The sequence below is a fragment of the Pseudomonas sp. EMN2 genome (genome assembly GCF_009650555.1).
Lineage (GTDB): Bacteria > Pseudomonadota > Gammaproteobacteria > Pseudomonadales > Pseudomonadaceae > Aquipseudomonas > Aquipseudomonas sichuanensis.
Window position 1 is genome coordinate 1 of sequence record NZ_VZZR01000043.1, and the last position, 51,202, is coordinate 51,202.

At 65.1% G+C, this 51,202-nt stretch carries 46 protein-coding genes and 1 pseudogene; 24 read left to right on the top strand and 23 right to left on the bottom strand.

What is annotated here, in order from left to right; all coding sequences use genetic code 11:
* Positions 1–35: 35 nt before the first annotated feature.
* The 3 genes from gabP to F6X61_RS14190 form a co-directional block, all read right to left on the bottom strand.
* On the bottom strand, positions 36–1,433 hold the full coding sequence (gabP, locus tag F6X61_RS14180; protein ID WP_153787154.1) for a GABA permease: 1,398 nt from the start codon (positions 1,431–1,433) through the stop codon (positions 36–38).
* Positions 1,434–1,753: 320 nt separating this feature from the next.
* Complete coding sequence (locus tag F6X61_RS14185) at positions 1,754–2,962, bottom strand: hypothetical protein (protein ID WP_153787155.1); 1,209 nt, start codon at positions 2,960–2,962, stop codon at positions 1,754–1,756.
* Positions 2,963–3,004: 42 nt separating this feature from the next.
* The gene (locus F6X61_RS14190) at positions 3,005–3,454 is read right to left on the bottom strand and encodes a YcgN family cysteine cluster protein (RefSeq protein WP_153787156.1); all 450 of its coding nucleotides are present in this window, start codon (positions 3,452–3,454) and stop codon (positions 3,005–3,007) included.
* Between the two features lie 145 nt (positions 3,455–3,599).
* Here F6X61_RS14190 and F6X61_RS14195 point away from each other — a divergent pair, with 145 nt between their 5' ends.
* On the top strand, positions 3,600–4,193 hold the full coding sequence (locus F6X61_RS14195; protein ID WP_153787157.1) for a nitroreductase family protein: 594 nt from the start codon (positions 3,600–3,602) through the stop codon (positions 4,191–4,193).
* Positions 4,194–4,287: 94 nt separating this feature from the next.
* Here F6X61_RS14195 and F6X61_RS14200 read toward each other — a convergent pair whose 3' ends face one another.
* The 5 genes from F6X61_RS14200 to F6X61_RS14220 form a co-directional block, all read right to left on the bottom strand.
* On the bottom strand, positions 4,288–5,220 hold the full coding sequence (locus tag F6X61_RS14200) for a D-2-hydroxyacid dehydrogenase (protein ID WP_153787158.1): 933 nt from the start codon (positions 5,218–5,220) through the stop codon (positions 4,288–4,290).
* 75 nt (positions 5,221–5,295) lie between these two features.
* Positions 5,296–5,589, bottom strand: coding sequence for a YcgL domain-containing protein (locus F6X61_RS14205; protein ID WP_153787159.1), 294 nt, complete (start codon positions 5,587–5,589; stop codon positions 5,296–5,298).
* Complete coding sequence (gene rnd, locus F6X61_RS14210) at positions 5,586–6,719, bottom strand: ribonuclease D (RefSeq protein WP_153787160.1); 1,134 nt, start codon at positions 6,717–6,719, stop codon at positions 5,586–5,588. The genes F6X61_RS14205 and rnd overlap by 4 nt, the downstream gene beginning before the upstream one ends.
* Before the next feature lie 180 nt (positions 6,720–6,899).
* Positions 6,900–8,537 carry a phosphoethanolamine transferase gene (locus F6X61_RS14215; RefSeq protein WP_153787161.1) on the bottom strand — a complete coding sequence of 546 codons (1,638 nt, stop codon included), beginning with the start codon at positions 8,535–8,537 and terminating at the stop codon, positions 6,900–6,902.
* A 160-nt stretch (positions 8,538–8,697) separates the two neighbouring features.
* Positions 8,698–9,066 (bottom strand): 5-carboxymethyl-2-hydroxymuconate Delta-isomerase, encoded by a 369-nt coding sequence (locus F6X61_RS14220; RefSeq protein ID WP_153787162.1) that lies wholly within the window; start codon positions 9,064–9,066, stop codon positions 8,698–8,700.
* Positions 9,067–9,182: 116 nt separating this feature from the next.
* Here F6X61_RS14220 and F6X61_RS14225 point away from each other — a divergent pair, with 116 nt between their 5' ends.
* Positions 9,183–9,419 (top strand): YdcH family protein, encoded by a 237-nt coding sequence (locus tag F6X61_RS14225; protein WP_153787163.1) that lies wholly within the window; start codon positions 9,183–9,185, stop codon positions 9,417–9,419.
* Between the two features lie 86 nt (positions 9,420–9,505).
* On the opposite strand, the gene F6X61_RS14230 is transcribed toward F6X61_RS14225, so the two are convergent.
* Complete coding sequence (locus F6X61_RS14230; RefSeq protein ID WP_110992456.1) at positions 9,506–10,681, bottom strand: PLP-dependent aspartate aminotransferase family protein; 1,176 nt, start codon at positions 10,679–10,681, stop codon at positions 9,506–9,508.
* A 154-nt stretch (positions 10,682–10,835) separates the two neighbouring features.
* On the opposite strand from F6X61_RS14230, the gene F6X61_RS14235 reads away from it, so the two are divergent.
* Positions 10,836–11,294 carry an Lrp/AsnC family transcriptional regulator gene (locus F6X61_RS14235; RefSeq protein ID WP_110992455.1) on the top strand — a complete coding sequence of 153 codons (459 nt, stop codon included), beginning with the start codon at positions 10,836–10,838 and terminating at the stop codon, positions 11,292–11,294.
* Between the two features lie 109 nt (positions 11,295–11,403).
* Here the strand turns inward: F6X61_RS14235 and F6X61_RS14240 are convergent, their stop codons facing one another.
* Positions 11,404–13,734: an FdhF/YdeP family oxidoreductase gene (locus tag F6X61_RS14240; protein WP_153787164.1), complete on the bottom strand. Its 2,331-nt coding sequence runs from the start codon at positions 13,732–13,734 to the stop codon at positions 11,404–11,406.
* A gap of 303 nt (positions 13,735–14,037) precedes the next feature.
* On the opposite strand from F6X61_RS14240, the gene moaA reads away from it, so the two are divergent.
* Complete coding sequence (gene moaA, locus F6X61_RS14245) at positions 14,038–15,042, top strand: GTP 3',8-cyclase MoaA (protein ID WP_153787165.1); 1,005 nt, start codon at positions 14,038–14,040, stop codon at positions 15,040–15,042.
* 22 nt (positions 15,043–15,064) lie between these two features.
* On the top strand, positions 15,065–15,964 hold the full coding sequence (locus F6X61_RS14250; RefSeq protein WP_153787166.1) for a bestrophin family protein: 900 nt from the start codon (positions 15,065–15,067) through the stop codon (positions 15,962–15,964).
* Positions 15,965–16,009: 45 nt separating this feature from the next.
* On the opposite strand, the gene F6X61_RS14255 is transcribed toward F6X61_RS14250, so the two are convergent.
* The gene (locus F6X61_RS14255) at positions 16,010–16,363 is read right to left on the bottom strand and encodes a hypothetical protein (protein WP_153787167.1); all 354 of its coding nucleotides are present in this window, start codon (positions 16,361–16,363) and stop codon (positions 16,010–16,012) included.
* A gap of 219 nt (positions 16,364–16,582) precedes the next feature.
* Here F6X61_RS14255 and F6X61_RS14260 point away from each other — a divergent pair, with 219 nt between their 5' ends.
* Together F6X61_RS14260 and F6X61_RS14265 are read left to right on the top strand one after the other, a co-directional pair.
* A complete protein-coding gene (locus tag F6X61_RS14260) occupies positions 16,583–17,881 on the top strand; it encodes a serine/threonine protein kinase (RefSeq protein WP_153787168.1) in 1,299 nt (432 codons plus the stop codon).
* The gene (locus F6X61_RS14265; RefSeq protein WP_153787169.1) at positions 17,874–18,689 is read left to right on the top strand and encodes a VacJ family lipoprotein; all 816 of its coding nucleotides are present in this window, start codon (positions 17,874–17,876) and stop codon (positions 18,687–18,689) included. The genes F6X61_RS14260 and F6X61_RS14265 overlap by 8 nt, the downstream gene beginning before the upstream one ends.
* Before the next feature lie 86 nt (positions 18,690–18,775).
* On the opposite strand, the gene F6X61_RS14270 is transcribed toward F6X61_RS14265, so the two are convergent.
* Both F6X61_RS14270 and F6X61_RS14275 read right to left on the bottom strand, forming a co-directional pair.
* Entirely contained in the window at positions 18,776–19,918 is a 1,143-nt protein-coding gene (locus F6X61_RS14270) for a patatin-like phospholipase family protein (RefSeq protein WP_153787170.1), read from the bottom strand.
* Between the two features lie 134 nt (positions 19,919–20,052).
* Positions 20,053–20,988: a lipid A biosynthesis lauroyl acyltransferase gene (locus F6X61_RS14275; protein ID WP_153787171.1), complete on the bottom strand. Its 936-nt coding sequence runs from the start codon at positions 20,986–20,988 to the stop codon at positions 20,053–20,055.
* Positions 20,989–21,088: 100 nt separating this feature from the next.
* On the opposite strand from F6X61_RS14275, the gene minC reads away from it, so the two are divergent.
* From minC to F6X61_RS14305, 7 genes are all read left to right on the top strand, one after another.
* Positions 21,089–21,862 carry a septum site-determining protein MinC gene (gene minC / locus F6X61_RS14280; RefSeq protein WP_153787172.1) on the top strand — a complete coding sequence of 258 codons (774 nt, stop codon included), beginning with the start codon at positions 21,089–21,091 and terminating at the stop codon, positions 21,860–21,862.
* A 96-nt stretch (positions 21,863–21,958) separates the two neighbouring features.
* A complete protein-coding gene (gene minD / locus F6X61_RS14285; protein ID WP_153787173.1) occupies positions 21,959–22,771 on the top strand; it encodes a septum site-determining protein MinD in 813 nt (270 codons plus the stop codon).
* A 3-nt stretch (positions 22,772–22,774) separates the two neighbouring features.
* Positions 22,775–23,029 carry a cell division topological specificity factor MinE gene (minE, locus tag F6X61_RS14290; protein ID WP_023631120.1) on the top strand — a complete coding sequence of 85 codons (255 nt, stop codon included), beginning with the start codon at positions 22,775–22,777 and terminating at the stop codon, positions 23,027–23,029.
* 113 nt (positions 23,030–23,142) lie between these two features.
* Entirely contained in the window at positions 23,143–23,778 is a 636-nt protein-coding gene (locus F6X61_RS14295) for an RluA family pseudouridine synthase (protein WP_153787174.1), read from the top strand.
* A 124-nt stretch (positions 23,779–23,902) separates the two neighbouring features.
* Complete coding sequence (locus F6X61_RS14300) at positions 23,903–25,192, top strand: M18 family aminopeptidase (protein ID WP_153787175.1); 1,290 nt, start codon at positions 23,903–23,905, stop codon at positions 25,190–25,192.
* A 177-nt stretch (positions 25,193–25,369) separates the two neighbouring features.
* Complete coding sequence (locus tag F6X61_RS26995; protein WP_167409870.1) at positions 25,370–25,537, top strand: hypothetical protein; 168 nt, start codon at positions 25,370–25,372, stop codon at positions 25,535–25,537.
* Between the two features lie 44 nt (positions 25,538–25,581).
* Positions 25,582–27,735, top strand: coding sequence for a mechanosensitive ion channel family protein (locus F6X61_RS14305; protein WP_153787176.1), 2,154 nt, complete (start codon positions 25,582–25,584; stop codon positions 27,733–27,735).
* A gap of 83 nt (positions 27,736–27,818) precedes the next feature.
* On the opposite strand, the gene F6X61_RS14310 is transcribed toward F6X61_RS14305, so the two are convergent.
* A complete protein-coding gene (locus F6X61_RS14310; protein WP_153787177.1) occupies positions 27,819–28,532 on the bottom strand; it encodes a UTRA domain-containing protein in 714 nt (237 codons plus the stop codon).
* 327 nt (positions 28,533–28,859) lie between these two features.
* Here F6X61_RS14310 and F6X61_RS14315 point away from each other — a divergent pair, with 327 nt between their 5' ends.
* The 6 genes from F6X61_RS14315 (at position 28,860) to F6X61_RS14340 (ending at position 34,149) form a co-directional block, all read left to right on the top strand.
* The gene (locus F6X61_RS14315) at positions 28,860–29,918 is read left to right on the top strand and encodes an ABC transporter substrate-binding protein (protein WP_153787178.1); all 1,059 of its coding nucleotides are present in this window, start codon (positions 28,860–28,862) and stop codon (positions 29,916–29,918) included.
* 146 nt (positions 29,919–30,064) lie between these two features.
* Complete coding sequence (locus F6X61_RS14320) at positions 30,065–30,871, top strand: alkaline phosphatase family protein (RefSeq protein ID WP_110996264.1); 807 nt, start codon at positions 30,065–30,067, stop codon at positions 30,869–30,871.
* Positions 30,868–31,707 (top strand): ABC transporter permease subunit, encoded by an 840-nt coding sequence (locus tag F6X61_RS14325; RefSeq protein ID WP_153787179.1) that lies wholly within the window; start codon positions 30,868–30,870, stop codon positions 31,705–31,707. The genes F6X61_RS14320 and F6X61_RS14325 overlap by 4 nt, the downstream gene beginning before the upstream one ends.
* On the top strand, positions 31,697–32,491 hold the full coding sequence (locus tag F6X61_RS14330) for an ABC transporter permease (RefSeq protein WP_153787180.1): 795 nt from the start codon (positions 31,697–31,699) through the stop codon (positions 32,489–32,491). The genes F6X61_RS14325 and F6X61_RS14330 overlap by 11 nt, the downstream gene beginning before the upstream one ends.
* Position 32,492: 1 nt before the next feature.
* Positions 32,493–33,482: an ABC transporter ATP-binding protein gene (locus tag F6X61_RS14335; protein WP_153787181.1), complete on the top strand. Its 990-nt coding sequence runs from the start codon at positions 32,493–32,495 to the stop codon at positions 33,480–33,482.
* A gap of 13 nt (positions 33,483–33,495) precedes the next feature.
* Positions 33,496–34,149: an HAD family phosphatase gene (locus tag F6X61_RS14340; RefSeq protein WP_153787182.1), complete on the top strand. Its 654-nt coding sequence runs from the start codon at positions 33,496–33,498 to the stop codon at positions 34,147–34,149.
* A 113-nt stretch (positions 34,150–34,262) separates the two neighbouring features.
* On the opposite strand, the gene F6X61_RS14345 is transcribed toward F6X61_RS14340, so the two are convergent.
* Entirely contained in the window at positions 34,263–35,225 is a 963-nt protein-coding gene (locus F6X61_RS14345; protein WP_153787183.1) for an NAD(P)H-quinone oxidoreductase, read from the bottom strand.
* Between the two features lie 141 nt (positions 35,226–35,366).
* Here F6X61_RS14345 and F6X61_RS14350 point away from each other — a divergent pair, with 141 nt between their 5' ends.
* Together F6X61_RS14350 and F6X61_RS14355 are read left to right on the top strand one after the other, a co-directional pair.
* Entirely contained in the window at positions 35,367–37,448 is a 2,082-nt protein-coding gene (locus F6X61_RS14350; RefSeq protein ID WP_178125820.1) for a carboxy terminal-processing peptidase, read from the top strand.
* A gap of 108 nt (positions 37,449–37,556) precedes the next feature.
* Positions 37,557–38,762, top strand: a pseudogene (locus F6X61_RS14355) (EAL domain-containing protein); the annotation flags it as partial.
* Between the two features lie 229 nt (positions 38,763–38,991).
* Here F6X61_RS14355 and F6X61_RS14360 read toward each other — a convergent pair.
* The 8 genes from F6X61_RS14360 to F6X61_RS14395 form a co-directional block, all read right to left on the bottom strand.
* The gene (locus F6X61_RS14360; protein ID WP_110993079.1) at positions 38,992–39,360 is read right to left on the bottom strand and encodes a hypothetical protein; all 369 of its coding nucleotides are present in this window, start codon (positions 39,358–39,360) and stop codon (positions 38,992–38,994) included.
* Complete coding sequence (locus F6X61_RS14365) at positions 39,357–39,701, bottom strand: helix-turn-helix transcriptional regulator (RefSeq protein WP_153787185.1); 345 nt, start codon at positions 39,699–39,701, stop codon at positions 39,357–39,359. The genes F6X61_RS14360 and F6X61_RS14365 overlap by 4 nt, the downstream gene beginning before the upstream one ends.
* 99 nt (positions 39,702–39,800) lie before the next feature.
* Complete coding sequence (locus F6X61_RS14370) at positions 39,801–40,241, bottom strand: YkvA family protein (protein WP_110993077.1); 441 nt, start codon at positions 40,239–40,241, stop codon at positions 39,801–39,803.
* Between the two features lie 282 nt (positions 40,242–40,523).
* Positions 40,524–41,252 (bottom strand): FKBP-type peptidyl-prolyl cis-trans isomerase, encoded by a 729-nt coding sequence (locus tag F6X61_RS14375; protein ID WP_153787186.1) that lies wholly within the window; start codon positions 41,250–41,252, stop codon positions 40,524–40,526.
* 161 nt (positions 41,253–41,413) lie between these two features.
* On the bottom strand, positions 41,414–42,346 hold the full coding sequence (gene pcaQ, locus F6X61_RS14380) for a pca operon transcription factor PcaQ (protein WP_153787187.1): 933 nt from the start codon (positions 42,344–42,346) through the stop codon (positions 41,414–41,416).
* A 96-nt stretch (positions 42,347–42,442) separates the two neighbouring features.
* Positions 42,443–42,805: a nitrite reductase small subunit NirD gene (nirD, locus tag F6X61_RS14385; protein WP_153787188.1), complete on the bottom strand. Its 363-nt coding sequence runs from the start codon at positions 42,803–42,805 to the stop codon at positions 42,443–42,445.
* The gene (gene nirB / locus F6X61_RS14390) at positions 42,805–45,357 is read right to left on the bottom strand and encodes a nitrite reductase large subunit NirB (RefSeq protein WP_153787189.1); all 2,553 of its coding nucleotides are present in this window, start codon (positions 45,355–45,357) and stop codon (positions 42,805–42,807) included. Before nirB ends, nirD begins: the two co-directional genes overlap by 1 nt.
* A gap of 294 nt (positions 45,358–45,651) precedes the next feature.
* The gene (locus F6X61_RS14395) at positions 45,652–49,665 is read right to left on the bottom strand and encodes a bifunctional nitrate reductase/sulfite reductase flavoprotein subunit alpha (protein WP_153787190.1); all 4,014 of its coding nucleotides are present in this window, start codon (positions 49,663–49,665) and stop codon (positions 45,652–45,654) included.
* 299 nt (positions 49,666–49,964) lie between these two features.
* Here F6X61_RS14395 and F6X61_RS14400 point away from each other — a divergent pair, with 299 nt between their 5' ends.
* Positions 49,965–50,168 carry a ParD-like family protein gene (locus tag F6X61_RS14400; RefSeq protein WP_110993070.1) on the top strand — a complete coding sequence of 68 codons (204 nt, stop codon included), beginning with the start codon at positions 49,965–49,967 and terminating at the stop codon, positions 50,166–50,168.
* On the top strand, positions 50,165–50,941 hold the full coding sequence (gene map, locus F6X61_RS14405; RefSeq protein ID WP_153787191.1) for a type I methionyl aminopeptidase: 777 nt from the start codon (positions 50,165–50,167) through the stop codon (positions 50,939–50,941). The genes F6X61_RS14400 and map overlap by 4 nt, the downstream gene beginning before the upstream one ends.
* The last annotated feature ends 261 nt before the right edge of the window (positions 50,942–51,202 follow it).

Genomic DNA, 51,202 nt, shown 5'->3' on the forward strand with positions numbered 1-51,202 from the left:
GCGGTGCGCCGCTGCGACTTGCCCCGCGATGGGCGTCACGCCGGGCGCGCTACCGGCACCAAGGCATGCCGCCTTTGCTTGACCACCCCAACCAGCAGAATCACCACCGCCAACCCAAGGGTCAACGACACCTCCAACCGATGCTGCGGCATCACGAACATCACCCCCAACGCAAACACAATGAAGCCGATCACCGCCCAGGTCAGCCAGGGGTACAGCCACATCTTGAAGGCGATCTGCTGGCTCTGCCGCTCAAGCAACGCCCGCATGCGCAGCTGCGAGCAGGCGATCGCCAGGTACACCAGCAGCGCGATGGAGCCCGAGCTGGCCAGCAGGAAGGCAAACACCTCGGCCGGCGCGAAGTAATTGACCACGGTGGTGAGCATGCCGATCAGCGTGCTGCCGATCACCGCCGCCCGCGGTACCCCGACCTTGGACGTACGGCCAATGGCCGCCGGTGCGTCGCCGCGCTTGGCCAGCGAGAACAGCATGCGCGAGGAAATGTAGATCGACGAGTTCAGGCAGCTGGCCACCGCCACCAGCACCACCATGTCCACCAGCAGCTTGGCGTAGGGGATCTGCATGATCTCCAGCGCCCGCTGGTACGAGCCCTGCACCGGCAGCAGCGGGTCGTTCCACGGCACCACCGAGATGATCACGAAGATCGACAGCAGATAGAACACGCTGATGCGCCAGATCACCGAACGGGTGGCCTTGGCGATGTTGCGCGCCGGGTCCGAGGATTCGGAGGCGGCGATGGTCACCGCTTCCGTGCCCAGGTAGCTGAACATGGTGGTGAGCAAGGCGCCGATGATCGCCGTCCAGCCGTTGGGCATGAAGCCGCCATGCTCGCTCATCAACCGCGCCAGGCCACTGACCTCGCGCGCGGGCAAGGCCCCGGCCAGGGCAAACGCGCCGAGGGCGATGAAGGCAATGATGGCGATGACCTTGAGCATGGCGAACCAGAACTCGAACTCGCCGTACTTGGCCACGCTGAACAGGTTGGTGAAGGTCAGCAGCACCGTCATCGCCAGGGCGAAGAACCAGGGTTCGATGTGCGGGAACCAGTTGTTCAGCACCACCCCGGCGGCGATGGCCTCGATGGGGATCACCAGCACCCAGAACCACCAGTACAGCCAGCCGATGGTAAAGCCCGCCCAGCGGCCGATGGCACGGTCGGCGTAGGTGGAGAACGAGCCGGTGTCGGGGCTGGCCACCGCCATCTCGCCGAGCATGCGCATCACCAGCACCACCAGGGTGCCGGCCAGGGCATAGGCGACGATGGCCGCCGGGCCGGCTGCGGCGATGGCGTGCCCCGAGCCGACGAACAGCCCGGCGCCGATCACCCCGGCGATAGACAGCATGGTTACATGCCTGGGTTTGAAACCTTGCGCCAGCTGGCCGCCGGCATGTTCCGCGCTTGGATTGGTCATCCTGATCCCTTCTTGGAGTTGTTATGGGAGCGCGCCAGGCCGGGATGTAGAGGGCCTGGCGCCAATCCAAGCTAAGCGAGCGCCAGCGGGACAGATTGCCCAAGGCGGACCTGGACTTGGCCAGGAAGGTCATGCCAGAGCGGTTGTGCGGTGGGATCGAAGGGGGACAGTGCGGAGCCTGGCACGGGCTGCGCCCGTGTTCGCGGGGCAAGCCCGCTCCCACAGAGAGCGCGCCAGCTCATTAAACCAGTAGCCAGTCGCGCCCCCTGTGGGAGCGGGTTTACCCGCGAAGAGGCCGGTACAGGCAAACGTAATCTGATCTAGCGCAACAGCTTGCTCTGCAACACCTCGGACTGGCGCCCGAGCACGTTCTCGCTGATCTGGACGAACTCTTCGGTGCTCACGCTGGACAGGCGCATCAGCGCCCGCGCGACATCGTCCAGGGAGCGCTTGTCGTGGTTGTGCAGGCGGATCTCGCGGTCCAGCGCCTGCAACAGCAACACCCCACGGGCAACTTGCGCGGCGTCGGCCTTGGCGCCCTTGAGCTGGGTCACCTTGGCGCCCTGCTTGTGCAGGCGGGCCTGCAAGGCCTGGTAGCGGTCATCGCTGATGCCACCTGCCCGGCGCAGCAGTTCGGTGGCGTAGTAGTCGGTGAGGCTCTCGCCGAGCCAGTCGCTGCCATCGCGGTCGTTGATCTGTGCGAAGAGCTGCACCACCTCGCGCAGCAGCGGGCTGGTGCCGCTGTCATTGATCAGCGCGGCGCCGCTGTACAGGTACAGCGAGTTGTGCCCGGCCAGGGCGCCGCGCCACATGCCGTCCCGGGCGCCGACCAGCAGCAGCTTGGGCGGGTTGCGCGGGAACACCGCCTGCAGCTGCGGCCAGACGAAGGTCAGCAGGGTCAGCGTATCCATGCGGCGCATGCCCTGCCCCTGCGGCGCGGCCACGGTGACCTCGGTCTCGCCAAGGCGCGCACGGCGGCTGCCGAGGTTGCCGGCGAGCATCCAGCCGGTGGGGCGGTCGAACAGGCGCGAAACATCGTCGATACGGAATTTCTGCCGGCCGATGCGCGGCCAGGCGGTTTCCACGCTCTTCCAGCCTGCGGGCAATTCGAAGGTCAGGCGCGCCACCAGTTCGGTGCCGTCCTGCTGGTCAAGGCGCGCCGGCGGCACCAGTTGCTCGCCGCGCAGCAGCGCCCACTGCGCGGTAATACGGGCCTCATGGCTGGCACCAGGCTGCGCCTGATCGAGCAGCACCCGGTAGCTGAGGCTGGTCTTGCCTGGGGCCGGGCGCCACACGCCGCGCCCGCCCTGGGCCTGCCACTGGCCGTCGGCGAGGAAGTCGCTGTAGGCGCCGCCCTGGCCCAGGTCAAAGTCCAGGCTGCGTACCACGCTACCGTCGGCCAGGGTCAGGCGCACTTCGGCCTGGCCGCTCTGGGGCAGCAGGCGCACCTGGTAATCGAGGTCGACTTTCTTCGCCAGTACCTGGGAACTGGCCAGCAGGCCAAGCAGCAGCAACAGCGGGCGACGCATACAGAAAACTCCTTGTTCCCCAGAGGCGAAAGCCCGGGCGATTCAACCAGCGCGGAAAATCAGGTGATCTTCCCAGTCGTCTTCATCCACATCGTTTTCACTGAGCATGCGTCCGGACCGGGAAATACGCTGCTCGTGGACTTGCTCGCGGTCGCCGCAGACCAGGTGATGCCAGGCCGGCAGGTCCTTGCCCTCGCTGACCAGGCGGTAACCGCAGGTGGGCGGCAGCCACTTGAACTGGTCGGCCTTGCCCGGGGTGAGCTGGATGCAGTCGGGCACCTGGGCGAAGCGGTTGGGGTAGTCGCTGCACTGGCAGGTGGTGAGGTCGAGCAGTTTGCAGGCGATGCTCGTGTAATAGACGCTGTTGTCTTCTTCGTCCTCGAGCTTCTGCAGGCAGCACAGGCCGCAGCCGTCGCACAGCGACTCCCACTCGCGCGGGTCGAGTTGTTCGAGGGTCTTGCGCCGCCAGAAGGGCGCGGTGTCGGCAATCATCACACGTATTCCTGCAATCAACTTGAATCCGCGGCGCGCGGCGGCGCCAGTCTAGAGGCTGTCCGGCGGCAACGCCAGACCGCTTGTCAGTGCTTGCCGGACGCAGTAGCGTGCGGTCTTTACCCCGCCCACTGCAGGAGCAGCCATGAGCGCCACCCCTCGTATCGCCGACTACGCCATCAACGAGCAGTTCATCAACCGCTGGTCGCCTCGCGCCTTCACCGCCGAGCCGATCAGCCAGGAAACCCTGCTGAGCTTCCTTGAAGCCGCGCGCTGGGCGCCGTCGGCCTACAACTCGCAGCCTTGGCGCTTCCTCTATGCGCGCCGCGACACGCCGAGCTGGGAGCGCTACCTGGGCATCCTCAACGAGTTCAACCGCAGCTGGGCGCAGCAGGCTTCGGCGCTGGTGCTGGTGATTTCCAAGACCACCTTCGCCGCACCGGGCTCCGAGGAAGAAAAGCCGGCGCTGTGGCACACCTTCGACACCGGCTCCGCCTGGGGCCACCTGGCGCTGCAGGCCAGCATCAGCGGCTGGCACACCCATGGCATGGCCGGTTTCGACCAGGACCTGGCCCGCAGCGAGCTGAAGATCCCCGAAGGCTACGCGCTGCACGCGATGGTCGCGATCGGCAAGCTGGGCGACAAGGCGACCCTGGCCGAGGGCCTGCAGGCCCGCGAAGTGCCGAGCCCGCGCCGGCCGCTGAGCGAGCTGGCGGCTGAGGGTGAGTTCAGCCTGTAAGCCCGATCGCGGGGCAAGCCCGCTCCCACGACATGGACAGGCCCCAAAGGCAGTCCGAGACTGCGTGGGAGCGGGCTTGCCCCGCGATGGAGCCTCAGTACCCTCGAGCGAAATCCACTTCGCCGCGCAACCCCTGCCCCGCTGCATAGGCCCGCACATTCTCGACGAACAAGCGCACCATCGCCGGCGGCGAGGTCGGCGCCGAGCTGTGCCCGGTCAGCAGCAGCCCCCAGGCCGTCCAGAACGGGTGCCGTTGAGGCAACGGCTCCTGCCGGCAAACATCGATCACCGCACCGGCCAGATGGCCTTCCTTGAGCGCCGCGACCAGGTCCGCATCGACCACCGCCGCGCCACGCCCGGCGTTGATGAACAATGCGCTGGGCTGGAAGCATTTGAACAGCGCCGCGTCATAGAGATCGTGGGTAGCCGGGGTATCGGGCAGCAGGTTGAGCACGTAATCGGCCTGCCCGACCATGCGCGGCAACTGGTCGAGCCCGACCACCTCGACGAAGGGTGCCTGCTCGCGCGCAGTGCTGGCCACGCCGTACAGGGTCACGCCAAAGGGCATGAGGAACTCGGCGACCCGCTGACCGATGTCGCCCGTGCCGACGACCAGTACCCGGCGCCCTTCCAGGCTGCGCCCGGGGCGGTCGTCCCAGCGCCGCTCGACCTGGCTGACCAGGCGCGACAACACTTCGCGCTCGTGCACCAGCATGTAGGTGAGCATGTACTCGGCCATCACCTGGCCGAAGATGCCCACCGCCCGGGTCAGGCGGTAGTCGCGCGGCAGCGCATCGGCCAGCAGCGGGGTGATGCCCGCCCAGGTCGATTGCATCCACTCGGGTTTATGGCCCTGGCGCAGCAGGCTGGCCAGCAGGTCCGGCTGGCCCAGCCACACCGGGCAGTCGGCGGCGAAGCGCGCCAGCTCGGCGGAGTCGCCGCTGGTCAGGACCTCCAGGTCCGGTGCCGCCTCACCGAGCAGGCGGGCGTAGTTGGCATGATCCTGTTCAGCGATCAGTACGCGCATGTGAAACACAACCTTGGCAAACAACGAAAGCGGCCCGCCAGGCGGGCCGCAGCTATGAGGGTGAGTGCGCCCGAATCAGACCGGGTCGTTGCGGCGCAGCAACTCTTCGGGCAGGTGTTCGATGTACTCCTCGTCCGGCGGCGGCATCTGCAGGTGGTAACCCTGGCTGTCGAGGTTCTCCAGCACTTTCACGATGTCCTCGCGGGCCAGCTTGCGCTCCGGGGTCAGCACCAGGTCGAAGGCATGCACCGGCGTGCCGAAGAACGGCAACAGGCCTTCCGGGATGCGTTCCAGGCCGTCGGCCTTGAGCGCGTAGAGGTACATGCCGTTCTTGCGTGGGCTTCTGTAAATCGAGCAGATACGTTTCATTGAGCTTCTCCGGCGCCTGCCAGGTCGTCCAGCAGGGCCTGGCCCATACGCTCGCGACGCCAGCCGCGCAGCGAATCGGGCAGTTGATAGGGGCCGTCGGGGTAGCCGCTCTTGAGCAGGGCCTCGAGGGTCTTCTTGCGCAGCATCAGCTCCGGGGCGATCTGCAGGCGCTCGCCTTCGGCCTGGCCGATGGCACGCAGGCGCTTGAGAATGCCGGCGGCCTCGATCGGCAGCGGCTCAGGCAGGCGCTGCGGCCACTGTTCGGCGGGCAGGCCGGCGGCGCGCTTGATCAGCTGGATGAGGAACTCGCCGTCCTGGCGGATGGTACGCGGGTGCATCTCTTCGATTTTGCCCAGGGCCGGCAGGTTGCCGGGTTGGCCCTTGGCCATGGGCCACAACGAGTGTTCCTTGAGGATACGGTTGCGCGGTACGTCGCGGCTGCGGGCTTCACGCTCGCGCCAGGCGCACAGCTCGCGCAGCACGGCCAACTGCTGAGGGCCCAGCTTCCAGGCCAGCTTGACGTCGCGGTACAGGGTCTCCGGCTCGACTTCACGACGCAGCGCGGCGACCAGCTCGGCGCCGTCCTCGAGGACCCAGGCGTACTTGTCGTCGGACAATTTCGGGCGCAGCGCGCTGAACAGCTCGGCCAGGTGCACGGCATCCTCGGCGGCGTAGCTCACCTGGGTATCGGACAGCGGGCGCTGCAGCCAGTCGGAGCGGGTTTCGCCCTTGGGCAGTTCAAGCCCCAGGACTTCCTGCACCAGGCGCGAGTAGCCCATGGAGAAGCCGATGTTCAGGTAACCGGCAGCCAGTTGGGTGTCGAACAGCGGCTGCGGCAGCTTGCCGGTCAGGCGCAGCAGCACTTCGAGGTCTTCGCTGCAGGCGTGCAGCACCTTGACCACGGCAGTGTCGTCGAGCAGCTCGGCCAGCGGCTGCCAGTCCTTGATCAGCAAAGGGTCGATGAGGTAGGCGTGCTCGCCGACGCCCACCTGGATCAGGCCGGCTTTCGGGTAGAAGGTGTCGACCCGCATGAATTCGGTGTCGAGCGCCACGAAGGGCAGTTCGCGCCAGCTTTGGCAGTGCTCGGCCAGGGTCTGGTCGTCACGGATCCAGTGAATTTCGATGGCCACGAGGCTCTCCCACTAACATTGGCGCGCAGTATATACGGCGCGGCCCCTGGGGGTGAAACCTCGCGCCATCCATGGTGCCGGGCGGTTGCCGGCTTTTCCATCGCGGGGCAAGCCCGCTCCCACGCTCTCCAGGGTTGGCGTGGGAGCGGGCTTGCCCCGCGATGGCGTTTACACCGTGCTTCAGCGCCCCGCCGCCAGCCACGGCCGGCAGCTGGCGAACATGTCCAGCGACTGCTGGTAGACCTCGGTGCGTACCTGCAACAGGCCGAGCATCGAGTGGAACAGGTTGTCCTGGGACAGCGGTGCGTCGCGCAGCTTGGCCAGGCAGTCGGTGTCCAGGCCGAAGTCCTGCTTGTAGCTGTCGGAGAACCAGGTCAACAGCGGCACGTGCTTTTGCTGGTCTGGCGCCATCACGTAGGGGGTGCCGTGCAGGTAGAGGTTGTATTCACCCAGCGACTCGCCGTGGTCGGACAGGTAGATCATCGCCGTGTCGACCTTGTCCTGCTTGCTGCGCAGGGTATCGATCAGCGAGCCCAGCACCTTGTCGGTATAGGCCAGGGTGTTGTCATAGCCATTGACGATTTCCGCCTGGCTGCACTGGTTCAGCGCATTGCTGCGGCACACCGGGGTGAACGGCTCGCTGCCTGCCGGGTAGCGTTTGAAGTACTCGGGGCCGTGGCTGCCCATCTGGTGCAGCACCAGCACGGTGTCCTTGTCGAGGTTGTCGATCAGCTCGCCCAGGCCCTGCAGGAGGATCTCGTCGTGGCACTCGCCGTTGGCGCACAGGGTCGGGTCGGTGAGGTTGCTCACGTCGATGAACTGCACGCGGTCGCAGGTGCCCTTGCAGCCGGACTGGTTGTCACGCCACTGCACGGCCAGGCCGGCGCGCTGGAGGATGTCGAGCAGGCCTTCGCGGTTCTTGGCCACGCGGGCGTCATAGTCCTTGCGGGTCATGCCGGAGAACATGCACGGCACAGACACGGCGGTTTCGGTACCGCACGAGTGCACATCGGTAAAACTCAACAGGCCCTGCTGCTTGGCCAAATTCGGCGTGGTGTTGCGGGCATAGCCAAGCAGGCCAAAGTTCTCGGCGCGTGCACTTTCACCCACCACCAGCACGGTCAGCGACTTGCGCTCATGGTGCTGCCAGGCGGCATCGCGGCGGGCATCGGTGCCGTAGGGCTGGAACGGCCGCGCTGCAGTAACCAACTGTTCGCTGACATAACCGATGGACGCGCCGACGATATTGCTAGGGGTAAGCATCAGGCGCAGTTCGTGGTGGTTGCGAAACAGCGATGCAAGCCCTTGGTAGTTGACCAGTGCCACCGAGCCCAGCGCCGCCACACAGGCCCCCGTCACCACCAATTTGCCCAGCACTTCGCGGTACCAGGGGCGATAGGCGATCTTTGCCTTCCATACCAACAGCGACGGCAGCACACCAAGCAGCACGATATATAGCGCAAACTTGATCGACAGCAGGTCGCGAACTTCCGTAACGTTGGTTTCCGCGACATTGCGGAACATGCCGGTATCGATCAGCACGCCATATTGATTCATGAAGTAGGCAACGCCCGCGCCGCTCATGAACAACAGGATCAATATCGGTTTCAACACATACTTGAATGCCAACAAGGTCAATATGAGATTGAAGGCGAACAACATCATCACGGCGAATGCCAAGCCCAGCCACAGCCCCACCATGCCGGGCGGCACAATGGCTTGCAGGTGCTGCCAGAGGAAGGCGTTGAGGCCGATCAACAGGTAAAGGCTGGCCAGCAGCGTGACCCATTCAGTCCGCAGGGATTTGATGTTGAGCATGGCATTCGCAGGTAGAGTTCATGAGCGGCCAGGGTGCCCGGGCGGGCACCTTGGGAAGTTGGCCGAACTCTAGGAAGGCTAGCATCAATTTTTTGTGAAAAACTTGGTAACAATTGGTCGGAACGCAGCTTTCATCAATTAAACAAGTTTCATTCAGCGTTTATTCAGCCGGCAGGCGCAGCTTGGCGTAGGGCTCACGGTCGATGTCCAGCACCTCCACGCACAGCTGGATATCCAGCCCGGCCTGGGCGGGGATGGCTTCCTGCAACACCGCCAGCAGGCTGCCCGACAACTGCTGCTTCACCTGCTCCGAGCGCCCGCTGAGGATCGCCAGGCGTACATGGGCGAAGGCACGCTCACCCGGTGCCGTGCCCACCCGGTACTTGGCGAAGGCCTGGGCGCGGCTCTTGATGTCGGCTTCGTCGGCAAACTGGCCGCTGCCCACCAGGGCGTGATTCAGGCGCAACAGCAGCAGGTCGACGTTGAGTTCGCCCAGGTTGTCGCTGTATTCCAGGTTCAGGTGGGGCATGGCGCAGGTTCCGGCTGAGGGAGGATGCGCTACAGCCTACTCCAGTCCCCCATTGGGGCAAAGGCGACTATCCTCATGGTTCAGGCCCGTTCGCCAACCCTGAAAGAGGTGAAGAAATGCCAGTTCCGCACGATTTGCTCGCCGACCTGCACGTTAGCGCCGACCAGTTCCAGGCCCTGATCGACAAGAATCAGGACCTGCACAAGCTGCACAAGGACTACAACGCCAAGGACAAGGAAGTGGTGGCTGCCGAAGGCAACGGCAGCGCCGATGACAAGGTCACCCTGTTACGCAAGGAGCGGCTGCTGATCAAGGACAAGATCGAACGGATCATCCATCCGCCCAAGTCCTGAACGGTAAACCTTTCAAAATGATCGCGGGGCAAGCCCGCCCCCACATGCGTGGGAGCGGGCTTGCCCCGCGATGACGTCAGCAGCCCTCAAGCGGATGCTTTGAGCGCCGTATCCAGGTCCTCGATCAAGTCCCGATAATCCTCGATCCCCATCGACAACCGCACCAGGTTCTCGCTGATCCCCATCACGCCCTTCTGCTCTGGGCTGAGCGAGTTGTGCGACATGCTCCAGGAATGGTTGATCATGCTCTCCACCCCGCCCAGCGAATCGGCCAGGACGAAGATCTGCAGCGCCTCGACCAGGCGGTTGACCGCAGCCCGGTCACCCTTGATGCGAATGGCCACCACGGCCCCGCCGGTGCGCATCTGGCGCTTGCACAGCGCATGCTGCGGGTGGCTTTCCAGCCCCGGGTAATACACCTGCTCGACCTGCGGGTGGCCTTCCAGGTACTGCGCCACGCGCAGGGCGTTGGCGCTCTGGCGCTCCATGCGCACGTCGAGGGTCTTCAGCCCGCGCAGTGCCAGGTAGCAATCGAACGGCCCCTGGATCGCCCCCACCGCCATGCTGATCTTGCGCAGGCGCCCCAGCAGCTCGTCGTTGGCCGCCACCACCACGCCGCCGGTCAGGTCGGAATGGCCGCCGATGTACTTGCTCGCCGAGTGCATCACCAGGTCCACGCCCAAGGTGATCGGCTGCTGGTTCCACGGCGAGCAGAAGGTGTTGTCGATGCAGGTCATGATGCCGCGTGCGCGGGCCAGGTCGCAGACCGCCTTGATATCGACCAGGTGCAGCAGCGGGTTGGTCGGCGACTCGATCCAGATCAGTTGCGTGTCCGGGCGAATCGCCGCGGCCACGGCCTCGACGTCGTTGAGGTCGACGTAGGTGGTGGTCAGCCCCGAGGTGCGCCCGCGGTAGTCTTCCAGCAGGCGGAAGGTGCCGCCGTAGACGCCGTTCATCACCACCACGTGGGCATCCTTGGACAACAGCTCGAGCACCGTGGCCGTAGCGCTTACGCCAGATGCACAGGCCACCGCGCCGACACCCTCCTCAAGGGCCGCCACGCAGGTCTCATAGGCATGCCGGGTGGGGTTGCTGACGCGGCTGTAGGCGTACTCGGGGTTGTCGTCCAGGCCACGCTTGATGAACGAGCTGGAGGTGACGATGGCCGGGAAGATGGCGTTGTCGGCAACGCTGGACTGCTCGCCGGCGTGAATGGTGCGGGTGGCGAAATTGCGCGGCTTTTCGGACATGGTCGGGTCCATTGACTAGGGGTGGAAAAGCGCAACTATCTCATATCGCGCCACCGACCGGCGCCAACCAGAACATTTTTACCTTGTACGAGCCATGGCGATTCCAAGCAACACCGCCAACGGCTAATCTCGGGAAACTTTTTCTCGCCTGGAGCCCAACAGCGACATGGACAGTTTCGACCAGCACATCCTCACCCTGCTCCAGCGCGACGCCTCGATCTCCCTCAAGGACCTGGCCGAAGCGGTCAACCTGACCACCACCCCCTGCTGGAAGCGGGTCAAGCGCCTGGAAGATGAAGGCTATATCCGCGGCCGCGTCGCCCTGCTCGACCCCCAGCGCCTGGGCCTGGGCCTGACGGTGTTCGTCCAGCTCAAGACCCAGCGCCACGACAGCGCCTGGCTGGCGCAGTTCGCCGCCACGGTGACCGCGTTCGAGGAGGTGATGGAGGTGTACCGCATGTCCGGCGACTGGGACTACATGCTGCGGGTGGTGGTGGGCGACATCGCCGCCTACGACCGCTTCTACAAGAAACTGATCACCAGCACCGACGGGCTGTCGAACATCACCTCGAGCTTTGCCATGGAACAGATGAAGTACACCACGGCGTATCCGGTGCATCGCTGAGGCGCGCGACCACATCGCGTGGGAGCGGGCTTGCCCCGCGATGACATCAGTGAACCCACCATCGCCATCGCGGGGCAAGTCGCAGCGGCGCACCGCCGCTCCCACAACATCACGCAGAGGTGTTCGACGCCGCGATCCGGTTCCCCGCGCTGGCCTTCTCCAGCTTGATCGCCACGAACTTCGACGTCGGCGTGTAAGTGCCGTCGCCATAACTCTCCAACGGCACCAAGGGGTTGGTCTCCGGGTAGTACGCCGCCGCCTGCCCCTCGGGCACGTCATAGGCCACCAGACGGAACCCCGACACCCGCCGCTCGCGGCCATCCGCCCACAGCGACACCAGGTCCACCTGCTCACCCGGCTCGAAACCCAGGCGGCGGATATCGGCCTCGTTGACGAATACCACTTCGCGCAGGCCGAACACCCCGCGATAGCGGTCATCCAGCCCGTACAGGGTGGTGTTGTACTGATCGTGGGAGCGCAGGGTCTGCAGGATCAGGTCGGGCTTGTCGCCACGGGCCAGCACCTGGTCGTTGACCAGCTGCTCGGGCAATGCGCTGGGGGTGAAGCACGCCTTGCCGGTGGCGGTGCGGAAACTGCGGTCTGCCGCGTTGTTGCCCAGGTGGAAACCGCCCGGATGCTGCAAGCGCTCGTTGAAATCGGCAAAGCCCGGAATCACATCGGCAATCATGCTGCGGATGCGGCCGTAGTCGGCAATCGCGTATTCCCAGTCGATCGGCGTGTTGCCCAGGGTGGCCTTGGCCATGCCGGCAACGATCGCAGGCTCCGAGCGCAGGTGCGGCGAGCGCGGTTTCAGCTGGCCATGGGAGATGTGCACCATGCTGAAGGTGTCTTCGACCGTCACCCCCTGCGGGCCCTCGCCCTGGATATCGATCTCGGTACGGCCCAGGCACGGCAGGATCAGCGCGTCGCGCCCGGTTACCAGGTGCGAACGGTTGAGCTTGGTGGAAATCTGCACGGTCAGCGCGCAATTGCGCAGCGCCGCATGGGTGCGTGGCGTGTCCGGGGTGGCCTGGGCGAAGTTGCCGCCCAGGGCGACGAACACCTTGGCCCGCCCCTCCTCCATGGCCTTGATCGCCAGCACGGCGTTGTCGCCATGGGCACGCGGCACCTTGAACTGGAAGCGCTTCTCCAGGGCGTCGAGCAGTTGCGCCTTGGGTTTTTCGTCGATGCCCATGGTGCGGTCGCCCTGCACGTTGCTGTGGCCGCGTACCGGTGACAGGCCGGCACCGGGCTTGCCGACGTTGCCGCGCAGCAGTTGCAGGTTGACGATTTCCTGCACGGTCGCCACCGAATGGCGGTGCTGGGTCACACCCATGGCCCAGCACATGATCACCCGTTCGGCCTTGCGGTACATGCGTGCCGCCAGCTCGATCTCGGCCTTGGTCAGGCCGGACTGCTCGACGATATGCGCCCAGGGCGTGGCATCGACCACGGCCAGGTAATCCTCGACCCCACTGGTGTGCTCGGCGATGAAGGCATGGTCGAACACCGGCGGCTCATCGTTGAGCTGCGCTTCGCGTTCCCACTGCAACAGGTACTTGGCGATACCGCGCATGGCCGCCATGTCGCCGCCCAGCGCCGGGCGGAAGTACGCGGTGCTGGTGGACTCGGAGCCATTGCTGAGCATCTCCAGCGGGTGCTGCGGGTGCTGGAAGCGTTCCAGCCCGCGCTCCTTGAGCGGGTTGAAGCACACCACCTGGGCACCGCGCTTGACCGCCTCGCGCAGCGGTTCGAGCATGCGCGGGTGGTTGGTGCCGGGGTTCTGGCCGATGACGAAGATCGCGTCGGCCAGCTCCAGGTCATGGAACACCACGGTGCCCTTGCCCACGCCGAGGGTTTGCGACATGCCCACGCCGCTGGCTTCGTGGCACATGTTCGAGCAGTCGGGGAAGTTGTTGGTGCCGTAGGCGCGCACGAACAACTGATAGAGGAACGCCGCCTCGTTGCTGGCCCGGCCCGAGGTGTAGAACTCGGCCTGGTCGGGCGAGTCGAGGCTGTTCAAGTGCTGGCCGATCAGGGCGAAGGCCTCGTCCCAGCTGGTTTCTACATAGTGGTCGGTGGCCGCGTCATAGCGCATCGGGTGGGTCAGCCGGCCCTGGTACTCAAGCCAGTAGTCGGTCTGTTCCAGCAGCGCGCTGACGCTGTACTTGGCGAAGAAAGCCGGGTCCACCGAGCGGCCGGTGGCTTCCCAGTTGACCGCCTTGGCGCCGTTCTCGCAGAACTTGACCATGTCGCTTTCCGGCGACTCGCCCCAGGCGCAACCGGGGCAGTCGAAGCCGCCGTTCTGGTTGGTCTTGAGCATGGCCCGCAGGTTCTTGAAGGCGTTCTCGCTGCCCAGCCAGCTCTTGGTCACGCTCTTGAGCGCGCCCCAGCCGGCGGCCGGCCCCTTGTAGTCCCTGATGTGTTCGTCCTGGCTCATGCGGTCAATCCTCACGCGGGCATGGTAAAGGTGCGGCGGATCACGTTGTCCGCTGCTTTTTTCCAGCCTATGGAGGGTGGCGTGGGGGCGTCCAATCGAAATGTCTGACGGGGTGATAGGCCGTATCGATCATGGTTTTGCGAAGCCTGGGCTGGCCTCTCGCGGGGCAAGCCCGCTCCCACAGGTTCATTCGTTGCAGTCTTGATAGAGGCCATTGATCAAGCGGTCAGGGAAAGCGATTTGACGGGTCTGGCCCCAGGCGATAGCTTGGATTGCATAGCCCCCAGCCCTTCGAGCGCCCACGTGGAACAGAACCCCCAGGCCCTGATCGACGGTTTCAACCGCAAGGTCGACTACCTGCGGATGTCGGTCACCGATCGTTGCGATTTCCGTTGCGTCTACTGCATGGCCGAGGACATGCAGTTTTTGCCGCGCCAGCAGATCCTCAGCCTCGAAGAGCTCTATCAAGTGGCCGAACGCTTCGTCGCCCTGGGCACCCGCAAGATCCGCCTGACCGGCGGTGAACCCCTGGTCCGCCAGGGCATCGTCGGGCTCTGCGAACGTATCGCCGCCCTGCCCGGCCTGCGTGAACTGTGCCTGACCAGCAATGGCTCGCAGCTCGGCCGCCTGGCCCAGCCGCTGTTCGATGCCGGCGTGTCGCGCCTGAACATCAGCCTCGACAGCCTCGACCCCGAGCGCTTCCGCGCCCTGACCCGCACCGGTGACCTGCAGCAGGTGATCGCCGGCATCGATGCCGCGCGCGCCGCCGGCTTTCGTCGCACCAAGCTCAACGCCGTGGTGCTCAAGGGCCGCAACGACGACGAGATCGTCGACCTGGTGCGCTTCGCCATCGACCGCGAGTTGGACATCTCGTTCATCGAGGAAATGCCCCTGGGGGTGATCAGCGAACACCAGCGCGGCGAGTCCTACTGTTCCAGCGACGATGTGCGCGAGCGCCTGGCCGGGCACTTCACACTGATCGAATCGGCCGAATCCTCCCAAGGCCCGGCCCGCTACTGGCGCCTGGCCGAAGCGCCGAACACCCGGGTCGGTTTCATCTCGCCCCACAGCCACAACTTCTGTGCCACCTGCAACCGCGTGCGCCTGACCGTCGAAGGCCGCCTGCTGCTGTGCCTGGGCAACGAGCACTCGCTGGACCTCAAGCAGGTGCTGCGCCAGCACCCCGGCGACAGTGCCCGCCTCGACAAGGCCATCCGCGAGGCCATGCAGCTCAAGCCTTGGCGCCATCACTTCGAAGTGGGTGGCGAGGTGCAGATCCTGCGTTTCATGAACATGACCGGCGGCTGAACGGCCGCCTCGGGAACCCCTCTTGATCGTCCACTCCCGCCCCGACCTGCTACGTGTGCTGTTCACCCTCAGGGGCTCGATCGTCAAGCGCATCGCGTTGCGCTGCCTGATGGTCACCCTGCTGGCCGCACTGATCGTGCTGATCGAGCGGCACTACCCGGCGTTGTTCTACCCGGTCAGCGCCACGCCGTTCACCCTGCTCGGGCTGTCGCTGTCGATCTTCATGAGCTTTCGCAACAACGCCTGCTACGACCGTTGGTGGGAAGGGCGCAAGGCCTGGGGGCGGATGATCATCGAGGTGCGTTCGTTCGTGCGTGAAAGCGTGGTGATCGAGGATGCGCAACTGCGCGCGGCGATGTTGCGCAGCCTGTGCGGTTTTGCCCATGCCCTGAATGCCCGGCTGCGCAATGAGGACGAACTGCACGCCGCCCGCCCCTGGTTGGCCGAGCAAGCACCGCTGACCCCGCACAATCTGTGCAACGGCATCCTCCAGGACATCGGTGCGCAATGTTCGCGGCTGGCTCAGCAACAGCTGATCAGCGAGTTCCGTTACACCACCCTGGAACAGCGCCTGTCGGGCCTGTCGGAGGTGCAGGCCACCTGCGAGCGGATCAAGGGCACGCCGCTGCCATTCCCCTACACCCTGCTGCTGCACCGCACCATCTATATCTTCTGCCTGCTGCTGCCGTTCGCCCTGGCCGAACCGCTGGGCTGGCTGGCGCCGCTGTTCACCACCATCGTCAGCTACACGTTCTTCGGCCTGGATGCCATCGGCAACGAGCTGGAAGACCCGTTCGGCCGGGATGAGAACGACCTGCCGACCGATGCGCTGGTACGCACTATCGAACGCGATGTGCTGGCGGCGCTCGGGCATGAGCCTTTGCCGCCGGCATTGGAGCCGGTGGATCACGTGCTGAGTTGAGGTTTCAGCCCGCCATCCTCCAGGCCCGACCCAGCAATCCGGTAATCACCTGACCAAGCGCAGGCCTGCCAGCACCACCGCAAACACCGCGATGCTCGCGGTATACAGCACCAGCGCCGGCAGCCCTAACACCAGCGCCAGCACGGCAAGCCACCCACCCAGACGGCCCACAACCAGTTGGGCGACCAGCGCCAGCCCCAACGCGCTCCAGGCGATCACCTGGAAATGAATGCCCAACCCCAGCAGCGAGCGCACCTGGCACTGCCAGATTTCCCCCGGCTGCGCACACAATCCGACCCATTGGGGCGCTTCCATCAAGCCATAACGCACGCCATAACTGGCGGCCAGCCACAGCGGCAGGAACAGCAGCAAGGCAATCAGCGGCCACGAACGGGACATCCGGTTCTCCAATAGCGGCAATCGAAAGCGTGAATGATCGCTCAGGGGCCGATGTAAGGCAAAATCATGGCCCAACGGCTATGTTGCACAACACAGGCATTGCCGTGGACAACAACATCTGGTGCGACAAAGGTATGAACGGCAGGCAACTTTGCCGGGTCGACCATGGTCCTAGCCTGCGTACAAACTGCACGACCTTGCGTTTTTCTGGGGGACTACATGCTTCGATCTTTGCGCCTCGCCGCGCTGCTCGGTGGCCTGCTCATGGCTGCGGCCGCTTCGGCGCGGGATATCGATGCCGCGAGCTACGGCTACCCATTGACCAACCCGTTCGAGGCGACCATCGCCACCACGCCGCCCGAGCAGCGCCCGACGCTGCCCAGCGACGATGAAATCGACCAGGACGACTACAGCCTCACCCTGCGCCCGGAACGCGAGTTCACCCTGCCGGACAATTTCTGGTCGGTGAAGAAGCTGCGCTACCGCCTGGCCCAGCAGGACCACGAGGCGCCGCTGATCTTCCTGATCGCCGGTACCGGCGCGCCCTACTTCAGCTCGATCAACGAATACCTGAAAAAACTGTTCTATCAGGCCGGCTACCACGTGGTGCAGCTGTCCTCGCCGACCAGCTACGACTTCATGAGCGCGGCCTCGCGCTTTGCCACGCCTGGCGTGAGCGCCGAGGATGCCAAGGACCTGTACCGGGTGATGCAGGCGGTGCGCGCCCAGCACCCGCGCCTGCCGGTCAGCGAGTACTACCTGACGGGCTACAGCCTGGGGGCGCTGGATGCCGCGTTCGTCAGCAAGCTGGACGAAACCCGGCGCAGCTTCAACTTCAAGCGGGTGCTGCTGCTCAACCCGCCGGTCAACCTGTACACCTCGATCAGCAACCTGGACAAACTGGTGCAAACCCGGGTCAAGGGCATCGACAAGAGCACCACGTTCTACGAGCTGATGCTGGAGAAGCTCACCCGCTACTTCCAGGACAAGGGCTACATCGACCTCAACGAAGCCTTGCTGTACGACTTCCAGCAGTCGCGCCAGCACCTGTCCAACGAACAGATGGCCATGCTGATCGGCACCTCGTTCCGCTTCTCGGCAGCCGACATCGCCTTCACCTCCGACCTGATCAACCGCCGCGGCCTGATCATTCCGCCGAAGTACCCGATCACCGAAACCACCAGCCTCACGCCGTTCTTCAAGCGTGCCCTGCAGTGCGATTTCGACTGTTACCTGACCGAGCAGGTGATCCCCATGTGGCGCGCGCGTACCGGCGGCAACAGCCTGCTGCAGTTGAACGATCAGGTCAGCCTGTATGCCCTCGCCGACTACCTGCACGAAAGCCCGAAGATCGCCGTGATGCACAACGCCGACGACGTGATCCTCGGCCCCGGCGACATCGGTTTCATGCGCCGGGTGTTCGGCGAGCGCCTGACCCTGTACCCCCATGGCGGCCACTGCGGCAACCTCAATTACCGCGTCAACAGCGACGCCATGCTGGAGTTCTTCCGTGGTTAACCGATTGCTGCTCGTCACCGCCCTGCTCGCCAGCGGCTGCGCCCTGGCCGAAGAAGTCGCGCCCCGGGCCAGCGTGATCGAGGCCGACAAGGCCCCGAGCCTCACGGCAGAACCCGATGGGTTCATCGATCCGCTGCGCGAACTCAAGTTCAACCCGGGCCTGGACCAGCGCGAGTTCGAGCGCTCGACCCTGGCGGCGTTGAACATCTATGACCCGCTGGAAGCGATGAACCGGCGCATCTACCACTTCAACTACCGCTTCGACCAGTGGGTGTTCCTGCCGGTGGTCGATGGCTACCGCTACATCACCCCAAGCTTCGTACGCACCGGGGTGAACAACTTCTTCAACAACCTGGGCGATGTGCCGAACCTGTTCAACAGCGTGTTCCAGCTCAAGGCCAAGCGCTCGGCACAAATCACCGCGCGGCTGATGTTCAACACCATCCTCGGTGTCGGCGGGCTGTGGGACCCGGCGACCAGCATGGGGCTGCCGCGCCAGAGCGAGGACTTTGGCCAGACGCTCGGCTTCTATGGCGTGCCGGAAGGGCCGTACATCATGCTGCCGATCCTGGGGCCGTCGAACCTGCGCGACACCACCGGGCTGGTGGTGGACTACGTGGGCGAGCAGGCGGTCAATTACCTGGACGTGCCGGAGTCTGCCGAAGAGCACCCGGAGATCACGCTGATGCGGGCCATCGACAAGCGCAACAGCACCAACTTCAGCTATGGCCAGACCAACTCGCCGTTCGAGTATGAAAAGCTGCGGTACGTGTACACCCAGGCGCGCAAGTTGCAGATCGCCGAGTAAGCATCATCGCGGGGCAAGTCGCAGCGGCGCACCGCCGCTCCCACGGTGTTTGCAACGTGGGAGCGGGCTTGCCCCGCGATGCTTTGTCAGATCCCCAGGAACTGGCACAACTCGCGCTTCTTGGCCAAGGCATCCTTGCGCCCCAGCTCGATCAGCTCGCTGCAATAGCTCGCCTCGAACAGCAGGTAGCTGAGCACCCCCGCCCCGCTGGTCTTGGTCGCCCCCGGCCCGCGCAGGAACAGCCTTAGCGCCGCCGGCAACTCGCGTCGATGCCGCGCGGCGATCTCGTCCAGCGGCTGGCTTGGCGCCACCACCAGCACCTCGATCGGCGCCAGCCCCAGGCGCCGGGCATCGAGGTGCGCCGGCAACATATGGCTGAGGTGGTTGAGGCGTTGCAGCAGCTCGATGTCGTCTTCGAGGCTGTCGATAAAGGTGCTGTTGAGCATGTGCCCGCCGATTTGCGCCAGGCTCGGCTGCTGGCCGCTGAACACCCGCTGGGTGGGCAACGGCGGCGCCGGGCGCTGTGGGTTGCCACTGACGCCCACCACCAGCACACGGCTGGCCCCCAGGTGCAGGGCCGGGCTGATCGGCGCCGACTGCCGTACCGCACCGTCGCCGAAAAACTCCTCGCCGAGGCGCACCGGGGCGAACAGCAGCGGGATGGCGGAACTGGCCAACAGATGGTCGATGGTCAGCGGCGTGGGCATGCCGATGCGCCGGTGGCGCAGCCAGGGCTCGATGGTGTCGCGGCCCTGATAGAAGGTCACCGCCTGGCCGGACTCATAACCGAAGGCGGTCACGGCGATGGCGCGCAGCTGGTTGGCGGCCAGCGAATGGGCAATGCCGTCCAGGTCCAGGTGCTGGTGCAGCAACTTGCGCAGCGGGCGGCTGTCGAGCAGGGCCACCGGCACCTGGCCGCCCAGGCCGAGCAGGCTGTGACCGACGAAGCGAGTGGCCTGGCGGATTACCCCGGGCCAGTCGCTGCGCAGCACCAGGTGGCTGCGAAAGTTCTGCCAGAACGTGGTCAGGTGCTGCACCGATTCGGCGAAGCGGGTGGCGCCGCTGGCCAGCTTGACCGCGTTGATGGCGCCGGCGGAGGTGCCGACGATCACCGGGAACGGGTTGGTCGCGCCGGGCGGCAACAGTTCGGCGATGCCGGCGAGCACGCCGACCTGGTAGGCGGCGCGGGCGCCGCCGCCGGAGAGGATCAGGCCGGTGGTTGGGGTCATGGTTCCTTCCTGGAGTCGCTATCGCGGGGCAAGCCCGCTCCCACGCTCTTGACTCCTCTCAAAAAAGTTGGAAATCAATCCAACTCTTGGGGGCAGTCCAGAGCGTGGGAGCGGGCTTGCCCCGCGATGCTTTGTCATTTTTTCTTCTTGTCGTACAGCCGCGGCTCGCCTTCGGGCCGCGACTTGAACCGCCGATGCGCCCACAGGTATTGCTCCGGGCACTCGCGCAGCACGCCTTCGACCCAATGGTTGATGCGCAGGCAGTCGGCCTCTTCGGTCTCCCCCGGGAAACCTTCGAGCGGCGGGTGCACCACCAGGCGGTAGCCGCTGCCATCTTCCAGGCGTTTCTGGGTGAAGGGGATCACCCGGGCCTTGCCCAGGCGGGCGAACTTGCTGGTGGCGGTAACGGTGGCGGCCGGGATGCCGAACAGCGGCACGAAGATGCTCTGCTTGATGCCGTAGTCCTGGTCGGGCGCATACCAGATCGCCCGGCCCTTGCGCAGCAGCTTGAGCATGCCGCGCACATCGTCGCGCTCCACCGCCAGCGAATCGAGGTTGTGGCGCTCGCGGCCACGGCGCTGGATGAAGTCGAACACCGGGTTGCCGTGCTCGCGGTACATGCCGTCGATGGTGTGCACCTGGCCCAGCAGCGCGGCGCCGATCTCCAGGGTGGTGAAGTGCACGGCCATGAGGATCGCGCCCTCGCCATCACGCTGGGCAGCCTGCAGGTGTTCGATGCCTTCGATGTGCGCCAGGCGGGCCAGGCGGGCCTGTGGCCACCACCAGCTCATGGCCATTTCGAAGAAGGCGATGCCGGTGGAGGCGAAATTTTCCTTGAGCAGGCGCTGCCGTTCGTCGCTGGAAAGCTCGGGGAAACACAATTCGAGGTTGCGCGCGGCAATCCGGCGGCGTTCGCCGGCCGCCCGGTACATCAGCGCACCGAGGGCGCGGCCGAGCCCGAGCAAGGCGCGGTAGGGCAACTGGGCGACCAGCCACAACAGGCCCAGGCCAAGCCACAGGGCCCAGAAGCGCGGGTGGAGGAATAGGCGGCGAAAACGCGGGCGTTCCATTGAAGCTTCCGGCAAGACAAGGGCCGAGCATTCTACATCGGTTGCGGGCAATCGGTCTTATCGCTATAAGTCAGGGCACTTTTCTCGCAACAAGCCGTCTATGCAGACCATGAGCCCTAACCAGACACCCGACAACGCCCCCGTGTTCCAGCTCAAGGGCAGCATGCTTGCCATCACCGTGCTGGAACTGGCGCGCAACGACCTCGAATCCCTTGACCGCCAGCTGGCGGCCAAGGTGGCGCAGGCGCCGAATTTCTTCAGCAACACGCCGCTGGTGCTGGCGCTGGACAAGCTGCCCCCTGACGAGGGCGCCATCGACCTGCCCGGGCTGATGCGCGTCTGCCGCCATCATGGCCTGCGCACCCTGGCGATCCGCGCCAACCGCATCGAGGACATCGCCGCGGCGATCGCCATCGACCTGCCGGTGCTGCCGCCTTCCGGTGCCCGCGAGCGCCCGCTGGAGCCGGAGCCGGAGGTGAAAGCGCCGGAACCTGCACCGCCACCGCCACCGCCACCGCCACCGGCGCCAGCCGAACCCGAAGTGCGCCCGACGCGCATCATCACCACCACGGTGCGCGGCGGCCAGCAGATCTATGCCCAGGGCGGCGACCTGGTGGTCACCGGCTCCGTCAGCCCGGGCGCGGAACTTCTTGCCGATGGCAACATCCATGTGTACGGCGCCATGCGTGGCCGGGCCCTGGCGGGGATCAAGGGCAATACCAAGGCGCGCATCTTCTGCCAGCAGATGACCGCAGAAATGGTCTCCATCGCCGGCCAGTACAAAGTTTGCGAAGACCTGCGCCGCGACCCGCTGTGGGGCTCGGGCGTGCAGGTCAGCCTGTCCGGTGACGTGTTGAACATCACCCGTCTTTAACGGATACTTGCCGGCATTTTTAGCGCAACTTTTTACCGTTGCCGTTTTTTTGTATTTGCAGGGACGCCTGTCCCGATTATTTAGGGGTGAAACACCTTGGCCAAGATTCTCGTGGTTACTTCCGGCAAGGGGGGTGTGGGCAAGACCACCACCAGCGCCGCCATCGGTACCGGCCTCGCACTGCGTGGGCACAAGACTGTCATCGTCGACTTCGACGTCGGCCTGCGTAACCTCGACCTGATCATGGGCTGCGAACGCCGCGTGGTGTACGACTTCGTCAACGTGGTCAACGGCGAAGCCAACCTGCAGCAGGCCCTGATCAAGGACAAGCGCCTCGAGAACCTGTACGTGCTGGCCGCCAGCCAGACCCGCGACAAGGACGCGCTGACCAAGGAAGGCGTGGAAAAGGTCCTGATGGAGCTCAAGGAGCAGTTCGAGTTCGTGGTCTGCGACTCGCCGGCCGGGATCGAAAAAGGTGCGCATCTGGCGATGTACTTCGCCGACGAAGCCATCGTCGTGACCAACCCGGAAGTCTCCTCGGTACGTGACTCCGACCGCATGATCGGCCTGCTGTCGAGCAAGTCGCTGCGCGCGGAAAAAGGTGACGACCCGATCAAGGAACACCTGCTGATTACCCGCTACCACCCCGAGCGTGTCGAGAAGGGCGAAATGCTGGGCGTCGAAGACGTCAAGGAAATCCTCTCGGTCGAACTGCTGGGTGTGATTCCCGAATCCCAGGCAGTGCTCAAGGCGTCCAACCAGGGCATCCCGGTCATCCTCGACGACCAGAGCGATGCCGGCCAGGCGTACAGCGACACCGTCGACCGCCTGCTGGGCAAGCCCAAGCCACTGCGGTTCATCGAAGTGCCGAAGCAAGGATTCTTCGCACGCCTGTTTGGAGGCAAATAAACCATGAACCTTTTTGACTTCTTTCGTGGCAGACAGAAACAGAGCAGCGCGTCGGTAGCGAAAGAGCGTCTACAGATCATCGTGGCGCACGAGCGTGGCCAGCGCAGCACCCCGGACTACCTGCCAGCCCTGCAGAAGGAACTGGTCGAGGTGATTCGCAAGTACGTCAACATCGGCAATGATGACGTGCAGATCGAACTGGAAAACCAGGGCAGCTGCTCGATTCTGGAACTGAACATCACCCTGCCTGATCGCTGAGTTTTCAGCAGCCCCAGGTATACCGTGTGGGAGCGGGCTTGCCCCGCGATGGCCATCTGACGCTATCGCGGGGCAAGCCCGCTCCCACAATGCTTTGCAGAGAACGCCCGAACATGCCGCTGTCGAACATCCAGATCCTTCACGAAGACGCCGCCATCCTGGTGATCAACAAGCCGACCCTGCTGCTGTCGGTGCCAGGCCGTGCCGATGACAACAAGGACTGCCTGATCACCCGCCTGCAGGAAAACGGCTACCCCGACGCGCTGATCGTCCACCGCCTGGACTGGGAAACCTCGGGGATCATCCTGCTGGCCCGTGACGCCGACAGCCACCGCGAACTGTCGCGCCAGTTCCACGACCGTGAGACGGAAAAGGCCTACACCGCGCTGTGCTGGGGCCAACCGCAGCTGGACAGCGGCAGCATCGACCTGCCGCTGCGCTACGACCCGCCGACCAAGCCGCGCCACGTGGTCGACCATGAGCAAGGCAAGCACGCCCTGACCTTCTGGCGCATCGTCGAACGCTGCGGCGAGCATTGCCGGGTCGAGCTGACGCCGATCACCGGGCGCTCGCACCAGTTGCGCGTGCACATGCTGTCGATCGGCCATCCGCTGCTGGGCGACCGTCTGTATGCCAACCCTGAAGCGCTGGCCGCCCATGAACGGCTGTGCCTGCATGCCTCGATGCTGAGCTTTACCCACCCGGTGTCCGGGCAGCGGTTGAAGTTCGAGTGCCCGGCGCCTTTTTAAGCTGCAAGTTTCAAGCTAGAAGCTGCAAGCTAAAGCCAAGGCAGGTCGCGTGCACGCTTGCGCTGCTGACCGCCTTTGCTTGAAGCTTGCAGCTTGCGGCTTGAAGCTCGAATTGGAGTGACTTATGCGCGATGCCCTGAACGCCGGCCTGATTGAATTCCTCAAGGCCTCCCCGACGCCCTTCCATGCCACCGCAAGCCTCGTGCAGCGCCTCGAAGCCGCCGGTTTCCAGCACCTGGACGAACGCGACAGCTGGGCCACGGTGCCTGGCGGGCGCTACTACCTGACCCGCAACGACTCCTCGATCATCGCCATCAAGCTCGGCAAGCACTCGCCGCTGATGAGCGGCATCCGCATGGTCGGCGCCCACACCGACAGCCCCTGCCTGCGGGTCAAGCCGCAGCCCGAACTGCAGCGCCAGGGCTTCTTGCAGCTGGGCGTCGAAGTCTATGGCGGCGCCCTGCTCGCCCCGTGGTTCGACCGCGACCTGTCGCTGGCCGGGCGGGTCACATTCCGCCGTGACGGCAAGGTCGAAAGCCAGCTGATCGACTTCAAGCTGCCGATCGCGGTGATCCCCAACCTGGCGATCCACCTCAACCGCACCGCCAACGAAGGCTGGATGATCAACCCGCAGACCGAACTGCCGCCGATCCTGGCCCAGGTGGCAGGCGACGAGCGCGTCGACTTCCGCGCGCTGCTCACCGAGCAACTGGCCCGCGAGCACGACCTCAACGCCGACGTGGTACTCGATTACGAGTTGAGCTTCTACGACACCCAGGACGCGGCACTGATCGGCCTGAACGGCGACTTCATCGCCGGCGCCCGCCTGGACAACCTGCTGTCCTGCTATGCCGGCCTGCAGGCGCTGCTGGGCGCCGACAGCGACGAAACCTGCCTGCTGGTGTGCAACGACCACGAAGAAGTCGGCTCCTGCTCGGCCTGCGGCGCCGACGGCCCGATGCTCGAACAGACCCTGCAGCGCCTGTTGCCCGAAGGTGACGCCTACGTGCGTACCGTGCAGCGCTCGCTGATGATCTCGGCCGACAACGCCCACGGCGTGCACCCCAACTACGCCGACAAGCACGACGGCAACCACGGGCCCAAGCTCAACGCCGGCCCGGTGATCAAGGTCAACAACAACCAGCGCTACGCCACCAACAGCGAAACCGCCGGGTTCTTCCGCCACCTGTGCATGGCCGAGGAAGTGCCGGTGCAGAGCTTCGTGGTACGCAGCGACATGGGCTGCGGCTCGACCATCGGCCCGATCACCGCCGGCAACCTGGGCGTGCGCACGGTCGACATCGGCTTGCCGACCTTCGCCATGCACTCGATCCGCGAGCTGTGCGGCAGCCATGACCTGGCCCACCTGGTGAAGGTGCTCACTGCCTTCTACCGCAGCCACGAACTGCCCTGAGACCGCGTCAAATTCATCGCCGGCAAGCCGGCTCCCACAGGGTTGCGCTGTAGCTGTGGGAGCTGGCTTGCCAGCGATGAGGCCCGCATTGGCAACCACCTGCCCCCGGTCAATCCGCCTCGCTGGCAAAGCGCTATGCTTGATACATGGCCCATCAAGCACAAGGATTGCCGCACCATGTCCCCGTTCCTGTCGCTGTTCATCCCGGTATTCGGGTTTCTCATGCTGCTGACCATCGGTTTCAGCCTGCGCGAGCGCAATATCGGCGTGCTGATGATGTGGATCGGCACCTTGGGCATCTTCGGCCTCACCTGCTGGAAGATCCTGGAGAAACTGCCCACATAAACCTCTACACTCGGTCAATCGTTTGACCTGAGGTAGATTTCCCGGTGCCTGCCCTCCTGCGTTGCCTGTTCCTGCTGCTGTTCCTGTTCGTCACCCCGGTGCACGCCGCCGGCCTGCCGAGCCTGCTTGGCTCCAGCACGCCCGCCCAGCCCGAGGCCACGGAGCCGCTGGGCAAGTCGCTGGACGAGGTGATCAAGAACCTGGAAAACGACCAACAGCGCGCCAAGCTGTTGGCCGACCTGAAAAAGCTGCGCGACGCCAGCAAACAATCGCAACCCACCGTCGAACAAGGTGTGCTCGGCCTGATCGGTGGCGCCCTGCATGACTTCGAAAAGCAGTTCAGCGGTGACGCCAGCCCGTTCAACCGCTGGGCGCAGGAAATCAGCCAGGCCCAGGACGAACTCACCGCGCTGATGGTGCCGGTGCACCAATGGCCGGCCATTCTCTTCGGTTTCGCTGCGGTCATCGCCGTCTGGAGCCTGCTGGCCTACGCCTTCAACTGGATCGGCCACCGGGTGCGGGTACGCTTCGGCCTGACCGAGGAACTGCCCCAGCACCCACGCACCTGGGACCTGGTCCGCTTTGCCCTGCGCAAGCTCGGGCCGTGGCTGGTGGCGCTGGTGTTCACCGTCTACCTGAGCTTCGCCCTGCCACCGTCGCTGGGTAAATCCATGGCCATGGTGCTGGCCTATGCGCTGGTGGTCGGCACGCTGTTCTCGGCGATCTGCGTGATCGCCTTCTCGCTGCTCGACGGCCCGCACCGCCACCGCGCCCTGCACATCCTGCGCCACCAGGCGTTCCGCCCGCTGTGGCTGATCGGCAGTTTCGCCGCGTTCGGCGAGGCGATGAGCGACCCACGCCTGACGACCGCCCTGGGCAGCCACCTGGCCCATGGCCTGGCCACCCTGGCCAACGTCTTCGCCGCGTTGTGCACCGGGCTATTCATCCTGCGCTTCCGCCGCCCGATCGCCCACCTGATCCGCAACCAGCCGCTGAGCCGACGCCTGACCCGACGCACCCTCAGCGACACCATCGAGATCCTCGGCAGTTTCTGGTTCATCCCGGCGCTGCTGCTGGTAGCGGTCTCGCTGTTCGCCACCTTCGTCTCCGCCGGCGACACCAGCACCGCCCTGCGCCAATCGCTGATGTGCACGGTGCTGGTGGTGGTGTGCATGGTGCTCAACGGCCTGGTGCGCCGCCACGCCGCCAACCCTAAACGCGCCAACAAGCGCCAGGCGGTGTATACCGAACGATTGCGCAACTTCGGCTATGCCCTGGTGCACCTGCTCATCTGGCTGGCCTTCATCGAGTTGGGGTTGCGCGTGTGGGGCCTGTCGATGATCGACTTCGCCGAAGGCGACGGCCACGAGATCAGCCTGCGCCTGCTGGGCCTGGCGGGCACCCTGATCGTCGCCTGGCTGGTGTGGATCCTTGCCGACACCGCCGTGCACCACTCCCTGGTGCGCTCGCGCCGGGGCCAGGCCAACGCCCGCGCACAGACCATGATGCCGCTGATCCGCAACGTGATGTTCGTGGCGATCTTCATCATCGCGGTGATCGTCGCCCTGGCCAACATGGGCATGAACGTCACGCCATTGCTGGCCGGTGCCGGGGTCATCGGCCTGGCCATCGGTTTCGGCGCCCAGTCGCTGGTCGCCGACCTGATCACCGGGCTGTTCATCATCATCGAGGACTCGCTGGCCATCGATGACTATGTGGATGTCGGCGGCCATCTCGGCACCGTGGAAGGCCTGACCATCCGCACCGTGCGCCTGCGCGACATCGACGGCATCGTGCATACCATCCCGTTCAGCGAGATCAAGAGCATCAAGAACTACTCGCGCGAGTTCGGCTACGCCATCTTCCGTGTGGCGATTCCTCACAACATGAACATCGACCAGGCCATCACCTTGGTCCGCGAGGTCGGCCAGAAGCTGCGCAGCGACCCGTTGATGCGCCGCAACATCTGGTCGCCGCTGGAGCTGCAGGGGGTGGAGAGTTTCGAGTCGGGTTCGGCGATCTTGCGGGCGCGGTTCAAGACCGCGCCGATCAAGCAATGGGAGGTGTCGCGGGCGTTCAACCTGGCGTTGAAGCGCCAGCTCGACGAGGCTGGGCTGGACTTGGCGACGCCGCGGTTGTCGGTGCAGGTGGTGACGGCGGGCGGTGGGGCAATGGCTGGAAGCGACGTTACCAGCTAGATCGCTTCGCGGGGCAAGCCCGCTCCCACGCAATGATAAGCATGACGACAGCGTGGGAGCGGGCTTGCCCCGCGATGTTCACCTTACCCCGCCTCGGCGCGAATACGGATCGCATCGTGCCGCCAATACTCCAGGTCGCAGTCGATCAAGCGCCCACGCTGATCGCTGTTGACCCGGGTGATATGCAGCCCCGGGCTGCCCGCTGACACTTTCAGCGCACTGGCAGCCTCCACCGGCAAGGCGGTCGGCAGAATTTCGAAACACACCTGACCATACTGAATGCCGTACTCCCGGCCATAAATCTCGGTCAGCGACTGCGCCAGGTCCTGTTCGAGAATCCCAGGGAAGTACCTCGGGTTGAGGTAATGCTCGGCATACAACACCGCCCGTCCGTCGATCCGCCGCAAACGACAGATCCGCACCACGCTGGACAGCGCCGGCAGGCGCAGGCGCGCGCAGATGGCCGCCGGGGCCGGTTGCAGCCGCGCCGACAGCAGCTCGGTACTGGGCAACCGCCCCTGGTCACGCACCATCGCATGGAAGTGGCTGCGCTCGATCAGGTCGTAGGTCAGCCGTTCGGGGGCAACGAACCAGCCACGCCGCTCCTCGCGGTAGATCAGGCCCTGGGCCTCCAGCTGCACCAGTGCCTCGCGCAGGGTGATGCGGGTGGTGTCGAACACCTCGCTGAGCTTGCGTTCGGCCGGCAGCTTGCCGCCCGGCGCCAGCAGGCCATGTTCGATCTGCTCCTGCAGGGCATGGCAGATGGCTGTTACCGCACGCGGTGGCGTCGCTTGCATCAAAGGTTACCTATCTGGACTAGTCCAGCCCCAGAACAGGGCATAAGGAGCGTAGTGCAAGCCTAGTCACGGCTGATGAACATCCTGTGACAAAGGCTTTTGCCGGGGCTTGCCAGATCCGGGCCAGCCCCCGTGAATCAAGGCTTTCGATCTGGTCTACGCTGTATTGCCAGGGCCTGCGGCGAACCCTGGCGGCCCGTCCCTTACATCAAACTGTCACGCAACCGGCCTACCTTGGCTCAAGGTTTGCTGACCTAGACCAACGGTTGGCAGGCACCGCTTCACCACATAACAACGATTGCAAGGCACCCACCCAAGGAGCTTCGGATGAAAAAGTTGTTCATGGCGTCACTGCTCGGTTCGGCCATCGCGTTCTGCACCACGGCCATGGCCGAAGACCTCAAGGCCCTGGAAGATGCAGCCCGCAAGGAAGGCACGGTCAACAGCGTGGGCATGCCCGATGCCTGGGCCAACTGGAAAGGCACCTGGGAAGACCTGGCGAGCAAGTACGGCCTCAAGCACAGCGACACCGACATGAGCTCGGCCCAGGAAGTGGCCAAGTTCGATGCCGAGAAGGAAAACGCCAGCGCCGACATCGGCGACGTGGGTGCCGCCTTCGGCCCGATCGCCACCAGCAAGGGCGTGACCCAGCCCTACAAGCCAAGCACCTGGGAGCAGGTCCCGGCCTGGGCCAAGGACCAGGACGGCCACTGGGCGCTGGCCTATACCGGCACCATCGCCTTCATCATCAACAAGGACCTGGTCAAGGAAGGCGAGCGCCCCACCAGCTGGCACGACCTGGAAAAGGGCAAGTACAAGGTCGCCATCGGTGACGTAGGCACCGCCGCCCAGGCCGCCAACGGCGTGCTGGCCGCCGCCATCGCCTACAAGGGCGACGAGAAGAACATCGAGCCGGGCCTGCAACTGTTCACCAAGCTGGCCCAGCAAAAACGCCTGTCGCTGGCCAACCCGACTATCCAGACCATCGAGAAGGGCGAGATCGAAGTCGGCGTGGTGTGGGACTTCAACGGCCTGAGCTACCGCGAGCAGATCGACCCCAAGCGCTTCGAAGTGCTGATCCCGTCCGATGGTTCGGTGATTTCCGGCTACACCACCATCATCAACAAGTACGCCAAGCACCCGAACGCGGCCAAGCTGACGCGTGAGTACATCTTCAGCGATGCAGGGCAGATCAACCTGGCCAAGGGCCACGCCCGGCCGATCCGTGCCGAGCACCTGAAACTGCCGGCCGACGTGCAGGCCAAGCTGCTGCCCAACGAGCAGTACAAGGCTGTCCAGCCGATCAAGGACGCCGCGGCCTGGGAAGCGACCTCCAAGGCCCTGCCGCAGAAGTGGCAGGAGCAAGTGATCATCGAGATGGAGTAAAGGGCCAGCCTTTGTAGTGCCTGATCCGACCCTTTCGCGGGTAAACCCGCTCCCACAGGTACATCACAGGCCTTGAGCCTTGTGCAATACCTGTGGGAGCGGGTTTACCCGCGAAGAAGGCAACGCGGTATCTGACTGGAGCCACCATGCAACACAACGTCATCCTGGTCCTGCTCGACGGCCTCAACCACCAGGTCGCCCACCACGCCATGGGCCACCTGCACGCCTACGTTGAGGCCGACCGCGCCGCGCTGTATCGCGTGGAGTGCGAGCTGCCGTCGCTGTCGCGACCGCTCTACGAATGCATCCTCACCGGCGTGCCGCCGATCGACAGCGGCATCGTGCACAACAACGTCAATCGCCTGTCCAACCAGCGCAGCGTGTTCCACTACGCCCGCGAGGCCGGGCTGGGCACTGCGGCGGCGGCCTACCACTGGATGAGCGAGCTGTACAACCGCTCGCCGTTCGACCCGCTGCGCGACCGCCACACCCACGCGCCCAAGCTGCCGATCCAGCACGGCCTGTTCTACTACGCCGACCACTACCCCGATTCGCACCTGCTGGCCGACGCCGAATACCTGCGCCGGCGCCATGCACCGAACTTCCTGCTGGTGCATCCGATGAACATCGACGACGCCGGCCACCGCCATGGCCTGGACAGCAGCCAGTACCGCAACGCCGCGCGCAGCGCCGACATCCTGCTGGCCGACTACCTGCCGCGCTGGCTGGAAGAGGGCTACCAGGTGCTGGTCACCGCCGACCACGGCATGAACAACGACCGCTCGCACAATGGCCTGCTGGCCGAGGAACGCGAGGTGCCGCTGTTCGTCTTCGGCGACGGGTTCAGCCTGGACCCTGCGGCCAAACCGCTGCAAACCGAGCTGTGCGGCACCATCTGCGAGCTGCTGGGCGCGGCCCATGACAAGACCGTCTGCCGGGAGCTGCTCAAGTGAATGCAAGCTCCCGTGGCCGCTACCTGGCCCTGCTCTGGCTGTTGCCGTTCGCCGTGTTCTTCATCATCTTCCAGATCGCCCCGCTGGCCTGGGTGGCGATCAACAGCCTGCAAAGCGAAAGCGGCTGGGGCCTGGCCAACTTCAGCAAGGTGTTCGCCTCGAAGTTCTACCTGCAGGCGCTGCAACGCAGCCTGGAGATCAGCTTCTGGTCGAGCCTGTTCGGCATCATCATCGCGACCCTGGGTGCCTACTCGCTGCGCCGGGTCGATTCGAAACTGCGCGACTTCGTCAGCGCCTTCGCCAACATGACCAGCAACTTTGCCGGGGTGCCGCTGGCATTCGCCTTCATCATCCTGCTGGGCTTCAACGGCGCGCTGACCTTGCTGCTCAAGCAGATGGGCCTGCTCGGTGATTTCAGCATCTACTCCAAGACCGGGCTGATCCTGGTGTACACCTACTTCCAGATCCCGCTGGGCGTGCTGCTGCTCTACCCTGCCTTCGATGCCCTGCGCGAAGACTGGCGCGAATCCGCGGCATTGCTGGGGGCCAACCACTGGCAGTTCTGGCGGCATATCGGCCTGCCGGTGCTCACCCCTGCCCTGCTCGGCACCTTCGTCATCCTGCTGGCCAACGCCCTGGGCGCCTACGCCACGGTCTACGCCCTGACCACCGGCAACTTCAACGTGCTGCCGATCCGCATCGCCGGCCTGGTAGCCGGCGACATCAGCCTCGATCCGAACCTGGCCAGCGCCCTGGCCATGGTGCTGGTGGGGCTGATGACCCTGGTCACGGTGGTCCATCAGTGGCTGCTCAAGAGGAGCTACCATGCGCGCTGAAAAAAACGCCGCCGGGCTCTACCACAAGCTGGTGGTGTACCTGCTGTTCCTGATTCTGCTGCTGCCGCTGGCCGGCACCCTGCTCTACTCGCTGGCCACCAGCTGGTCGGCCACCCTGTTGCCCAGCGGCCTGACCTTCAAGTGGTACATCGCGCTGTGGAGCGAACCGCGCTTTCTCGCCGCCTTCGGCCAGTCGCTGCTGGTGTGCGTGGGTGCGCTGCTGCTGTCGGTGGTGCTGATCCTGCCGCTGTTGTTCGTGGTGCACTACCACTTCCCGAAACTCGACGCGCTGATGAACGTGCTGATCCTGCTGCCGTTCGCGGTGCCGCCGGTGGTGTCGGCCGTGGGCCTGCTGCAGCTGTACGGCAGCGGGCCGATGGCCATGGTCGGTACGCCGTGGATCCTGATCGGCTGCTACTTCACCGTCGCCCTGCCGTTCATGTACCGGGCCATCACCAACAACCTGCAGGCGATCAACCTGCGCGACCTGATGGACGCCGCACAACTGCTCGGGGCCAGCACCTGGCAGGCCGCGTTCCTGGTGGTGCTGCCCAACCTGCGCAAGGGTCTGATGGTGGCGTTGCTGCTGTCGTTTTCGTTCCTGTTCGGCGAGTTCGTGTTCGCCAACCTGCTGGTGGGCACCCGCTACGAGACCCTGCAGGTGTACCTGAACAACATGCGCAACAGCAGCGGCCACTTCAACAGCGCGCTGGTGATCTCCTATTTCGCCTTCGTGCTGGTGCTGACCTGGGTCGCCAACCGTTTGAACAAGGACAAGACCTGACATGAGCTTCGTCAGCGTACAGAAACTGCAAAAGAGCTACGCCGGCAGCCCGGTGTTCGAAAACATCGACTGCCAGATCGAGCGCGGCGAGTTCGTCACCCTGCTCGGCCCTTCGGGCTGCGGCAAGTCCACCCTGCTGCGTTGCATCGCCGGGCTGACGCCGGTGGACAGCGGCCGTATCCTGCTCGATGGTCACGATATCGTGCCAGTTAGCCCGCAGAAGCGCGGGATCGGCATGGTGTTCCAGAGCTACGCGCTGTTCCCCAACATGACCGTGGAGCAGAACGTCGCCTTTGGCCTGCGCATGCAGAAGGTCAAGGCCGATGAAAGCCAGGCACGGGTGCGCGAAGTGCTCGACCTGGTCGAGCTGGGCAGCTTTGCCGGGCGCTACCCGCACCAGTTGTCCGGCGGCCAGTGCCAGCGCGTGGCGCTGGCCCGCTCGCTGGTCACCCGCCCGCGCCTGCTGCTGCTCGACGAGCCGCTGTCGGCGCTGGATGCGCGTATTCGCAAGCACCTGCGCGAGCAGATCCGCGCGATCCAGCGCGAGCTGGGGTTGACCACCATCTTCGTCACCCACGACCAGGAGGAGGCGCTGACCATGTCGGACCGCATCGTCCTGATGAACCAGGGGCGCATCGTCCAGAGCGGCGATGCCGAAACCCTCTACACCGCGCCCGTCGACCTGTTCGCCGCGGGCTTCATCGGCAACTACAACCTGCTCGATGCCGACAGTGCCAGCCGCCTGCTGCAGCGCCCGGTGGCCAGCCGCCTGGCGATCCGCCCGGAGTCCATCACCCTGGGCGTGAACGGCGAACTGGACGGCGAGGTACGCAGCCACAGCCTGCTCGGCAATGTCATCCGCTACCGCGTGCAGGTGCGCGGCGTGGAGCTGGTGGTGGACGTGCTCAACCGCTCGGCGGCCGACCTGCACGCCGACGGGCAGCGTGTATCCTTGTCGATCGACCCCACGGCGCTACGGGAAGTGGCCTAAGGAGATTCAACCCATGGCATTGGCAATTTTCGATCTGGACGAAACCCTGATCCACGGCGACTGCGCGTCGCTGTGGAGCGAGCAGATGGCCCGGCTGGGCTGGGTCGACGGCAAGGCGTTCCTCAAGCGCGACCATGAACTGATGGAGGCCTACGGCAAGGGCCACCTGGCCATGGAGGACTACATGGCCTTCAGCCTGGAGCCGATCGCCGGGCGCACCCTGGAAGAGGTGGAGCACCTGGTCGAGCCGTGGGTCGAGGACGTGATCGAGCCGATCATCTATGGCGATGCCTGCCGTTGCATCGCCGAGCACCGCAAGCGTGGCGACCGCATCCTGATCATTTCCGCGAGTGGTACCCATCTGGTGGGGCCGATTGCGGCGCGGCTGGGGGTGGATGAATACCTGGCCATCGAGCTGGAGGCGGTCAACGGCGTGTTCACCGGCAAGACCCATGGTGTGCTGACCTACCGTGAAGGCAAGATCACCCGCTTGCTGGAGTGGCTGGATCAGGAGCAGGAGAATCTGGAAGGGGCGAGTTTCTATTCCGATTCGCGCAACGACTTGCCGTTGTTGCTGAAGGTGGATCATCCGCATGTGGTGAACCCGGATGCGGTGTTGCGTGAGCATGCCGAGAAAAATGGATGGCCAGTCCTCAGCTGGACCTGAGGCTTTGTGCTGACCCGATCGCCGGCAAGCCGGCTCCCACATGTACCCCTGCGGCCTCGAAGCCTGTGGCGTTCCTGTGGGAGCCGGCTTGCCGGCGATGAGGCCGGAATGCCTTACACCAGGCTCGAATCGATCACCAGCACCAGCTTGCCCGACACCTGGTTGCTCTCAAGCTCGGCATAAGCCGCCTGGGCGAACTCCACCGGGTAGGTATCGACCAGTTGCGCCGACAACCGCCCCTCGGCGAACAGCGGCCACACCTGCTGCCCCAGCTCGCGCAGCAGCTCAGCCTTGAACCCGTCGTCCCGATTACGCAGCGTCGACCCAGTGACCTGCAGGCGCTTGCCCAGCACCAGCGCCAGGTCCAGCTCGACCTTGCGCCCGCCCATCAGGCCGATGATCACCCAGCGCCCATCGCGGGCCAGCAGCTTGAGGTTGAGCGGTCCGTAGCTGGCACCGACCGGATCGAGGATCACATCGAACGGCCCGAGCTGCTCCAGCGCGTCGAGGTTGGCGTTGCGCACCACACCGCCCGCCGCACCCAAGTCCTGGCAGTAAGCCAGGCGCTCATCAGAGCCGACGCTGACCCAGACCGGGTTGCCGAAGGCCTTGCACAGCTGGATCGCCGCCGAACCTACGCCGCTGGCGCCAGCATGCACCAGCACCTTCTCGCCGGCCTTGAGGCCACCCAGCTGGAAGATGTTCAGCCAGGCCGTGGCGTACACCTCGGGGATCGCCGCCGCTTCGTGAAGGCTCAGGCCTTCGGGTACCGGCAGCACGTGGCGGGCATCGACCACCACTTCTTCGGCCATGCCGCCGCCGGCCAGCAGTGCGCAGACCCGGTCACCGACGCGCCAGTCGGCGCCGGCGCCGACCTCTTCGACGATGCCGGCGCACTCCAGGCCCATGTAAGGGCTGGCTCCCGGCGGCGGTGGATAAAGGCCGGCCTTTTGCAGCAGGTCGGCGCGGTTCAGCCCCGCAGCGGCCACTCGAATGCGCACCTGCCCTGCGTCACAGGCCGGGCGTTCGGCCTCGACCCAGGCCACATGTCCGTCAACGCCTTGCAATGCCTTCACAGTGCCTCCATAGTTGAATCATATGACTGAGCCTGGGATCACCGTCCCAGGCTTTTTGCAGTATTTTCCCGGTTTCATGGAACCGGCGAACGGAAAAGACGGCCTACTATGCGTGATCAATTGCCTACACGTCGAATCAGCATGAAGCATTTCCTCCCCAGCACCGCCCTCGCCCTTGTCATCGGGCTTGGCAGCCTCACGCTCGGTGGCAATGCGGCCGCCGCCAACAAGTGGGACAGCCTGCAGCCGGACCGTGACGAAATCGTCGCCAGCCTCAACGTGGTCGAGCTGCTCAAGCGCCACCACTACAGCAAGCCGCCGCTGGACGACGCCCGTTCGGTCATCATCTATGACAGCTACATCAAGCTGCTGGACCCGGCGCGCAGCTATTTCACCGCAGCCGACATCGCCGAGTTCGACAAGTGGAAGACGCAGTTCGACGATTTCCTCAAAAGCGGCAACCTCGACCCCGGCTTCACCATCTACAAGCGCTACCTGGACCGTGTGAAGCAGCGCCTGGACTTCGCCCTGGCCGAGCTGAACAAGGGCGTCGACAAGATCGACTTCACCGTGAAAGAAGACCTGCTGGTCGACCGCAAGGACGCCCCGTGGATGAAGAACGCGGCCGAGCTCGACGACCTGTGGCGCAAACGCGTGAAAGATGAAGTGCTGCGCCAGAAGATCGCCGGCAAGGACTTCAAGCAGATCCAGGAAACCCTGACCAAGCGCTACAAGAACCAGCTGGCGCGCCTGGACCAGACCCGTGCCGAAGACATCTTCCAGGCCTACATCAACACCTTCGCCCAGTCGTACGACCCGCACACCAACTACCTGTCGCCGGACAACGCCGAGAACTTCGACATCAACATGAGCCTGTCGCTCGAAGGTATCGGCGCGGTGCTGCAGAGCGACAATGACCAGGTCAAGATCGTGCGTCTGGTGCCGGCAGGCCCCGCGGCGAAAACCAAGCAAGTGGCCCCGGCCGACAAGATCATCGGCGTGGCGCAAGGCAACAAGGAAATGGTCGACGTGGTCGGCTGGCGCCTGGACGAAGTGGTCAAGCTGATCCGTGGCCCGAAAGGCTCGGTGGTGCGCCTGGAGGTCATCCCGGCGAGCAATGCGCCGAACGACCAGACCAGCAAGATCGTCTCGATCACCCGTGAAGCGGTCAAGCTCGAAGAGCAGGCGGCGAAAAAGTCGGTGCTCAAGCTCAAGCAGGACGGCCGCGACTACAAGCTGGGGATCATCGAGATCCCGGCCTTCTACCTCGACTTCAAGGCCTATCGCGCCGGGGACCCGGATTACAAGAGCACCACCCGCGACGTCAAGAAGCTGCTCACCGAGCTGCAGAAAGAGAAAGTCGACGGTGTGGTGATCGATCTGCGCAACAACGGCGGTGGCTCGCTGCAGGAAGCCACCGAGCTGACCAGCCTGTTCATCGAAAAAGGCCCGACCGTGCTGGTGCGTAACAGCGACGGCCGCGTGGATGTGCTCGAAGACGAAAACCCTGGCGCCTTCTACAAAGGCCCGCTGGCGCTGCTGGTCAACCGCCTCTCGGCCTCGGCCTCGGAGATCTTCGCCGGCGCCATGCAGGACTATCACCGCGCACTGATCATCGGTGGCCAGACCTTCGGCAAGGGCACCGTGCAGACCATCCAGCCGCTCAACCATGGCGAGCTCAAGCTGACGCTGGCCAAGTTCTACCGGGTTTCCGGGCAGAGCACCCAGCACCAGGGCGTGCTGCCGGACATCGCCTACCCGTCGATCATCGACACCAAGGAAATCGGTGAGAGCGCCCTGCCCGAAGCCATGCCGTGGGACACCATCCGCCCGGTGGTCAAGCCAGTGGCCGACCCGTTCAAGCCGTACCTGGCCCAGCTCAAGGCACAGCATGAAGCGCGCAGCGTCAAGGATGCCGAGTTTGCCTACATCCGTGACCGCCTGGCCCTGACCCAGAAGCTGATGGACGAGAAGACCGTCAGCCTCAACGAGCAGGACCGCCGTGCGCGCCACGACCAGATCGAGGCCAAGCAGCTGGCGCTGGAGAACATCCGCCGCAAGGCCAAGGGCGAAGAACCGCTCAAAGAGCTGAAAAAAGAAGACGAGGACGCGCTGCCGGCCGAGCCGGACGACACCAAACCGGAAGACGACGCCTACCTGTCGGAGACCGGGCGCATCCTGCTCGACTACCTGAGCTTGAGCACTTCGGTGGCCAAGCACTGAGGTGATGGCAATATAATGTGAGCCGTCATCAAACAGTCATCTGGCTGTCGTGAAATAGAAGGGCCGAGCGTGAAAACGCCCGGCCTTTTTCTATTCAGGAAGCAGTCCATGACCGTCACCGAACAGCTCAGCGCACTGAGCGCCATCCTGGCTCAACGTAGCGTGCACTGCCTGTTCCAGCCCATCGTCTGTCTTTCCGAAGGGCGCATTCTCGGCTATGAAGCCTTGAGTCGCGGCCCCTCCAACAGCCCGCTGCATTCGCCACTGAACCTGTTCGCCATCGCCCGCCAGGCCGGGCGCCTCAGCGAACTGGAAGTGCTGTGCCGCGAAACCGCGTGCCGGCGTTTTGCCGAGCAGAACCTTGAGGGCAAGCTGTTCCTCAACGTCTCCCCCGAGTCCTTGCTTGAACCGCACTACCCTTCCGGGCGCACCCTGAAGATGCTCGAACAGGTCGGCCTGTCGCCCAGCCGGGTGGTCATCGAACTGACCGAGCAGACGCCCACCGAAGACTTCCAGCTGCTGTTCAACGCCCTGCACCATTACCGCGACATGGGTTTCTCGATTGCCCTGGATGATCTGGGCGCCGGCTATTCCAGCCTGCGCCTGTGGTCGGAGCTGCGCCCGGACTACGTGAAGATCGACCGCCATTTCATCGACGGCATCCACCAGGACCCGCTCAAGCGCGAGTTCGTCGGTTCGATCCTGCAGATCGCTCGTGCCTCACGCGCCCAGGTAATCGCCGAAGGCATCGAACTGGCAGAAGAGCTGACGGTATTGGCTGAAATGGGCGTTGAGCTGCTGCAGGGCTACCTGCTTGGCCGTCCTCAGGAGACTGCTGCGCGTGAATGCTCGATCCTGCCGCCCCTAGCGCCGGGCGGCCCTGGCGCGTTGAACGAAGACAGCGCCGACCTTGGCGCCCTGCTCCTCCAGCAGCCAGCGGTGCCCCTGGAAACCGCCACCCAGCACGTGCTGGAGGCCTTCCGCGGCCAGTCCGACCTCAACTCCCTCGCCGTGCTGGACCAACAGGGCAAGCCCTGTGGCATCGTCCACCGCCATGCGTTGCACGAAGCCCTGCTCGAGCCTTCGAGCTGCAACCTGTCGGCAGCCAAGCCCGTCAGCCAACTGATGAGCAAGGACTTTGTGATGGTCGAACGTGGACAATCGCTGCAGCAGGTCAGCCGCCTGCTGACCAGCCGGGCGCAACAGCGTATCGAGGAAGCGTTCATCATTACCCAGGGCGGCCGTTACCTGGGGCTGGGGCGGGTGATCGACGTGCTCAAGCTGATCACCGAACAACAGAGCGAGCGGGCCCGCGATCAAAGCGCTTGTTGCTAGATGGGCAAGCGCATGTGAAAGCAAGCGTCAAAGCGACGCGTATCCTGTGGGAGCGGGTTTACCGGAGTGCCGGACCACCGCGAACACCGGCAGAGCCGGTGCCATCCACCGCGCCGCCTGCTTCGCGGGTAAACCCGCTCCCACAGAAGTTGCGCAGCGCTGGTGGGAGCTGGCTTGCCAGCGATGGGGCCGGCACTGCCGACCCGATTCACGCCTCTTCCGGATACCGGTACTCGAACACCCGCACCACTTCCGAGGCATGCCACGACGCCGCCTCCATGCCATCCACCGGCCCGTTGAACCTGCCCAACCGCTCTACGCACTCGAAAAAACCGGTACGTGGCAGGCGGCTGGCGCCCTGGCTGATCACCAGCGAACTGCGCAACGGCTGCTCGGCCCGGGCATCGAGCAGCGCCAGGTACTCCAGGGCCGCGGTCAGTGTCTGCATGGCCGGGCTGGGTAGCTGGAGGCGTTCGAGCAATGCACGGTAAGTGAGCAGGTGGCGTTGTCGGCGGGCCAGGTCGAGCTCGGTCAGCAGACTCTCCCAGTGCTGACGGCTGATCCTGACCTGGCTCATGACGGCTCGCTCCAGCCACCAATGCCCAGGTGCCAGGCCAGACTGCGCAGGATCGCTGCGTCAGGGCGGCGCTCGCCGGACTCGATCATCGCCAGGTAAACCGGGCTGATACCCACCGTACGCGCCAGTTGCTCGGGGGCCAGGCCCTTGGCCTGACGCAACGACGCCAGCTCGTCCAAGGAACGCAGGCTCGCGCTCTGGGTTGTGCTTTCGACAGTGTCGCTGTTGCCGGGCGCCGCGGCAGGTGCCTGGCCCGCAGCGGCCAGCAGCGCCTGATACTGCTCCCAGGGAACCACTGCGTACTCGGGCTGACCGTCCCGGCTGATGACCTGAATACCCATACAACCCCCTTGACGTTGGATCACGGCATGTAATCCCTAGGCATAACGCTTATGCCAATTATATTACCAACCTCGGGGGTCTGTGCGCTCGCTGCTTGTTCAGCGGTTGGGACGCTCCAGGCGCAGCGCCTCGGGCGTGTCCGGCAAGCGCTCGACCACCCGCAGTTTCTCCGGCGCCTGGCTGTCGCGCCAGGCCCTGAAGCGGCTCAGCTCATCGGCCACGGTCTTGAGTACCCAACCGAGCACGGCAATATCGTCAAGCAGGCCCACACCCAGCAACCAGTCGGGGATAGCATCGAGGGGGCTGACGAAATACAGCAGCCCCGCAACGATGGTCACCAGCGCCTTGGGGCTCACGGCGCGGTACTCGCCGCGCCACCAGGCCAGGCACAGGGCCTGCATCAGCCGCACATCTTCGCGCAACTGGCCAAGCTTGGGCCCCTTGCGCGCGACCGCGAACAACAGTGCCGGCAAACGGCCACGGCTGAGCAGGCGCTCGGCAAGCGGCAGAAAACGGGCGAAATTCCAGGGAGCGCTCATGCAACCTCCAGAGCAACGGACAGTTATCCACATTTATTGTGGATAACCTTGTGAACAGGACCGCCTTTGCGCCGCTCGGTGCCCGCAGGACAAGGGCCGGGCACGGATCGGGCGTTTTTTACACAGTCGTTTCAATCGCGCAAACGTTTTGCGACAACCCGCCGCAGGATCACCTACGGCATTGCTTGCGACAGTGAAGGACGCCAGCGGTTCGCGTCAACCACCGGCAAAAACGACGACGCCCCGTTTAAACGGGGCGTCGTTGTACAGCAAAGGATGCGCTTATTCAGACTGGGCTGGTTCGGCGTCCTGCTTGCTCGGGTCTTTGATGCCCAGCAGTTCCAGGTCGAAGACCAGGACCGAGTTGGCCGGGATCAGCGGGCTCGGGCTCTGGGCGCCGTAGGCCAGCTCGGCCGGGATGTACAGCTTGTACTTCTCGCCGACATGCATCAGTTGAAGGCCTTCGACCCAACCCGGGATCACGCCGCTGACCGGCAGGTCGATGGGCGCGCCGCGCTCGACGGAGCTGTCGAACACCTTGCCATCGATCAGCTTGCCTTCGTAGTGAACGGTCACTACGTCAGTCGGTTTTGGCTGCGGGCCATCGGCCTTCTTCACCACTTCGTACTGCAGGCCCGAAGCCGTGGTGACCACGCCGGCCTTCTTGGCGTTTTCTTCCAGGAACTTCTTGCCGGTGGCGGCAGCTTCTTCGCTGGCCTTGGCCAGGCGTTCTTCGGCGCGCTTCTGCAGGGCGGAGAAGGCCTCGACCAGCTCTTCGTCCTTCAGGCGCTGTTCTTTCTTGCCGATCGCGTCCTCGATACCTTGGGCGACAGCTTTCGAATCCAGGTCGTCCATGCCTTCCTGAGCCAGGCTCTTGCCCATGTTCAGGCCGATACCGTAGGAAGCTTTCTGTGCCGGAGTCTTGAGTTCGACGCTGCTGGTCTGGGCATCGCAGCCCGCCAGCACCAGACCTACCAGGGCAACCGCAGCCGCCAGACGAGTTTGTTTCATGCTGATTCCTTGTTCATGCGCCAGAGGGGCAAATCAGGGTAAAGCCGCGAGCTTATCAGGCGGCCACGACCAATGGCTACCGGCATAAGAGCCAGGAAAGCCTGATAAGTTCCGGTATTGAAACTGCTGATGTCAGGGCACAGGGCCGTGCAGTGCCCCACTCAGGGGTACAGACCGTCCCGGTATTGCCCGGCCACCTCGCGCAGCACCTCGCACACCCACTGCGCAGGCAGGCTCGGCGGCACGGCGGCATTGCGGCAGATGCCCACCGAGCCGCCCGGCTCGCGCACGCCCAGATCCAGCTCGGCCAGCTCGTTGCGGCGCAGGTCGAGCAGCACCGCGTCGCGCGGCGCCACCCACAGCGCATCGCTGCCCAGCAGATAACGGCGGCTCAAGGCCAGCGACAGGGTTTCCAGGCGTTGTGCCGGCAGCGGGATACCGCACTGCACGAACAGGCTGTCGGCGTGCTGGCGAATGGTGGTGCCCTGGGGCGGCAGCACCAGCGGGTAAGCACCCACCTGCGCCCGCTCCACCGGCGTGCTGACCAGCAGCGGGTGGCCCGGGCGCACCACCAGGGCCATCGATTCGCTGTACAGGTGCTCGAACGACAGGCCCTGGATCTGCGGGCTGTCGGTCATGCGCCCGACCACCAGCTCCAATTCGCCAAGGCGCAGTTGCCCGAGCAATTGCGCGCTGACCCCGGTGACCACGCTGATCACCAGCGCTTCATGGCGCTGGTGCAGGCGGCACAGCACTTCGGGCATCAGCAGGCCCTCGACTGTCGACAGCACACCAATACGCACCTGCGAGGGCGTCCTGGCATCGCCACGCACACTGCCCACGCCATCGCGCAGGGCCTGCACGCTGGGCCCGGCGTAACGCATGAAACGGGTGCCGGCGGGGGTCAGGGTGACGCCCAGGTGGGTGCGCTCGAACAGCCGCGCTTCGAGCAGGTCTTCCAGCTCCTTGAGGGTCTTGGAGATGGCCGGCTGGCTGATGGCAAGCACATCGGCGGCACGGGCCAGGCTGCCCTGCCGGGCAATCTCCAGGAAGCACAGCAGGTGGCGGAACTTGATGCGGGTGTCGAGGTTCATGCACGGCAGTGTATCTGCGCGGGGATGCTCTGTAATCCGATCCATTGCACATGCCTTGGGGTTGCCAGGGGCGCTGCACCAAGCAAGATCAAACCATCACCCCAAGCCAATCTCCACCTGCCCCGCCACCACCCGCACCGGCCACACCCGCAACTGCTGCGCGGCATCCTCCAGGCAACGCCCGTCCTGCAAGCTGAAATGCTGCTTGTACAACGGCGCCGCCACCACCAGCTCACCCTGCAGGCTGCCCACCAGCCCGCGGCCGATGATATTGGCCCCAGAGCGCGGGTCGCGGTTGTCGATGGCGTACAGCGCCTGCTCGTGCCCGGGCAGGTAGAACAGCGCCACCTGCTCGCCTTCATGCCATACCACCACGCCGGAATCGGCGACCAGGTCGGCGGCCTGGCACACGGCCTGCCAGGTGTTTTGCTTTGCTACAGCAGCATTGGACAGGTTCATCAGACAGCCTCCTCATGGGTCGGGATCAGGTGCAGCGCTGCAGCAGGCCGGCGCTGGCCGCGCTCGCGAACGAAGTGCACATCGGGGTCGGCGCGCCGGTCGTTGACGAAGGTGCGGAAGCGCTTGAGTTTTTCCGGATCGTTCAGGGCGTTGGCCCACTCGCATTCATACTGCTCGACCACATGCTGCATCTGCGCTTCCAGCTCGGCGGCCAGGCCCAGGCTGTCGTCGAGGATCACCTGCTTGAGGTAGTCCAGCCCGCCGTCCAGGCCTTCGCGCCAGACCGAGGTGCGCTGCAGCTTGTCGGCGGTGCGGATGTAGAACATCAGCACCCGGTCGATCAGCCGCACCAGGGTTTCATCGTCCAGGTCGGTGGCGAACAGCTCGGCGTGGCGCGGGCGCATGCCGCCGTTGCCGCACACGTACAGGTTCCAGCCCTTGTCGGTGGCGATCACGCCGATATCCTTGCTCTGCGCCTCGGCGCACTCGCGGGTGCAGCCAGATACCGCGAACTTGAGCTTGTGCGGCGAGCGCAGGCCCTTGTAGCGGTCCTCCAGGCGCAGGGCCATGGCCACGCTGTCCTGCACGCCGTAGCGGCACCAGGTGCTGCCCACGCACGACTTCACCGTGCGGGTCGACTTGCCGTAGGCGTGGCCGGTCTCGAACCCGGCCTCGATCAGCTCGCCCCAGATCAGCGGCAACTCGTGCAGCTGGGCGCCGAACAGGTCGATGCGCTGGCCGCCAGTGATCTTGGTGTAGAGGTCGTATTTCTTTGCCACCTGGCCGATCACGATGAGTTTTTCCGGAGTGATCTCGCCGCCGGGGATGCGCGGCACCACCGAGTAGGTGCCGTTCTTCTGCATGTTGGCCATGAAGGTGTCGTTGGTGTCCTGCAGCGGCACCAGCGCCGGGTCCATGATCGGCTGGTTCCAGCACGAGGCGAGGATGTTGCCCACCGCCGGTTTGCAGATGTCGCAGCCGACATGGCCCTTGCCGTGGCGTTCGAGCAGCTCGTGGAAGCTGCGGATGCCCTCGACCCGCACCAGGCCGTAAAGCTCCTGGCGGGTGTAGGCGAAGTGCTCGCACAGGCTCTTGTCGACGGTCACACCGCGTGCGCTGAGCTCGTGTTCGAACACTTGCTTGAGCAGCGCCGCGCAGCCGCCGCAACCGCTGGCGGCCTTGGTGCAGCTCTTGACCGCCGCCAGGTCGGCGCAGCCGCTGTCGATGGCCGCGCACACCGCGCCTTTGCTGACGTTGTGGCACGAGCAGATGGTCGCGCTGTCGGGCAGTGCATCGGCGCCCAGCGCCGGCGCGCCGCCGCCCTGGGGCAGGATCAGCGCGGCCGGGTCGGCCGGCAGCTTGATGCCGTTCTGGGCGTATTGCAGCAGGGTGTCGTAATAGCTGTTGTCGCCCACCAGCACCGCGCCGATCACGTGCTTGCCGCTGGCGTCCACCACCAGCCGGCGGTAGCTGGCGTTGGCCTCGTCGATGAAGCGGTAGCTGCGCGCGCCCGGCGTGGCGCCGTGGGCATCGCCGATGGAGCCGACATCCACCCCCAGCAGCTTGAGCTTGGTCGACATGTCGGCGCCGGTGAATTCGCCGGCCGCCGCCCCCATTAGCAGCGCCGCCAGGTTGCGCGCCATGGCGTAGCCCGGGGCGACCAGGCCGAACACGCTGCCGTTCCACGAGGCGCACTCGCCGATGGCGAAAATATTTGAGTCGCTGGTGCGGCAATGATTGTCGATCACCACGCCACCCCGGGTGGCGATCTCCAGGCCGCTGGCCCGGCCCAGGGCATCCTGGGGGCGGATACCGGCAGAGAACACGATCAGGTCGGTTTCCAGGTGCTCGCCGCCGTCGAAGTTCATGCGGTAGCGGTAGTCTTCACCGGCAGTCACCGACTGGGTGGCGCGGGACAGGTGCACGCCCACGCCCAGCGCTTCGATCTGCGCCTTGAGTGCCGCGCCACCGTCGCTGTCCAGTTGCACCGGCATCAGCCGGGGCGCGAACTCCACCACATGGGCTTCGAGCCCCAGCGACTTGAGTGCGTTGGCCGCTTCCAGCCCCAGCAGGCCACCGCCGACCACCACGCCACGGCGGGCGTCGCTGGCGGCGGCGCGGATCGCATCGAGGTCATCGAGGGTGCGGTAGACCAGGCGGGCGTTGCCACTGCAGCCCTCGACCGGCGGCACGAACGGGTAGGAACCAGTGGCCAGCACCAGCTGGTCGTAGCCGTAACGGCCTTCGGCCGTGACCACCTCGCAGCGCTCACGGTCGATCTGCAGCACCGCCTCGCCCAGGTGCAGGTGCACGCCGTGGTCGCCGTAATAGCCCTGCCCGCACAGGGCCAGGGTTTCGGCGCAGCTACCGGCGAAGTACTCCGACAGGTGTACCCGGTCGTAGGCACGCTGGCGCTCTTCACCGAACACGTGCAGCTCGAAGCGCTCGAGTGCGCCCTGCCCGATCAGTTGTTCGACACAGTGGTGGCCGACCATGCCGTTGCCGACGATGACCAGTCGTGCCCGTTGTGCGCCGTTCGCTGTTGCCTTCATAGCCGTTCCTCGATCACGGAAAACAAAAAGGCGCCTGGAGCGTAAGCTCCAGGCGCCTTTGCCTGTACTCATCAATGTGAGGCCCCTGGGTTGATCGCCGTTGATCAGTGGGGCTGTTGTGAATCTGTCAAAGCAGAGACTGTGCCAATTACTTCGTGGGAGCGGGCTTGCCCCGCGATAGCCTTACTCCAGCGGGCCCGCGTTGATTCTGCTGACGCCATCGCGGGGCAAGCCCGCTCCCACGCATGCAGCCCGGCGAACCAGGGCGGTGCACGACTCCCCATGCTGGTGCATTCAATACACATCCCGCCGATAACGCTTGTCGCGCCCCAGCGTCTCGACATAGGCATCCGCCGCCGCCGCATCCATGCCGCCCTGCTCGGCCACCAACTGGCGCAGCGCCGTATCCACATCCTTGGCCATGCGCTGGGCATCGCCACAGATGTACAGGTACGCCCCCGCCTGCAGCCACTGCCACAGCTCGGCGCCGTGTTCCAGCATGCGCTGCTGCACATAGATCTTCTCGGCCTGATCGCGGGAAAACGCCGTACTCAGGCGCAGGTGCCCACTGGCCTGCCAGGCCTCCAGTTGCTCGCGGTAATAGAAATCGCAGGCCGCCTGCTGCTCGCCGAAGAACAGCCAGTTGCCCCCGCTGGCCGCGCGCGCCTCACGCTCCTGGAGGAACGCGCGAAACGGCGCCACCCCGGTGCCGGGGCCGATCATGATGATCGGCAGGCTATCGTCCTCGGGCAAGCGAAAGTGTTTGGACGGTTGCGGGAAGATCGCTACTTCCAGTGCCTGGGCCCGGTCGGCAAGGAACGTCGAGCAGACCCCTTTGCGCTCGCCGTAGCGCACGGTGGACAGGGTCAGGTGCACCTGCCCAGGGTGCGCGGCGGGGCTGGAACTGATCGAGTACAGGCGTGGCTGCAGCGGTTTGAGCAGCGTCAGCCAGGTCGCCAGCGGCAACTGCTGGGGGTATTCGCGCAGCACGTCGGCTAGCTGGCGGCCCCACAGCCAATGCTTCAATTCGGTTTTGTCCTGCACCAGATCGCGCAACGCCCCGGCCGACTGACTGAACATTTCAAGCTGCTGCGATGTAACCCGGGCGATTTCCAGGTGCCGCTCCAGGGCCACGGCCAGAGACATCGGTGCGTGCCCCTTGAGCTCGACCTGGGTCTGGCCATCGAGCTGCATCAGGGCCAGCAGTTCGCTGACCAGCGCCGGGCAGTTGCGCGGCCACACGCCCAAGGCATCGCCGGGCTGATAGGTGAAGCCGCTGCCGCTCAGGTCGAACACCACCTGGCGGGTTTCCTTGGTCGAGCCAGGGCCGCTGAGCAGTCGGTTCTCCAGCACTGGCGCCAGCCAAGGCTGCTGCTTGCTGTAGTTTTTTACCGGCTCGGGCTCGACGCAGGCTGGCGCAGCGCTGCCCAGCTCGGGCAGCAAAGCCGCCAGCCAGGCCGCAAAGGCCTGGTCATGGTCCGGCTCGCAATCGACCCGCGTCAGCAGGCGCCGCCCGCCCAACTCGGCAAGGCGCTGGTCGAGCTTGCGACCGAACCCGCAGAACTGCTCGTAACTCGAATCGCCCAGCGCCAGCACCGCAAAAGGCAGTGCCGCGCAATGCTCGCCCGCCTCGCCCTGCAACGCCTGCCAGAACGCCGCGCCACTGTCCGGAGCCTCGCCATCACCGAATGTGCTGGCGATCAGCAACACGCTGGCGGCGCCCTGCAACTGGGCAGGCGTCACCGTCTCCATGCAGCTAAGTTGCACCGCCAGCCCGGCCTCGCGCAGGTGCAGGGCGCAGCGCTCGGCCAGGGCCTCGCCCGTGCCGGTCTGCGAGGCCCAGAGCACGTGGTGACATGGCGCTGCCTCGATCACCAGCGGTACTGGCGCAGGTTGGGCGAAAAGCCCGGCCAACAGGCCATCGACGAACAACCGGCGGGCCGGCGCCAGTGGTGCGCTGGCCGGCAGGCTCGGCACGCCTTCGCTACGCGCCTGGCCCAGCCCCAGCAGGAAGCCCTGCAGGTAGTGGCGTTCGTCTTCGGCCAGCACCGGGGCCGGCAGTGCGTCAAGGCCCAGCAGGCGGGACAGGGTGGCGGTCGGCATGGTGGCAGGCTCCGAAGGCGTGGCAGTGGTCAGGTCGAGGGCTTCGATACGTTCGCCGGCAACCCGGTCCAGGGCCACGGCGCAGTGCTTGAAGGCCGGTTGCAGAGAGGTGGGGTCGACCGCATCGCAGGTCACCGCGTTGATCGCCAGTTGCTCGCCGTAAAGGTCATTCCAGTGGAACGGCGCAAAGCAGCCGCCGGGCAACACGCGGTCACTGAGCCGCGCCGGCAGCAGCGCCTGGCCACGGCGAGAGCGGATGGCCACTAGATCCTGGTCGGCGATACCCAGGCGTCGGGCGTCGTCGGGGTGGATCTCGACGAAGGGGCCGGGCTCCAGCTTGTTCAGGCTGGGCACCTTGCCGGTCTTGGTCAGGGTGTGCCATTGGTGCTGCACACGGCCGGTGTTGAGCACGAAGGGATAGGCGTCGTCCGGCAGCTCGGCCGGCGGCAGCCAGGGCCGGGCGAAAAATCGCGCCTTGCCGCTGGGCGTGGGGAAGGCCAGCGCCGGCCGCTCACCTTGCGCGTCATGCAGCAGGTGCTGGCTGAGGCCGTCATTGCGGTAACGCAACGGGCTGCGATCGCCGCTTTGCCCAGGGGCACAGGGCCACTGGCGTGGGCTCTCGCGTAGCTCGGCGTAGCCGATGCCGCGCAGGTCGTAGCCGGTGGCAGGGTTCCAGAAACGGCGGATTTCCTCGTACACGGCCTCGGCATCGGGGTAGTCGAACGCCTCGGCGTAACCCATGGCGCAAGCGATGCGGGCAATGATCCGCCAGTCCTCCAGGCTTTCGCCGGGGGCCGCGACGGCACGCGGCATCAGCGTGAGGTTGCGTTCGCTGTTGATCATCACGCCTTCACCTTCGGCCCATAGTGCGGCGGGCAAAAGGATGTCGGCATGGCGGTTGGTTTCGCTGTCGAGAAAGGCATCCTGGCTGATCACCAGCTCAGCCTGGCCCAGACCGTCGATCACTTGCTGGCGGTTGGCGACGCTGGCCACCGGGTTGCTGCAGATGATCCAGCAGGCCTTTACCTCGCCGGTCTTCATCTGCTCGAACAGCGCCACGGTGCCCTCGCCGCCTTCGCTGCGCAGACTGCCGGGCGGCAGTTGCCATTGCTGCTCGACGAAGGCGCGATCAGCCGCGACCTGGGCCGAGCGCTGGCCGGGCAGCCCCGGGCCCATGTAGCCCATCTCGCGCCCGCCCATGGCATTGGGCTGGCCGGTCAAGGAGAACGGACCGCTGCCGGGGCGGCAGATGGCGCCGGTGGCCAGGTGCAGGTTGCACAGCGCATTGCTGTGCCAGGTGCCGTGGATGCTCTGGTTCAGGCCCATGGTCCAGCAGCTCATCCACTCGCCGGCAGCGCCGATCAGGCGTGCGGCTTCAATGATGTCGGCCTCGCTCAGGCCGGTAATGGCGGCCACGCGTGCGGGCGTGTAGTCGGCCAGGAATGCCGGCAGCTCATCCCAGCCCTCGGTGTGCCGGGCGATGAAATCGGGATCAGTGTGGCCGTTGGCGTGCAGCAGGTGCAGCAGGCCGTTGAGCAGCGCCAGGTCGCTGCCTGGGCGCAGTTGCAGGAACAGGTCGGCCTTGTCGGCGGTGGCACTGCGCCGGGGGTCGACGACGATCAGCTTGGCCCCGGCCTTGACCCGGTCGAGCAGGCGCAGGAACAGGATCGGGTGGCAGTCGGCCATGTTCGCGCCGATCACCAGGAACACCTCGGCGCGCTCGAAATCCTGGTAGCTGCCCGGCGGGCCGTCGGCGCCCAGTGATTGCTTGTAGCCACTGCCGGCGCTGGCCATGCACAGGCGCGAGTTGGACTCGATATGGCGGGTGCGGATAAAACCCTTGGCCAGTTTGTTGGCCAGGTACTGGGCCTCCAGCGACATCTGCCCGGACACATACAGGGCCACGGCGTCCGGCCCGTGCGCGTCGATGATCGCACGTAGCCGCGCGGCGGCCTCGGCGATGGCCTGATCCATGCCACTGCGTATCGGTTGCTGGTTGCGCTGGCGGCGTACGAAGGCCTGGGCCATGCGCCCGGCGCTCAGTGGCACGTGGGCGGTCAGGCCTTTGGTGCACAGGCGGCCGAAATTGCTCGGGTGCTGCTTGTCGCCGCTGACCTTCACCACCTGGCCGTCGCTGACGCTCATGACGATGCCGCACCCCACCCCGCAATACGGGCAAACGCTGCGCACCTGGCTGCTGCTCATCGGCGATCTCCTGCTGATGAAACGACAAAGGCGCCGGCTGCCCCGCCTGCACTGGGCAAGCGGGGCAACACGGCGCCTTCGTCGTGATGAAAAGCGGCCATCGGCGTTGATGGCCTTGATCGATGATCTTCAGCAATTCCCGGGCCAGCACCCACGCAGCCCGCATTCATGCGTGGGAGCGGGCTTGCCCCGCGATTGGCTCATGCACCGAGAGAGGGACCGACGCACCAACGGGTGGCACGCCCGGCCTGATTCGACATATGATTCATATACGTTTCATATATACGGATGACTTAAGCATGGGCATCGTCAAGATCAACGACGAACTCCACGAAGACCTGCGCATCGCCAGCGCCGCCCTGTCGCGCTCGATCAACGCCCAGGCCGAACACTGGATCCGCCTCGGCATGCTCGCCGAGCTGCACCCCCAGGCCACCTACCAGGAACTGCTGCGTCAGCTGCTGCGCCAGGAACAGGCCAACCTCAAGGAACTGCTGCAATGAGCAAGGTGATACTCAAGGACGCCGCCCAGCTGGCACTGATGCGCCGCGCCGGGCAATTGCTGGCCCAGGTGTTCGCCGACCTCGACGGCTTCATCCGCCCTGGCGTGACCACCATGCAGATCAACGACCGCGCCGAAGCCTTCATCGTCGAAACCCTCAAGGCGCGCCCGGCGAGCAAGGGCCAGTACGACTTCCCCTATGCGCTGAACACTTCGGTGGACCATGTGGTGTGCCACGGCATGCCCAAGGTGGACGAGGTGCTCAAGGAAGGCTCCATCGTCAACGTCGACATCACCCTGGAACAGGGCGGCTATATCGCCGATTCGTCGAAAATGTATTGCCTGGGGCAGATCAGCGCAGACGCCCGGCGGCTGGTCGACACCACCTACGCCGCGCTGTGGAAAGGCATCGAACAGGTCCGCCCGGGCGCGACCCTGGGCGATATCGGCCACGCCATCCAGGCCCATGCCGAGGCCGCCGGCTACAGCGTTGTGCGTGAATACTGCGGGCATGGTATCGGCCAGCAGATGCACGAAGCGCCCGAGGTGCTGCACTTCGGCCAGCCCGGTTTTGGCCTGAAGCTACAGCCAGGGATGGTGTTCACCATCGAGCCGATGATCAACCAGGGCGGGCGCGGCACCCGCAGCCTGCGCGATGGCTGGACGGTGATTACCCGCGACCACAGCTTGTCGGCGCAATGGGAGCACACTGTGGCGGTGACCGAGAGTGGCTTTGAAGTCTTGACCTTGCGCGCGGAAGAACAGCGCCCCTGAGCCTGACGCACATCTTGTAGGAGCGGCCTTGTGTCGCGAAAGGGGCTGCAGAGCAGCCCCGGCGATCTCGCATGATGCCAAGATCCTGGGGCCGCTTCGCGCCCCGGAAATTCCAGAAACAAAAAAAGCGACCCTAAGGTCGCTTTCTCTGTTGCTTCAAGGTGTTCAGTGGGCCCTGAAGCTAAATATGGCGCGGCGGACGGGACTCGAACCCGCGACCCCCGGCGTGACAGGCCGGTATTCTAACCGACTGAACTACCG

Coding starts and splice junctions, on each gene's coding strand:
- minC (WP_153787172.1), top strand. CDS start 21,089: ATGCAGACCATGAGCCCTAACCAGACACCCGACAACGCCCCCGTGTTC.
- F6X61_RS14365 (WP_153787185.1), bottom strand. CDS start 39,701: ATGGGTATTCAGGTCATCAGCCGGGACGGTCAGCCCGAGTACGCAGTG.
- F6X61_RS14350 (WP_178125820.1), top strand. CDS start 35,367: ATGAAGCATTTCCTCCCCAGCACCGCCCTCGCCCTTGTCATCGGGCTT.
- F6X61_RS14320 (WP_110996264.1), top strand. CDS start 30,065: ATGCAACACAACGTCATCCTGGTCCTGCTCGACGGCCTCAACCACCAG.
- F6X61_RS14375 (WP_153787186.1), bottom strand. CDS start 41,252: ATGAAACAAACTCGTCTGGCGGCTGCGGTTGCCCTGGTAGGTCTGGTG.
- F6X61_RS14360 (WP_110993079.1), bottom strand. CDS start 39,360: ATGAGCCAGGTCAGGATCAGCCGTCAGCACTGGGAGAGTCTGCTGACC.
- F6X61_RS14300 (WP_153787175.1), top strand. CDS start 23,903: ATGCGCGATGCCCTGAACGCCGGCCTGATTGAATTCCTCAAGGCCTCC.
- F6X61_RS14185 (WP_153787155.1), bottom strand. CDS start 2,962: ATGCGTCGCCCGCTGTTGCTGCTGCTTGGCCTGCTGGCCAGTTCCCAG.
- map (WP_153787191.1), top strand. CDS start 50,165: ATGAGCAAGGTGATACTCAAGGACGCCGCCCAGCTGGCACTGATGCGC.
- F6X61_RS14315 (WP_153787178.1), top strand. CDS start 28,860: ATGAAAAAGTTGTTCATGGCGTCACTGCTCGGTTCGGCCATCGCGTTC.
- F6X61_RS14220 (WP_153787162.1), bottom strand. CDS start 9,066: ATGCCCCACCTGAACCTGGAATACAGCGACAACCTGGGCGAACTCAAC.
- nirB (WP_153787189.1), bottom strand. CDS start 45,357: ATGAAGGCAACAGCGAACGGCGCACAACGGGCACGACTGGTCATCGTC.
- F6X61_RS14270 (WP_153787170.1), bottom strand. CDS start 19,918: ATGACCCCAACCACCGGCCTGATCCTCTCCGGCGGCGGCGCCCGCGCC.
- F6X61_RS14400 (WP_110993070.1), top strand. CDS start 49,965: ATGGGCATCGTCAAGATCAACGACGAACTCCACGAAGACCTGCGCATC.
- F6X61_RS14310 (WP_153787177.1), bottom strand. CDS start 28,532: ATGCAAGCGACGCCACCGCGTGCGGTAACAGCCATCTGCCATGCCCTG.
- gabP (WP_153787154.1), bottom strand. CDS start 1,433: ATGACCAATCCAAGCGCGGAACATGCCGGCGGCCAGCTGGCGCAAGGT.
- F6X61_RS14190 (WP_153787156.1), bottom strand. CDS start 3,454: ATGATTGCCGACACCGCGCCCTTCTGGCGGCGCAAGACCCTCGAACAA.
- F6X61_RS14240 (WP_153787164.1), bottom strand. CDS start 13,734: ATGAGCCAGGACGAACACATCAGGGACTACAAGGGGCCGGCCGCCGGC.
- minE (WP_023631120.1), top strand. CDS start 22,775: ATGAACCTTTTTGACTTCTTTCGTGGCAGACAGAAACAGAGCAGCGCG.
- F6X61_RS14205 (WP_153787159.1), bottom strand. CDS start 5,589: ATGAAACGTATCTGCTCGATTTACAGAAGCCCACGCAAGAACGGCATG.
- F6X61_RS14335 (WP_153787181.1), top strand. CDS start 32,493: ATGAGCTTCGTCAGCGTACAGAAACTGCAAAAGAGCTACGCCGGCAGC.
- F6X61_RS14200 (WP_153787158.1), bottom strand. CDS start 5,220: ATGCGCGTACTGATCGCTGAACAGGATCATGCCAACTACGCCCGCCTG.
- F6X61_RS14195 (WP_153787157.1), top strand. CDS start 3,600: ATGAGCGCCACCCCTCGTATCGCCGACTACGCCATCAACGAGCAGTTC.
- F6X61_RS14230 (WP_110992456.1), bottom strand. CDS start 10,681: ATGGACCCGACCATGTCCGAAAAGCCGCGCAATTTCGCCACCCGCACC.
- F6X61_RS26995 (WP_167409870.1), top strand. CDS start 25,370: ATGTCCCCGTTCCTGTCGCTGTTCATCCCGGTATTCGGGTTTCTCATG.
- F6X61_RS14255 (WP_153787167.1), bottom strand. CDS start 16,363: ATGTCCCGTTCGTGGCCGCTGATTGCCTTGCTGCTGTTCCTGCCGCTG.
- pcaQ (WP_153787187.1), bottom strand. CDS start 42,346: ATGAACCTCGACACCCGCATCAAGTTCCGCCACCTGCTGTGCTTCCTG.
- F6X61_RS14275 (WP_153787171.1), bottom strand. CDS start 20,988: ATGGAACGCCCGCGTTTTCGCCGCCTATTCCTCCACCCGCGCTTCTGG.
- nirD (WP_153787188.1), bottom strand. CDS start 42,805: ATGAACCTGTCCAATGCTGCTGTAGCAAAGCAAAACACCTGGCAGGCC.
- F6X61_RS14370 (WP_110993077.1), bottom strand. CDS start 40,241: ATGAGCGCTCCCTGGAATTTCGCCCGTTTTCTGCCGCTTGCCGAGCGC.
- F6X61_RS14215 (WP_153787161.1), bottom strand. CDS start 8,537: ATGCTCAACATCAAATCCCTGCGGACTGAATGGGTCACGCTGCTGGCC.
- F6X61_RS14395 (WP_153787190.1), bottom strand. CDS start 49,665: ATGAGCAGCAGCCAGGTGCGCAGCGTTTGCCCGTATTGCGGGGTGGGG.
- F6X61_RS14330 (WP_153787180.1), top strand. CDS start 31,697: ATGCGCGCTGAAAAAAACGCCGCCGGGCTCTACCACAAGCTGGTGGTG.
- F6X61_RS14340 (WP_153787182.1), top strand. CDS start 33,496: ATGGCATTGGCAATTTTCGATCTGGACGAAACCCTGATCCACGGCGAC.
- F6X61_RS14235 (WP_110992455.1), top strand. CDS start 10,836: ATGGACAGTTTCGACCAGCACATCCTCACCCTGCTCCAGCGCGACGCC.
- F6X61_RS14225 (WP_153787163.1), top strand. CDS start 9,183: ATGCCAGTTCCGCACGATTTGCTCGCCGACCTGCACGTTAGCGCCGAC.
- F6X61_RS14260 (WP_153787168.1), top strand. CDS start 16,583: ATGCTTCGATCTTTGCGCCTCGCCGCGCTGCTCGGTGGCCTGCTCATG.
- F6X61_RS14295 (WP_153787174.1), top strand. CDS start 23,143: ATGCCGCTGTCGAACATCCAGATCCTTCACGAAGACGCCGCCATCCTG.